We start from the raw sequence: 50,111 nt of genomic DNA, 5'->3' as shown, positions 1-50,111 counted from the left end.
TTGGCAACCAATGTTGCCTCGTAATTCTCCATAGAAAGGAGGTGATCCAGCCGCACCTTCCGATACGGCTACCTTGTTACGACTTCACCCCAATCATTTGTCCCACCTTCGGCGGCTGGCTCCAAAAGGTTACCTCACCGACTTCGGGTGTTACAAACTCTCGTGGTGTGACGGGCGGTGTGTACAAGGCCCGGGAACGTATTCACCGCGGCATGCTGATCCGCGATTACTAGCAATTCCGGCTTCATGCAGGCGAGTTGCAGCCTGCAATCCGAACTGAGAACGGCTTTATGGGATTCGCTTCACCTCGCGGTGTTGCTGCCCTTTGTACCGTCCATTGTAGCACGTGTGTAGCCCAGGTCATAAGGGGCATGATGATTTGACGTCGTCCCCACCTTCCTCCGGTTTGTCACCGGCAGTCACCTTAGAGTGCCCAACTGAATGCTGGCAACTAAGATCAAGGGTTGCGCTCGTTGCGGGACTTAACCCAACATCTCACGACACGAGCTGACGACAACCATGCACCACCTGTCACTCTGTCCCCCGAAGGGGAACGTCCTATCTCTAGGAGTGGCAGAGGATGTCAAGACCTGGTAAGGTTCTTCGCGTTGCTTCGAATTAAACCACATGCTCCACTGCTTGTGCGGGCCCCCGTCAATTCCTTTGAGTTTCAACCTTGCGGTCGTACTCCCCAGGCGGAGTGCTTAATGTGTTAACTTCAGCACTGAGGGTGGAACCCCCCAACACCTAGCACTCATCGTTTACGGCGTGGACTACCAGGGTATCTAATCCTGTTTGCTCCCCACGCTTTCGCGCCTCAGCGTCAGTTACAGACCAGAGAGCCGCCTTCGCCACTGGTGTTCCTCCACATATCTACGCATTTCACCGCTACACGTGGAATTCCACTCTCCTCTTCTGCACTCAAGTCCCCCAGTTTCCAATGGCCCTCCACGGTTGAGCCGTGGGCTTTCACATCAGACTTAAGAGACCGCCTGCGCGCGCTTTACGCCCAATAATTCCGGACAACGCTTGCCACCTACGTATTACCGCGGCTGCTGGCACGTAGTTAGCCGTGGCTTTCTGGTTAGGTACCGTCAAGGTACCGCCCTATTCGAACGGTACTTGTTCTTCCCTAACAACAGAGCTTTACGACCCGAAGGCCTTCGTCACTCACGCGGCGTTGCTCCGTCAGACTTTCGTCCATTGCGGAAGATTCCCTACTGCTGCCTCCCGTAGGAGTCTGGGCCGTGTCTCAGTCCCAGTGTGGCCGATCACCCTCTCAGGTCGGCTACGCATCGTGGCCTTGGTAAGCCGTTACCTTACCAACTAGCTAATGCGCCGCGGGCCCATCCTACAGTGTTAGCCAGAGGCCAACTTTCAACGTTGCATCATGCGATGCTACGTGTTACCCGGTATTAGCTCCGGTTTCCCGGAGTTATCCCAGTCTGTAGGGCAGGTTGCCCACGTGTTACTCACCCGTCCGCCGCTGAGAAATGGGAGCAAGCTCCCATTTCTCCGCTCGACTTGCATGTATTAGGCACGCCGCCAGCGTTCGTCCTGAGCCAGGATCAAACTCTCCGATAGAAAAGTTCAATCTAGCTTTAAAACAATGTTTGTTTCCGTAGAAACAATTTCTTGCATGGCGTTTCGTTCAGTTTTCAAAGATCGATTGTCATTCTATTAAACTTCCATTTTGTCTATCTCGTTTGTTTCAGCGAGTGACAACTTCTACTTTAACAGTAGTGTCGGAATGTGTCAACACTTTTTTATAAGTAATAAAAAAGGTTGATGTCGTTTTTCGAAGTGACAAGATATATCTTATCATCCCCTGCAAGCTTCGTCAATAACTTATTCCAAAAAAATATCTCCCTCATATAGGGAGGTGCTTCTGCCTGTGAGTGGGTGGTCTTCCTTTCTATCAAGAAACAGTTTCATTACAGCCTTCTTCTATATTATCAACGCTATCGTAATCTAAAAGTCTATAAACTACTAGACTTGAAAATATAAGTGATGGTGAAGAGAACACTTATCGTTAAATGCTGATCCACAAGATGGACAGCTTGAGTTAGATGTAAGGTATTGATTAATTGTAAGCTCAGTCTTACAACTTCCGCATAGCACTGCGAATTCGTTCCATTTGTTCATTGGCCACAACTGTATATCATGAGATACGGTTTCTTCATGGCATTTAAAACATGGGAAATACGAATCGCAGCAATAAAACTTAATCGCCACGATGTCTTTCTCAGTTTGATAATGTACGCATCTTGTTTCATTGTCTACGAGCTTTCCCTTTATCTCCGTTTCTTTCAAGTAACCCACTACTCCTTTTCTATAATCGCTATTCCAAAAGAATATTTCGTTCCTTCCCGGGGCGGCTCGAAAATGACACCACGCTGGTAATAATAGTCTACTTTCTTATATGGAGAGAGTAGTTCCCTGAACTCCTCCTCTGTCAGCTGATGGATATGGAAGGGTTCGTTCGTCGGCTTCCCTCTTCCTCTTCCAAAAGGTGTAGAGACGATTAATGTTCCACCGGTCTTCAACATCTTCATTAGATTTCGTAAAAACTGCCGGTCATCTTCTACGTGTTCTAATGTTTCAAAGCTTACGATCGAATCAAACTGGCCAAGCTTAGAAGGTAGTTTGGGATCTAGCGCATCTGCACACTCATACGTCACGAGCGGATGATGATAACGACCTCTGGCATATGTTATTGCTTCGATGCTTCGATCAGCCCCAACTAACTCAGTAATGATAGACTTGTTTTTCTTTGCCAGATACTGACTTCCATAACCACTTCCGGATGCAATATCCAACGTCCTTCCTTTCACAAATTCGCTCGCAAAATAATACCTGGCTAGATGTTCGAGCAGCATTCCGTTAGTTGGCTTCATCGTATCAGGAATGATTCGTTCCCCAGTATTCTCTAACAAAATAACACCCCCTTCTTAGTTTGATTTTGAGTGAAACTCTTTGTTTATTTTTTCCACAACGGGGTACGGTATAAAGTGAATTATGCCCCCCGTACGCGCGTCGTAAAATATAGCTACATGCTTTACACTTCTAAAGATAACCCTCAACTAGTGCTTAGAATCGAAAGTTAGCTCGTTTTCACTAGACTATATCATCCTTTAATTGAAAGCAATCGCTCATCTTCATTTATCATTTTGTAATTATGAAAGGGTATTTTCATAAATTGTGGAACTTACCATTTAAGGAAAACAAAATCATTAAGATAAATGGGGGATTTGAAATGGAAAAAGAAAGCGGTCTAGATACAAACAACCTCAAGCTTATCTTTCGCCATCTATCAGATCTTATTTTTCTTATCCGAGTTGTTGATTTACAACACTTTGAGATCGAAGCCATTAATGAGGGGTACCTAGCAAACTACAAAACGACAAAAGAAGATATTTCAGGAAAACGAATCGAAGAATTTTTAGGTATGGATCAGGGCATTAAAGCGATTCGGCGTTTTCAAGAAGTCATCATTCGAAAAGAAACGCTGCACTTCGAAGAAGCCTATATCTTTCCTGAGCAAGGATACCGTATGTTCGATATCACGCTCGTTCCGATCATTGAAGGGAATACGGTCGCGAACCTTATTGGAACAGCAAAAGATATTACAGAAAGGCGATTAAATGAAGAGCAGCTTGCTCAATCCGAGAAACTATCCGTTGTTGGTCAGCTAGCCGCTGGAATTGCACACGAGCTGAAGAACCCCCTCACATCATTGAAGGGTTTTTTAAAATTAATCGAATTCCAGAACAAAAATCAAGATGTTGAGCGTTATATTAAAGTAATGGACACAGAGTTTAATCGGATCGAACAAATCATCGAGGAATTCTTAATGTTAGCGAAGCCTAACAAGGTCAATTTCAGCTACTATCATATTGACCACATTATTGAAGAAGTGATCGAACTATTAAATGCACAGGCAAACATGGAATCGATCATCTTAACGACAGAGTATCCTGACAGTCTTCCACCTGTTTATTGTGAGAATAACCAGCTAAAGCAAGTGTTTATCAATATTATAAAAAATGCGATCGAAGCGAGTAACGATGGTGAAAGGGTGGTCATTAGCGTCGCCACTTTTGATGATCATATCGAAGTATGTGTTAAAGATTTTGGCGGAGGGATTCCAGAAGAGGATATCAAGAAAATAGGTTCACCATTTTACACAACAAAGAAACAAGGAACTGGCCTAGGTCTTGCTATTTGTAAACGAATCATAGACAAACATAATGGAAAATTTTCAATAGACAGTGCAACCGGCCAAGGGACGAAAATAACTGTCTGCCTACCCATTCACCATACTTAAAACACCACCTTGTCGTCATCGACATAGGTGGTGTTTTTCTAATGCATTCGTTTCTAGTGTGAACGTGAAGAACTTTCAATAGAAGAAAGGTCTTCCTGAGCAGCAAACCAACCTCGAATTTCGTTTACTACTTCCTCTGGCTTTTGCCAGTGAAGAACATGCCCCGCATCTTTAATTGCAGTTATTCTACATTCACTTTTAATCGCCCTTCTCATGGAATCTACTGCATCCACTCTAACCGCTTCTCCTTCTTCTGGTAACGTTCCTCTTAACAAGTAAACCGGAACAGAAATAGTATCGAATACTTTACTAGAAGGTTCATTATAGAGCGCTTTCATAATAGCTCTTGCTGTTTGCTCAGATGTTCTCATCCGAACACCATCGGTATCAGACGTCATGTCTGCATGAACCATTTTTTGTAGCGCTTCTGACCATCTTCCAACTTCCGCTTTCTTATTATCTTCGTATTCTTCAATCGATCGAAAATGAGAACCATTGATCCAATCAGACATGCGTTGTAAATGCTCATCAAGATCTGCAGATGGTTCATCTGACGGAGAAAGATATCCTCCATCCAGCATGACAAGTCCTTTCACATCCTCTTGATACAACCTTGCATAATGAATAGCGATCGCAGCCCCCCATGAATGTCCAAGCAAATAAAACGGTCTATTGGACACTTTTTCAATGACCGCCTTCAGCCACTCTGTAAAAGGTGTGGATAGGTAGGCGTCATCTTCCATGAAAGCATCTGTTTTACCATGACCAGGTAAGTCAAATGATATCAAATGAAATTGATCCTTCAACTCTTCTGCCAACTCGATAAACCCTAAAGCATTGTTCGTTAATCCATGCAGACAAATGATCGGAGGATTTTCTGGATTCCCCCACTTATAACCATGAATCGATTGGCCTTCTACGTTTATCTCGAATTCTTTCATCTATACCTTCCTTTCATACTTCCCTTGCTAACCATAATTCGACTGGAAGGGAATCATCCCCTCTACGTAGAAAACAAATTAAGAAGAATGCACTACTCGATATTTACACTTTTGGGGGACAATTATGAGGATACGAAAAGCATTTGTTGAAGATTCGACTGATATTGCAAGGGTTCACGTAAACAGTTGGCGTACAACTTATCAGGGAATAGTACCTAGCTTATTTCTTGATTCACTCGATATGAAAGTGCGAGAAGCGCGCTGGAAGAAAGGGTTAGAAGACGGAAAGAGTATATTTGTAGCAGTCAATGACAAGGACGAAATCGTCGGCTTTGCAAATGGCGGTAAGAATAGGAGCGAAGATCTCCCTTATGATGGTGAACTATACGCGATCTATTTATTAGAAAGTGCACACCGTAAAGGAGCTGGTAAAAAACTCCTATGTCATGTAGCGAAGGAACTAAAAGACGAAGGACATCAATCTATGCTTGTTTGGGTACTTAATGGAAACCCTGCTGACCAGTTTTACCTTCATTTTGGCCCAAGCTATGTGATGGAGAAAGACATTACGATTGGAGGAGAAGAGCTTCTTGAAACCGCCTATGGCTGGAGTGATATAGATGATATTTTGTCCGTGTGTTCGTAACTGTAAAAAGGTCGCAAAGCATGCGACCTTTTTTAACAGAGCTAAAACAAATCTAGTTTTTCAATACGACTGACCGCTTCTCTCAACCTGTCTTCTGAGGTCAACAAACCAGCTCTAACATACCCTTCACCATATGTTCCAAACCCATTTCCTGGTGCTACAACTACTTTAGCTTCTTCTAATAGGTAGTCAGCAAATGTCTCTGAAGTAAACGATTCAGGAACTTTTAACCAGGTGAAGAAAGAACCAGCTGGCGCCTTTACATTCCAACCTATGTCCTTTAGCCCTTCGATCAACACACTTCTTCGGCTTTCATACATGTGATTCAAATCTTCCACACATTTCTGTGAGCCTAATAGGGCTTCTGCAGCTGCCTCTTGAATTCCACTGAACAAACTAACATAGAGGTGATCTTGTAATAAATTGATGCTCTGGATAACGGATGGATTTCCGATCGCAAAGCCTACTCGCCAGCCTGCCATATTGTACGTTTTGGACATCGTGTAGATTTCAATCCCGACGTCTTTTGCACCGTCTACTTCAAGAAAACTTATCGGTTTCTTCCCATCGAAGCCAATCGCTCCATAAGCAAAATCATGAACGACACAAATATCATGCTCATTTGCACGCTTAATCGTATCCTCAAAAAAAGACTCTGTTGCTTGTGCAGCAGTCGGGTTATTAGGATAGTTTAGAAACATCAGTTTTGCTTTACGAAAATCTTCTTCTGAAATCGCTTCATAATCTGGTAAAAAATCATTTTCCTCTAATAGAGGCATGGGATGCATCTCTGCCTCGGCCATCGCGACTCCTGACCAGTAATCCGGATAACCTGGATCAGGCATCAATGCTTTGTCTCCTTTATTCAATAAGCATTGACTCACTTCTACCAAGCCTGCTTTTCCACCAAACAAAACAGCTACTTCCTGTTCAGGATCAATCGTCACATCAAATTCCCTTTTATAAAATTCAGCAACAGCTTGCTTTAAAAAAGGTTGTCCTCTGAAAGGTGGGTATTTATGATATTCAGGTTTTTCAGCAGACGACTGCAGTGTTTGAATAATGTGCTGTGGCGTTGGTTGGTCAGGATTACCTTGTCCTAAATTAATGATATCGTGTCCTTCTTCTTTATACCGGTTCACTTTAGCGGCTAGTTTTGCAAAGAATTGTTCTGGTAATCTCTTTAATGCGTCCGATTGCTCAAACTGTTTCAAACAACTCACATCCCATTTATAATTTTCTATAAATTCTAGTAATTTATGTTATCTTGAATATTCGCTTCTGTAAAGTCATGACGTAGGATTCCCTATAGGGATGGTTCATAAGACATAAAAAAACAGAGGCAAACCTCGCCTCTTTACCAATTAGTAGGATAGTACCCTAAAGGCTTACTTGTTCCCCCAAAAAATGCATGCTCGTGTTTAGTATGGGAAAAAGTTTCCCCATCAAATTCATGATAATGTCCTCCACCAGGTAACGGGATAGGAGGTCCAGTTTTTATACTGAAACGATGCTGATGATGATTTTGCATCGTCACCCCTTCTAATCTATGAACGTGCTCATCACGATCATTTCCACTCGCAGGGAAACTAAAGCCAACGACATGATGATCGTGATCCTCTTTCTCAGTCGTTTTCGTCTTAAAATGATGGGTATGTGCAAAAGGAAGCTGCATTCCTTTGTTCATCTTTCGACCACCTTTTTATCATTATTCGTTCTGACTGAAAGGAAACAAGCCTCTTGAATAGAAAAAGAAGATAAGTACAGCTATCATATGAAAAGGAAGAGGTGACTTATGCGTTCAACCTTAATGGTTTATGGTCATCGGGGCTCAGCCGGTACTCACCCAGAGAATACACTCGTCTCGTTTAAAGCTGCAGAGAAAGCAGGCGTTCACGGGATTGAGCTTGATGTGCAATTAACGAAGGATGGCGTTCCAGTCGTGATTCACGACGAGAAGGTAGATCGAACAACAAATGGTGTGGGATGGGTGAAAGATTACCAATACGAGGAATTATGTAAGTTTGATGCTGGCGGGACTTACTCAAAGCGATTTCAAGGTGAACCCATTCCAAGTCTAGATGACGTGTTAGCTTGGATTAAGCCGACCTCTTTACGGTTAAACATTGAATTAAAGACCAATTATCTGCCATATCCAGGAATAGAAAACAAAATCATCGCTCTTTTACACCATCATCAGCTAACCGATCGAACCGTTCTTTCATCGTTCAATCACTATAGCATTCAACGTATTAATCAACAGGAGGATAGCATTGAAACAGCGATCCTCCTTTCAGATAAACTTGTTCACCCATGGGAATATATGAAAAGGACGGGAGCAAAAAGCATTCATATCGAATACCATGCTTTGGATGAATACCTAATGGAACATACAACAAAGCTACAGATTCCAGTAAGAGTTTATACGATCAATTCGATCGATCAAATGAGTAAAGTTGAATCCATGGGATGTGAAGCCATGTTCACTGATTATCCATCCGTTGCTATTCATCGTAACGATTAGGGCTAATTCACTAAAAATGTGCGATAGCCTACTTCCGATTCACCCAGTCATGACATAGGTTATTACTGAACCAAAGAAAACAATGAAGGAGTCGTTTTATATGGGTGGATATGGATACAACCAGGGATTTGCTCTAATCGTCGTGCTGTTTATTTTGCTAATCATCATCGGAGCTTCTTGGCTATACTAAAAAAACAAGCCGGCTAAACGCCGGCTTGTTTTTTTTAGTTATTTTACGTTTGGATTCGCCGTGACATTTCCAGGTGTGCGTGATTCACTTCCTGGAACGGTTGTTTGTTCATCAGTATCCGTTACTTCTTGACCTGCTTCCTTTACTTTCGAACCTATTTCTTGTAATCCCTCGCCAGCTTCTTTCGCAGATGAAATCACTTCACTAGAATCCTCTTTCACTTGGTTTACTTGATCCACAACCTCATCGTTCACTTTCTCATAAAGCGTTTGAGCGTCATTAACAGCTTCCTTCAACACTTCTGATGCTGACTGGATACGATCCATCCAATCATTCTTAAATTCAGATGGGTTTTCCTTTACGTTCGTGTACAACCCTTTAGAAGAATCGACCGCATTACTCGTTGCTCTCTTCACCTTTTGGCGTGTAGTGGAATCTAGCATCGCAACCGCTCCTCCAACGATCGCTCCTACTACGATACCTTTCATTAGTTTACTATTCTTTTCTTCATTTACAGTGGTCGTTTGCATGGGTTCTTCCTCCTGTATAAATAGATTGTTATCTACTAACTCTAATTTCTCTCTTTCCCTTTCCTTCAAAAGCTAAACTAAATTGTGGAAGCAAAAATCACTTCGCTTTCCTAAAATCCTCTGTTATAATAGACTGCGTTGTATGAGAGCAGTTCGAAACCTTCCTGCTATAACAAAACTAAGGAGGAATTTTTTTATGAATAGTATGGATAAAGCCTGGCTACCTTCTTCTGGTCCTATGCCAAGACCAGAAAGTGTAGAACAAGCTCGTGAAGTAATAAAGAACGAATCGTTCGATGCCCCAAATGTACAAGAGATCACATTCAACGCACTCGAATTTACAGCTGTTTGCCCGAAAACTGGACAACCTGACTTTGGTAGAGTTGAAATCTCTTACGTACCAGATAAAAAGTGTATCGAATCTAAGTCGTTAAAATTTTATCTTTGGTCGTATCGAGATGAAGGAAGCTTCTGTGAAACATTAGCTGCTCGTATCGCTGATGATGTGGTTTACGCGATCGATCCTCTTAAGGTTACGATTACAGTGTATCAATCAGCTCGCGGTGGCATCGAATTGAAAACTACTGCAGTAAGAGAGAAGGCTGACGCTTAATATGAAGCCTCAGCAAATCGACCGCAGTCTTGTCCTGTTCAATGTGCTATTTGCAACCTCAATCGTAATTGCGAATGTACTAGCAGGAAAAGTCGTCATGATAGGAAGTTTTGTTATTCCTGCTGCAGTCGTAATGTATGCATTCTCTTTCCTTTTCACTGACATTATTCACGAACGATTTGGGCAGGAAGAAGCTAAGCGGACCATCCGCTATGGATTCGCTGCCCAAATCTTTGCCAGCATCATGATTTTCATCGGCATGTTGCTCCCTGTCGCACCGTTTGCTTCAGATACACAAGCTGCCTATGAAATTTTACTCGGACAAAATTATCGGTTCGTACTCGCTAGTCTTGCTGCATATCTTGTATCTCAGCACGTTGATGTATATATTTTCTCTGAAATCAAGAAACGGACTGCGAACCGACACAAGTGGATCCGAAACAACGCAAGTACAGCTGCTTCTCAGCTGATCGATACAACGATCTTTATAACGATTGCTTTTGTAGGTACCGTGCCAAATATTTGGATCATGATACTATCACAATTCGCTATAAAGATGGCTCTTGCACTTCTTGATACTCCGATCTTTTATGCGTTAACTAAGATCGATTCAAGAAGAGAAGAAAGGTTTCATTCAGAAAAGCCTCTAGATGTTTAATCATCTAGAGGCTTTTTTTATAGTGCTTTTTGGTTTGCTAAGATCATCGTTGTGGTTTGGAGTTCACCATCACGATAATAAGTGACTTCCATTTCATCTCCAACTTCTTTGTTAGAATACAGATACTTTCTTAGTTCTGCAGAACTTGTAATGTCTTGATCATCAAGTTTCACGATGACGTCTCGCTCCTGTAAACCAGCTTCAGATGCAGGAGATGATGGAGATATGCCCATCAGTACAACTCCGCCCTTCACATCTTCAGGAAGGTTAAGTGTACCCGTCCAATGTTGCTTCGGAACTTCAGCTAATGACGCCGGCGTCACTCCCATTACAGGTCTCTTTACTTCCCCTGTCTTTTCAAGCTGTTCAATAATCGGTTCAGCGACATTGATAGGAATCGCAAAACCTATTCCTTCTACTTGTGTTTGAGCGATTTTCGATGAGTTGATACCGATAAGCTGTCCTTGAATATTGATCAATGCGCCCCCGCTATTACCAGGGTTGATAGAGGCATCAGTCTGTATGACGTCTGCTGAATAATCCGGCTGACCGTTGTTATCGAGATCGACCGGAATCGATCGGTTGGTATTACTGATGATTCCCTGAGTTACGGACCCTTCCAGAAAACCGAGCGGATTACCTAAAGCGATCGCAGGTTCTCCCGTCTTCAAGTTTTCAGACGAACCAAACTCTGCTACGGTATCTACTTTGCTGCCATCGATTTCAAGCACGGCAAGATCTAAGAGAGGATCTGCTCCCAATAGTTTTGCATCGAGCTTTTCTTCATTATTCAACGTCACTTCAAGCGAGGATGCACCTTCGATTACATGGTTATTTGTTACAACGAATGCACTACCGCCTTCTTTTTTATAAATGACCCCTGACCCTGAACCAGCCGCTTGACCTTCCTGACCATCCCCGCTATCAAGAGAAAAGCCATCCTCATACTTTGTAATACTAACGACAGAACCTTGTGTTTTTTCTACCGCTTTCGTAATATCCGTTGAAACATCATATGAAACGTTGGAAGTAGCGGACTGTTCTTCAGTGTTTTGCACAGAAGGTTGGCTCATTGTTGGGACGTCAGAATTAGTAAACAGTGGCGCTGCCACAAGCATCACAGAAGCCCCGATTACGGCACCGAATGTGCTAGGCAAAAACCAGCTCATGCCTCCCTTAGCCTTCCTTACCTTTCTTGTTTGATTATGATCATCATAGTATCCCATTACTATGTCACCCTTTCTCCCCTTTGAACTGTTTATATACACATTGTAACGACTAGTCATACTTCTGTAGGGAATATGAGAGCTTTTTCATATTCTTTGATATTTGTCGTATTTTTGTATATATTTCCCGGGAGATTATGGGTAAAAACGTCGAAACTAGTAAACCCCTTACTGTTTATTCAGCAGGGATCGGGACCAGGTGAATAGTAGCAATCCGACTCCAATAACAAGCTGTAAAAGGATGACGAAACCATCCCAAAAATACATCGTTTGAATTGGGTGAGACAGGTGTTCTAGACTTGTCCTCAACATATAATAAAGTTGCGGAATCATATAGAAAATAAACAACAAAATCGATAGCCCTACCCCAATAATATAAATAACTCCATATAACCATAGAGTAATTTTTTCGCGGCTTGTAGTTACATCAATATTTTTCCCGAGTACCCATTCTCTGCTTCTTTCCATTAAGTTATAGTATCCAGTGGAATTTTCTATAACATAATAAAAATCCGTTTTCATATATACACAGCATTGGTAAACAAACTTAATAAATATATCTAAGAGTACGAGAGAGGAAATAGCTTGTAACATCGAGTTTTGAAAGAACATTTGAGTTAGGATCGCACATAAAAACAAGACGTTATCAAAACAAATACCCGAAAGGTAGAGTTGATTTCTCTCTTTTTTCTTTAATCTCCATGCATGTGTCATGTCTGTCTCGATCACTATTAAGAAAAGTCTATGACCAATTGAGAGATTTGTAGAAAGATTATGTGAGCGAACAGCTAATACGTGTCCCATTTCATGAAAGAAAATTAAGACAAGCGATAATAACAAGTATGTTAACATCGAAACAGCTAAACTATCTGAAATAAATAAATCACTATAATGAGGAATAAATTCTGGATGCATAACCAATAGTGTTATATTCACGAGGAAAAGAAGTAAATAAATCGTGTAGGAAATAGTGTTAAAAAAGAACCTTGCAATTTTAGGAGAAATTCTGTCAACAACTGATGGCTTAGGAACCGGTATTCTTTTACTATTATTGTCACCTAAAATAAAGCCTAACTCAACTAACTGTTCAGTAAAACCACGAACATCGATATCGTCTTGAGGAAACTTATTTAATAGAATCCTCTCGATCTCATCTAAATCTTTCCCTTCATCAAGTAGTTTAATCGCTTCTACCGCGGACTCATTCATTTCGTAGTATTCAGCAGACCTTACATTTTCGACAATATATTCATTCTGGTTTTTATGTATTTGATAATCGGTTAACTTTATTGAAGATTCACTGTTCATAAAGAACTCCTTTCAAAAAAAGAGGGTGCAAAACACGCACCCTACACACCTCTTAAATAAATACACCACCAACAAGGTGTTTTTACTTTTTTGAGTTTACGAATTTTCATTAATTTCACCTCCTTTATTAGTTGGTTCAACTAAATTAGAATGTTCCTTATGATACGCAGACCACTCCGGAAATACTTTTTTAAAAGTCTTCACCATCTCAGGATCGAATTGAGTACCTTCTCCCTCAATTATTTGTGAATAAGCTTCGGTCAAAGACATCGCTGGTCGATATGATCTTGAAGAAGTCATGGCATCAAATGCATCGGCTACTGCGGTGATACGCGCTAGAAATGGAATCTCTTCTCCCTTTAAACCTTCCGGGTATCCCCTTCCATCCCATCTTTCGTGATGGTATTTTACAACGTCGAGGCAACACTCTAAACCTTTAATACCAGATAAAGCTTCTGCTCCTACAGTGGGATGAGTTTTAATCACATTAAACTCTTCGTTGTTTAATCTCGATGGCTTCATTAAAATACTATCTGGTATATTTACCTTCCCAACATCATGCAGTAAGCATGCGTAGTTAAAATTCGCAAGTTGCTCGGAAGAAAATCCATTTATTCTTTTTGCAAGCATACATGAGTAAGCAGCCACTCGTTGACTATGACCTCGAGTATATGGATCTTTTAACTCTAAAGTAGCCACAACACCCTTTACAATCCCTTCCAATTGTTCATCAAATGTAGATTGTATTGTATTTACATAAGCTTTAAATCGCTGCAATAAAATGAAAGCAATTAATGAAACTACTACTAGTAAAACAACTGGCAATAATAATGTTTGGTCTTGAAGGATAAGACCTAATAGGGAATATTTTAATAAACTCCCCGTAGCAACAAGCCAGAAGAACCTGGAATTTATAAAAATAGGGCTAAATAGTACGATCAGTAATTCGGCAATACTCCCCGAGCGATAAGGTATATCATTGCCGTAATAGATTACTAAATCATTAACAAAATTAAGTAGTGTATAAACGATAAAGATCATATATTTCACACGGAATGTGTAGTTTTTCCTCAGACAAAAAAAGATAAATGGAATCATTAATAATTCTATTACGAAATACCATATACCTAATCCACCATTTAATATTTGTGAAGCTTCACCGTTTAAGAAGTTTTTCAAAATAATGCTATAAAAAACATCGTACGAAAAAGAGACCAGATAAAATAACCATACAAATAGGATAACTGCTCTCTTCTCTTCTACCATTAGGGTTGGATTAATAAATTTCCTCATGCTTATTACCTCATTTTCGGGTCTGTTGACGGTAAAAATATTTTAAATGTCGTTCCTTTCTCTGGTGAGCTTTCCACTTCTATTCTTCCGCCATGTTCTTCAATAATTCGATAGCTTACCATCAAACCTAATCCGGTGCCATCTTCTTTTGTCGAGAAGAACGCTTCTTGGAGTCTACCAATATACTCTTCAGGAATTCCAGTTCCTTCATCTCGGCATATAATGCAAATTTCTTCGTCACTATAATTATCGGCTATAATTTCTAAGTTTCCACCATTCGGCATAGCATCTATTGCATTTCGAAAGATATTAATTAAAACTTGCTTAATTCTATTCTCATCACATAGTACATACGGATTTTTAGAATTAAATTCAACATGATAAGTAATACCGTTAGCAGTTGCCTGATTCTTTGTTAACCTTACAACATAATTGATAATAACCTCGATACTCTTACTCTTTAATGATAAGCTACTCGGTTTTCCAAGAACCAAAAGGTCATTAACAATTAAGTTAATTCTCTCGATCTCATCCATCATAATCGAAGAATGTTTGGAGTCAACATCTGATTGCAATGTTTGTAGCTGTAAAAAGCCTTTGATCGATGTAAGCGGATTTCTTATCTCATGAGCAATACTCGTTGCCACCTGTCCCATGAACGCAAGCTTTTCATTGTGTGCTAATTGTAAATATGCTTTTTCAATAGATTTAACATACGATAGCGATTTGTTAAGGAAGATAAATGTCAAAATAGAGATTAATACAAGTATTGTGACAGGATGAATTACCTTAGGAATTGATAAAGACAAACCAACGATTAAATATTTTGAGATCAAACCCAATGTGACCCACCAGAAATATTTCTTATCTAAGAATATAGGGGTGAAGAGAACGAAAAATATTTCCATAACACTTCCACTGGTATATTCCATCTCATAGATAGAGTAAATAATAAGCTCTGTAACCAAAGCAACAAATAGATAAACAAGTAAAAATATGTACCGAATAAGTCCACTTTTATTTACCTTTATTAAATAATAACCAATCAATAGCAGGACCAGTTCAGTAGAAAAATAAATCCATTCATCAATAATGATTTCAGGAGTTCCAGGGTTTATCTCAGAAGAAATCCTTTTTTCAACTATTAAAGTAAATATCCCTGATACTAGAGTGATGATAAAAAATAGATATAAAAATAATCTGGTTGATTTTTTTTCCTGTTCCAATATTGTGGAACTTAATGATGCTGCTTTCATAACTACTCCTAACACTGCATTCAAGGCAGTACCAATGTATCTCAAACACTCTTGATTATAGCATATTATTCGACAATAATTACCAAATTCCTATTTAATTTTCATATTCTATTTGTAAATTTACAGTGCTGAAATGTACTGTGTTGTGGGATCGACAACAAATAAAAAAACCCCACTAACGGGTGGGGTATGACGTTCAAATATATTTATTCTTCTTAATGAATTTCTCTTCGGTTATTTTATCTTTCGCAATATTTTGTTGAACCTTTAGTCTTGATAAGCCTAAGCGTCTCATCACTGAATCGATATTCTCAGATTCAGGATGTTCTTCTTTAGATTTATCAGAAAAGACCCAGCTTACAAGAGCATTCGCCATTTCAACAGCATAGCCTTTATTGCGATAATCTGGTATCAAGTGGTATCCAACTTCTAGATTTCCTGATGCGTCGCCAGTATTCTTGAATCCCATCGTTCCTATTACTTTTTCATCAGACGTATGAATAAGGATTCCTTCCCACTTGCAGTTTACCTTGGATAGATCAGAATCATCCAGGTGAAATGGTAGAAAGTCTTCAAACTGAACGTTTTCAAATTCTCTAGGAACTTCAACGTGTAATAATTTCTCTAGTTCTTTCTTATTCGCCATCGCTTTAATAAGATCAAAGGAAAATGGAATAATGGTCAGACGATCGGTCTGAAGGTAAGGCATTTTATTTCAAAAGTCCTCCTTGTGAGTTATTTTCAATGAAAGTGAAAATGACTTTTATCACTATACCTTACAGATTTACTTACTGTAAACCATACCCTTACAAATCCTTAATAAACGAAATTTTCTCTATTTATGTTGTCCTTTCTCTTATAGGTTATGCAGGACAAACAAAAAAGCTGCCACAAAAGTGCGGCAGCCTAGTTAGATTTCTTGAAGTCTTTCAACGTATCATCTTCCTCGATGTTAGCCAGGTCATTGTTTAAGATTTCTTTGTACTTTTCGGCCACTTCGATCGAGATGATTTCATCTTGCTCTAGTTCTGTAATTCGTGCATGCTGTGCGTATAAAGAATGTTTCTTCAGAGTGATAAGCTGACTCTTTTTAAGATGAGGATGTTCTTCTAAAAGGCGATCAAGGTTATCGTGAATCTCATCGATTTCTTTTTCATAGGTAGAAAGCATTTCTCCATAGACAGGCTCAGGAATGAAGAGCTGTGATTTTATCTTTTGAATTTCAGCAATCCCCGCTTCATGTCTATGTAGGTTTGCAACGATATCTTCGTATTCTTTTGAGCCGCTGTGCTTGGCGCGCAATCCAAAATAATTGATCAACGGCTTGATCGTAATTCCTTGAACGACTAGAGAGAACAGCACGATGCTAAAGGTAAGGATCAAGATGGTTTCTCTTCCATCGAAGTCACCTGGCAAACTTAAGACTAGAGCGATGGATAATGATCCTTTTAACCCACCCCAGTTAAGAACGTGTCGCCAAGATGCCGGTAATCCTTTTACAAACATCGTACTTCCATAAACTGCGATGCTTCTACCGACTAATACGATTAACAGCGCGAGGCCAATGGTTCCCCATTTATCTGCAAATTCAATTCGCGTAATTTCAAGTCCGACCATTAAAAAGACGATTGAATTCGCAAGCAATGCTGCAACATCCCAGAAGTTATTAATATTTAACCTTGTCGTTGGACTCATTCCAACTTTTGAACCAAAGTTTCCAAAAGTGAGTGCTGCAATAACCACGGCAATAACACCTGAGACGTGGATACTCTCTGCTGCAATATAAGCACCATAGAATAGAATCACACTAAAAATAATCTCGAGGGGATAGTCGTCAAAGTACTTTGTGAGGATTGAAACTGCATATCCAAACCCTCCACCGATCAATAGACCACCAGCTACAACTTTCACAAACTCTAACACACCACTAGTCAGTCCACCCCAGCCCATATCCATATAAGCTAGAAGAGAAAATGCAGAGATTTTGAACAACACAACCGCAAGTCCATCGTTAAATAAGCTTTCGCCTTCAATCGTTGTAGAGAGTTTATGATTTACACCCATACTTTTAAAAATGGAAAGCACGCTTACCGGATCTGTAGCGCTCATTAATGCCGCAAATACAAATGCAACAGGAATGGGTAGACCCAGAAGATAGTGCGTTGAAAACCCGATAACGAGGAAGGAAAGAAATGTCCCTCCGAAGGCAAGGGCAAGAATAGGCTTCTTGTTTTCATTCAAATGAGAAAATGGAAGCTTTAATGCAGCCTCACCGAGCAATGCAGGTAAAAAGATCGTTAGAATAACAAAATTAAAAATATCCCCTTCCGTAATGAACATCTTTAACGGTTCAAGTACAGGAATATTCAATAAGCCAATTAACGTTCCGATTATAACCAGGGCGATAGGATAAGGCTGTTTTAATTTTTTTGCAACTGCTGTTATTCCAGCTGCCATTATCACGAGAATCAGGCCAAGTTCAAAAATATGATGCAAGTCTAAATGTTCCATATCTTCCCTCCGATTCTTTATTCTGTTTATATTATAACCAAATCATATGTAGAATGGAAAATCACGGAAGATTTCACCAATGGTAGTGTTCCCACCTAACGATGATTTCACACAAAAGAAGAGCCCCACTTCGGGACTCTTCCTTCCATCACTCTTTTTAGTTCACACCAACTTGAGACCAAGCACTTGCTACTGAGTTATACGTTGAGCCAGTTCCATAAAGATCAGATGTTGCTTGAAGTAATGCAGAGCGAGCATCACTAAAGTCAGTAGATGGAGTCATGTATAAGCTTAGCGCACGATAGTAAATTTTTTCTGCTTTTGTTTTTCCAATGCTCTGGATCGTTAGATAAGCCGCTTTGTTTGGAATACCACTGTTCGTATGCACACCGCCATTATCAGAAGAAGTGTAATAGTAGTCATCCATATGAGACGGCTGACCATAAGCTTCTGGATTTGACATACTTCTTAGTGCATCTCCTGGTGTTCCAGGTGTATACACATCTTCTCCCATTAGATAATCTTCCGGTTCAACAAAGTAACCGAAAACATCGGACATGGATTCGTTAAGTGCACCAGATTGATCTTGATAGATTAAACCTGCCGTTCTTTCAGTGACTGCGTGAGTAATTTCGTGCGCTACGATATCGAGTCCGCCTGAAAGTGGATCAAACGTTTGGCCATCGCCATCACCATATACCATCTGAGAACCGTTCCAGAATGCGTTATTGTAGTTCGAGCCGTAATGAACCGTGGAACGGATCGTGGCACCATTGTTGTCATAGCTGTTTCGGTTATGAGTATTCTCAAAATAATCATAAACTACACCAGCGTTATAATGCGCACTAACATCAGCACCTTGAGAGTAAGCTGTGAAAGCATTGTTACTATCTACAGAATAGCTACCCGGGAGTGATGTGCCATAATTCGCAGTTCTCGTCTCAATCACACCGCTCATAGGCTTTGTTACATCGTATAGATAGTACGTCCCGTTAGCATAGTACGTATTTAAAGATTTATATTTTCCAAGGACATCATAACCATATCCACTTGTAGCGCCTTCAGTTACAGCGTTATAAGCATCTACAACTGAGCCATCTCGAGCATCTACGAAGATTTGCCAGTTCGCTGGGTAAGGATCGATAAACTGAAGTTGCACTTTATAAGTAAGGTAGTACTTATCGTCCTTCTCAACAACAACTTTCTCGCTCTTTTCTATTTGATCTGATACTTTGGACTTTCTAACAAAACTAGGGTTTTCACTTACAACATTACTAGGTTTCACATCGATGTGATCCCAAGCCTTTGCAATCGCTTGCTTATCAGAAAGCTTTGCCTTACTACTGCCTTTAAAATTCTTTTCAGCATTAGGATGTAAATCGCCGTTAATCGCTACAATATTATCGTTTTTATCCGTATGTACGATAAATTTCGCTCCGTCAATTTCTTCTCCCTTTACAGTTTGAACGTATTCATAATGCGTCATGCCCAAGTCATCTGTAGATTCGTTAACCAACTTTAAATTCTTTTGATTAACATTGAATAACCCTTCGTTAGATTTTAAAAACGCTTTGACTGCTTTTTCATTCCCTACTTTGTCTTTTGATAGTTTACCAGATAAAAATGAAGGTACGTTCCTTTCCTTTTCCCACGTTTGTTTCACATTCTCCATTTTTTGAAGTGCATTTTTTTGATCTAGACTAAGATCCTTATCAGAAGCTGCTGAAGCGGTTGGAAGCGCTGATCCAAAAGCAAGCCCCGTGGCGAGTGCTACTACCATTCCTTTTTTCATACTGCTTTCCTCCAATTCAAAATGTTTAGAATTTTTATTACATTAGTAGAATATCACAGATATTTTTACGTTTGTATTGGGAAATGTATAGAAAAACACAGGAATATTACCGATGTTTCCATCCACATTTCCCAATAACATTCATCAACTCTTGGTGATATAATAAATCTACAACTCTCCCACGCTGGAAAAATTTAACTTTTAAGCACAAAAAAGACGAGCTTATTGCTCGTCCATAAACGATCAGGAACATTTCCTCTACATACTAGGTAACTCTATTCCACTTGTTTGTAATAAATAGGTTTCTACATCCTTACCTGGAAGCGGTCTACTGTAGTAATACCCTTGAACATCGAAGCACTCTAACCGTTTCAGCACGTCAATCTGTTCTTTTGTTTCTACGCCCTCGGCAATAATCTCTAAGTTTAAATGTCTCGCTAAAGAGATGATCGTTGTGACGATACCTAAACTACTAGAATTATCAATCAATCCTTTGATAAATGATTGGTCGATTTTCACCCTGTTGATAGGTAATCGCGTTATGTAATGCAAAGAGCTATACCCTGTACCGAAGTCATCCATACTTACGCCAACGCCTATCTTCCTTAGCTTCTGTAGCTTTTGAATCGTGGTGTGCTCATTAAACATCGCCATACTTTCTGTGATTTCAATTTCAAGCGATTCTGGTGAAATGCCTGCGTCTTCTAGGTTTTTCATAATCGTACAGACGACGTCCTCCTGATGGAAATGACGCTGAGATATGTTCACTGACATGGTATATCTTTCGCAGTATTGCGTTTGCCATACTTTTAACTGTTCACAGGCTTTTTTTATAACGATTTTTTCAATAGGAACGATCAAACCCGTTTCTTCCGCTGCCTGGATGAATTCATTCGGAGCAATCAACCCGATCTTAGGATGAAGCCACCTAACAAGTGCTTCGAAGCCAATGACGCTGCCTGTCACCGTATTCACTTTCGGTTGATAGTAGACGATTAACTCATCTTGTTCAATAGCCTTTCGAAGATCGTTCTCTAACATGATTTTATGAAGCGTTTGATTACTCATCTCTTCTTGATAAAACGCATAGTTGTTCATATCCTGTTCCTTAACATGATACATCGCCATATCAGCGTATTTGAGCAACTCTGCCCCTTTCTTTCCGTGAGTCGGATAAAGAGCGATCCCGATGCTAGCCGTCAACAAGCATTCTTGATTCTCTATCATTAGAGGAGATTGAAATGCATGTAAGATAGAAGCTGCGACTCGTTCGACATCTTCCTTCTTACTGTAACGAGGAAGAATGATGGTAAATTCATCTCCACCTAATCTTGCCACAAACAAACTTTCATCTAATACTTCTTCCAACCTTTTTCCGATGGACTGGATAACCAGATCCCCGAAATCGTGACCGAACAAATCGTTGATCCGCTTAAATCTATCGAAATCGATCAACATTATTGCGAATGGTGAGGGTACCTTCTGATTTAGGAGAGACGTGAGCTTTTCGTTGAAATAACGCCTATTCGGTAACCCCGTTAATTCATCATGATATGCAAGGAAATGTATGGTTTTTTCAGCACGCTTTTTCTCTGTAATGTCCTTTGCGATGCCGTACACACCTACTATTTCTCCTCCAACATTAATTGGTACGGTCGAGATATGTAACTCTTTAATCTTATTTCGTTTTGACATTATTTTGATATCGAATTGATGGACTTCACCTTGCAGTGAACGGCCGAACATCCCCTTAGCAAGATGAACCTCATCCCTGACTACGACCTCATGAAAGAACTTTGTTTTTAACTCTGGAATAGAATACCCTGTGTACTCAGCAGCTACATAGTTTACACTCGCAAATTTCCCATTCTTATCGATTGAAAACACAGCATCTGGATTGTGATGAAAAAGCGTTTTAAACTGCTGTTCGTTTTGTACTAGCCGATCGGTTTGTTCTATTTGTCTAGCGATTCCGTATCGATCTGGAACATATACTAGAATTCCTAAACAGATGTAATTAAAAGCGAGCGCTATCAGATACGGTCCAAATGAATTCTCTTCTTTAAGGTATAAACTTTGATCGACCATTCCAAAAAACAACAGGTATGGTAAACAAGAAAATACGATACTTGCAGCGAAACTCCCTGCAAATAACCAAATACGATAATACCGCTGATTACCATTTAAGTTCAACAATAATAAGAAACGTACGATACATAGCGAAAAAGCAAATGAAATGATAATAAATAAGATGATATGGATCGACTGAATGGACAGCGACTCCGAAAAGAAGACAAGGTTGCCAAGGATCAATGTGGTTAGGATCGCACTAGTAATCATCATAGAGCCAATCAAATGATACTTAGGATTCATCTTTTTGTTGATGAACAGTTTGATAACAAGATATGAAAACAATGAGCTCAACAAGATCGATAGAATGGCATGATACAAATAGACTTGTACAGAACCCGGGATTGATATGGATAAGTTGAATAGAAGGTTGATCATATACTGTGATAACCCGAGTATGACGGACGCAACCACAACGGTTTTTCTAGTTTTTCGTATAGGCTTCTTATTATAGTTCAGAAATAGAAAAACACCGCCATAAATGATCAAGAATGAAATCATAAAACCTGCAATGTATAATGCGTATTCGATCGTATATAGTTCGATTATTGAAAACATGAGGACCCCCGACAGTCTGCTGGCAACTAGGCAGCATTTTCTTTTCTGGTAATTAACAAACACGTAATGAAAATCTTTCTGAAAACATACATATTAAAACAACCCTGAACAAGCAGGTGATCGCACCATGCTAAAGAAAATAGCAGCTGTTTTTGTTGGAAGTATAATGGTCGGAGTAGGAGTCAATGGGTTTCTTGTCCCTAACCATCTCATCGATGGGGGTATGATTGGAATTGGGTTAATCTTTAAATATATATGGGGGTTCGAAACGGGACTCACGATTATATGTTTAAGTATTCCACTTTATGTATATGCCTTCCTTTATTTTCGCCCTTACTTTTATAATAGCCTACACGGACTATTACTCTCCTCTTTCTTTATCGACGTCCTTTCTCCCATGCGCCATTCCTTTCAATACCCTTCTTTAATAAGTGCTATGATAGGAGGGTTTTTTGTAGGTTCAGGAATTGGGATCATGCTTAGATTTGACACAAGCACAGGCGGGACGGACCTTTTAGCACAGTTTATATCCAAAATTTCATCTCTAAATGTAGGAGTCATTATTTTCCTTATCGATGGTCTCGTTATTATTATCGGCTCAAAAACGATCGGTTTGAACTCTACGATGTATTCTGCTATCGCTATTTTATTTGTTGGAATCGCTACAAGCTTACTCACAATAAAAAAAGAAGCTACATAAAAGCGCTGACTCCATTAGGAGCCAGCGCTTTTTTACTTAATTACTAACTTTTAAAACACTCCAGTAGTGCTCACTAAGAACGTCTGCTATGGCTTCAACTGTGCGACTGAGTTCTTCGAGGTTGTTATCTACTCCTCCCATTTCAATCAGCATCGCGTTAGGAGAAATGTCCTGGTTATACACACCATCTACACGCTGACCTTTCTTTCCGATTACGCCTCTGCTTAAGCCAGGGTACTTTTCCTTCAGAGCATTATGAAGCTCTTTTGCAAGCTTCAGGTTCTTTTCATAGTTTGGGTTCTCTTCACCGATGACAAAAACCGTTCTAGCATATTTCTCATTATTGATGGTGACCGTCGTATCATCCTTCCGAAGAGCATCTCTATGGATATCGATAAACATATCAAAATCTGAATTACTACTCATAGCCGATTGAACGATGGTTCTCGACACATCGTACGCTTTACCGTGCTGCCAGCCTTTTTCATTCAATAATGCACCTATATTCGACTCATCGACTACTGTACCGATTCCCCTGTTTTCAAGTGCTTCTCCTAGCATTTTTCCTACGAGAGTAATGTTTGTCTTCCCGTCGTTTGCAAGGTCTCCATTCTTATTGCCTTCGAGGCCTAGCAATGGTAAATATGACTCGTAGCTATGGGAATGATAAATGAATGCGACATCTTTACCGTTCGTCGTTTGAACGGGAGGTGTTACAGGTTTCTTCGGATCTTGGATCGTAAGCTTGTCAGATGGAACATCCCTTTCTATAAGCAGATCATTCAGGGGAGGTACTGACTCTACAGGTAAGTTAGCAAAGCTCGTCCCTTCTCCAGCCACATGAATCTTCGCATCATACAGAGCAAAACCCGGAAGCTCACTACCAAGAAGACTTCGGATGTCGCCTGGTTTGATGCTCGTGATAAACTGAAACGCAACAAGAGATAGAGCTGGCGGTTCACTTCCTGCCGGTAATACTTGCGTTAAATAATGATTTTCCGTTCCCATGGCATAAATGATCGCCTCGTTTGAAAAGCTCGTTACCCAATCGTGCATCATCGATGAAGAAAATCGATATTTTGTTTCGGACGAAGAGATAAATCCCGCAACGATAAATAAGCTGATTAAGCTAATGATCATAAGGAATGAAAGTGTTCTAAGCATACTGTTACTAGGATTCTGAAAAAGTTTAGCATTTTGTTTCATACGCTCTCTCCCCCACCGTCTTCTTACTCTATGTCTATGAAATCACCAATTACATTAGAAGATTTTTTTACTAGCAATAGTAGAAACGTATATGTTTCAAAATAGATGCAAAATATATTTGATAATTGAATGTGCGAAAAGTATGATTAAGATAGGATAGGGGAGGTGAACAGAATGGGAAAATCATCGGCGTACATTGCTTCGACAATTTTGTTCCTAGTGATCGTTGTAGGCTTTACATACTGGCTAACAACAACGGAAGAACATGCCGGCTCTGAAGGCGGTCATGGCGAGAAAACGGAAGAATCTGCTGGGGAAGATTCAGCAGGAGGAGAAGCAGAGAAAATCTACTCTCAGAACTGTGCTTCCTGTCACGGTGGAGACCTTGGTGGAGGAGCAGGTCCTGCACTTAATGCTGTAGGTGGCAAGTATTCTAAGGACGAAATCCTCGACATCATCAAGAATGGTAAAGGTGGCGGAATGCCAGCTGGTTTGATTCAAGGTGAAGAAGCTGAGATGGTTGCCGCATGGCTAGCCGAAAAAAAATAGTATTGTAATAAAAAGCTTTCTGTTCACTCAACAGAGAGCTTTTTATTATTTCTAAACGATGTTGTAATCAAGCTATTTTGAAAGCCCTATTATAGAATAGCTTGAATTCAAGATGTTTTTGTTGAGTTATCAGCTCTCGCCGTGTATAATAAAGCTGTAAAATATTATACGAACTATCTTCGGGGCAGGGTGCAATTCCCGACCGGCGGTGAAGGAGCAATTTCCTTAAGCCCGCGAGCCTGTTTTTTGGGCAGGATCTGGTGAAAATCCAGAGCCGACAGTACAGTCTGGATGGGAGAAGATGGTGGAGTAGCAAGCTTTCTATTGAAAAAATAGACGATAAGCTTGCTTATTTCCCCATGCCGACTACCATGAGCCCCATACTCATGGTTTTTTTCGTGCATAGGGCCACATCTCCTTTTCGATGGTTCAAAAATCAAAGGAGCAATGTCATATGAAAACTGTATCAAAGACACAGCGCATGATTGTTGTCGCAATGTTCAGTAGTATCTCCTATCTATTGATGCTACTAGATTTTCCGCTACCTGGATTTCCTGTTTTCCTTCAGATTGATTTCAGCGATATTCCAGCACTCTTTGTGGCGATCCTTTATGGACCTGCCGCAGGTATACTAGTTGAAGCGATAAAGAATCTTATTCATTACGGTATACAAGGAAGTTTCACTGGTGTCCCTGTAGGTCAACTTGCTAACTTTATCGCAGGTGTTTTCTTTATCGTACCGACTTCCATTGTATTCAGGAAGTTTAATCAGACTCAGAAAGGACTTACGATTGGGCTTATTCTAGGTACTCTATTGATGTCAGCAATGATGGGATTGTTGAACTATCTCTTGATCCTACCGGCCTATACGTGGTTCATGGGGTTTGAGGCGATGTCTGACTCAGCTCGTCAAGCACTTGTTCTAAAAGGAATTACGCCGTTTAACCTTATAAAAGGTTTCATTGTAGCTAGCATATTCATCGCATTCTTTATTAAGTTAAAACCCTGGTTTGCAAAACAAACGAGGCTTGCCTAATAAATTCGAGCGCGTATCCACACCGGATACGCGTTTTTATTTTGACCTATTTTCCAATTGAAGGAAAACTACTTTCGTTTGTTGAATACGTAAAAAAAGTAGAAAAGGAGGCTCATACTATGGTAACCATCGATTGGCTTGAAAAGTCGACCATTTTAGATTTACAACAAGCGATGTTTGAAGGGACTATAACATCCTACGAGCTTGTTTGTTTTTACTTAGAACAAATCTCAACGTACAATTCCGAAATTAACGCAGTGTTGGAAATGAACCCTGATGCCTTATTCATTGCAGAAGGACTTGATCGGGAACGACATATACAGGGACCAAGAAGCCTCTTACACGGAATCCCTATCCTACTGAAAGATAACATCAATACAGGTGACAACATGCATACAAGTGCAGGTTCTTCCCTCCTTTCCAATTCATTCGGGAGAGATGATGCGTTTCTTGTTAAGAAACTAAGACGTGCGGGAGCGGTTATCATTGGGAAGACCAACATGACCGAGTGGGCAAACTTCATGAGTGACTCGATGCCGAATGGATATAGCTCGAGAGGCGGTCAAGTTTTAAATCCATATGGACCAGGATCCTTGGACGTTGGAGGTTCGAGCTCTGGCTCAGCGGCTGCAGTTGCATGCCATTTCGCAACTGCTTCTATCGGTACTGAAACAAATGGATCGATCCTTAACCCTGCAAGCTCAAACTCAACTGTTGGGATTAAACCAACTGTTGGATTGGTGAGTAGACAAGGAATTATTCCCATCTCATCATCTCAAGATACTGCAGGACCCATTACGAGAAACGTTACCGATGCTGCAATTCTATTAGGTATTTTAGCAGGACAAGATGAGAAAGATCCTTCTACTCTTAGTGCACCCTCTCAAAGTGACTATACGCCTTATCTTTTCAAACCTACCTTTGAAACCATCAAACTTGGCGTAATAAAGAATGGATACTATGACGAAATGCATCCTGAAGAACAAGAGCAGTTTGATTTTGCTATTACAGCATTACAAGAAGCAGGGTGTTCCGTCTCCGAATTTAAAGAGATCGTACCTGATCAAGAAAAACTTGAAAATGACTACAACGTGCTTCTATTTGAATTTAAAGCAGGAATCGATGCATACCTTGCTAACGAAACAAGATCTGAAACCAAGCTCAACTTAAATACAATCGTAGACTACAATAATAAGAATGAACAGGCAATGAAATATGGTCAGTCACTCTTACTCGAGGCAAACGAAACGAGTGGCACATTAACAGAACCGGATTATTTAAAAAGTAGACTTAACGACATTAAACAAGCAAAAGAAATGGGCCTAGATGCATTGTTTAATAACGAAGGTTTGGATGCGATCGTATTCGGCGGCAGCTATGGATCTACCCTCCCTGCAAAAGCAGGTTATCCATCCATCACTGTTCCAGGCGGGTTTACTTCAAACGGCAAACCGTTTGGGATTACCTTCACAGGACCATCTTTTAGTGAACCTCAACTTATTAAACTCGCTTACACATTTGAACAGCTTACAAAGCACCGTGAAGCACCAAAAACAATTACCAAACCTGTGAGCAACTAAAAAAAGAGTCGGGCAGCAGCCCGACTCTTCTTTCGTTTACTATTCGATCGTTACCCACTTAAGTGTAGAATCTGCACCAAATTTGTGGATATGGTAGTTCTTAACATGTTCTTTCATCAAGATTGCGCCACCACGCTGGTAAGTAGGAACAATTGCCGTATCTTCTTCGATAAGGATACGCTCAGCTTCCTGCATCATTTCCCAACGCTTCTGCTGATCCGTTTCAACTTTAGCATCTGAAACGAGCTTGTCATACTGTTCGCTAGAGTAATCCATACGGTTGTATGCTCCGTCAGTTTCAAACATGTAAACGTAAGTCATTGGATCTGGATAGTCTGGTCCCCAACCACCAGTTGAGATATCGAAGTCACCTGCATCTTCAAGATCAAGGAACTGCTTCCAAGGCTGTTTGTTGATTGTAATTGTAAGTCCATCTAACTTAGACTCAAACTGCTCTTTTGCGTATTCAGCAATTTTAGAAGCAAGCTCTGAATCAGTTGTTAGGAATTCAAGATCAACTGAATCTTGTCCAATCGCTTCTAGACCTTTCTTCCAGTATTCAGCAGCGTCATCTGCTGTTTTGTCAGCAAGGTAGCCCTCTGGAGCTGGTGCTCTGAAATCTTCACCATCTTTGAATAAGAAATCTTTTGGAACAAGGTAACGAGCAGCAATTGAACCGTTGTTTAGCAATACGTTTACTAGACCATCACGGTCATATGCAAGGAATAGTGCCTTACGAATGTCATTGTTCGCTAGCGCTTCATTCTTTTGGTTCATACGAAGGAAGAAGATCGCTGTATCAAGAATTGTAGAGAAATCTTCTCTTCCCTGGAACTGATCAACAAAGTCTGCACTTAGACTAGCACGATCGATTTTTCCAGTTTCGTAAAGGTTAACGCGTGTAGCTTCATCTTTAACGATTTTATAGTTTGCTTCTTCAAGCTTTACAGTGTCAGCATCCCAATAGCCATCGTTCTTAGCAAGCTTCCAACCTTCACCATGGTTCCACTCAGCAAGAGTAAATGGTCCGTTGTAAAGCATAGTATCTGCTTCTAGAGCATAGTTTTCACCTTGCTCTTCAGCAAATTTAGAAGGCTGTGGATAGAATGAAGCAAATGTTAGAAGGTCGAAGAAGTAAGGAACCTTCTGAGTAACAGTAACTTCAAGAGTCTTCTCATCTACTGCTTTAACTCCAAGTTCTTCAACTTTACCGTAAAGCGGGTCACCTTCAGTTACGATTTCATTTCCATTTTTGACACCAGCTGTTCCTAGCATTGAAGCGTATCCGCCCAATGTATCAGGGTGAATGATCTTCTGCCAAGAGTAAACGAAATCTTCAGCTGTTACCGGTGTACCATCAGACCAATTCGCATCGTCACGAATCGTAAATGTATAAACCGTTTCCCCATCCTTTTCTTCAACCTTAGGCTCTTCAGCAGCCATACCAAGGACAGGTTTATTATCCTTATCTAAACGATATAGACCTTCAAATACCTGGTTCATTACGTTGAATGCTACAGTGTCAGTTGCCTGTGTAGTATCCATCGTTGGGATATCCTGTGTATCCGTAAGATTCAATACCTGTTCTTTGCTTGTTTCTTCAGTGCTTTCTGAATCTCCTGATGCTTTTCCTTCACTGTTTGTATTTCCAGAAGTACTGGAATTACCAGAACAAGCTGCAAGGAAAAGGCTTAACAACATGATGACTGAAAGCAGTAGAGAAAACTTCTTTTTCATTGTTTTACCCCCTATTTGTTTTGCCATCCAGGTAATTGGCTTGATTCCTTTCTTTTCAATATGGAAAAAGGAACGATAATGAGTGCAATAACAGGGAGGTCACCTCACTCATTGCTATGTACGCCTAAACCCACTTCAAAGAATGAAATCCGACTAGTTACCTGAATGTTTAAACTTATTGTAAATTTCAAAAAACTTTCTGTAACCATCCAATTTAGTCAAATTGACACCAACCAATTTGTAAATTTATGTTATAAATTCATGCAAATGGCTTATTCTCCTTATATATCAAGGACTTTTGAGCTAAAAAGTTTTTTAAAAATTTATACAATTTTCTTTAAATTTCTCTATAATAGTGTATGAGGTGATAAAAAATGGCGAGACTCATCCTAGATTTTGATAGTAAGAAGCCACTTTACAAACAAATTGTAGAATACTATCAGAATGCCATCCTGAATGGCTACTTGATACCAGGTACTCTTCTTCCTACTGAACGCGAACTTGCGATACAACTGGAGGTAAACCGGAGCACGATCACGACTGCTTACGCAGAATTAAGAGCGAATGGTTTAATCACTTCTAAGCAAGGTAGCGGTACGCGCGTAAGCGAAGAAGCTGAAGATCTTCTCCCCAATCACTCGATCACTTGGAACAAATTACGTAATCATCACTTAAACGAAGACAGCGTGGTTTTTAGACAAGTGTACCAATATATGAATGAACCCTCATTTATTAATTTGATGTCAGGCACTGCCGCCTCTGATCTTTGTTTAGCAAAAGAAACAAAGGAATTAATTCCTTTTACAATGAGAGAGAGCAATGGACGATCCGTGACTTCAAGTATTACAAGCTCTTTATGTCAATTCATCAAAAATGAAGCTAACCCGGAAAACATGGTTCTTACTTCGAGCATCGAGCAGTCCATACTCATCGCACTCAAATGTCTACTCACACCAGGCGACACTATTGCTGTCGAAGCGCCCGCTAAATTTTCACACATTAATATGTTATTGACTTCAGGTATAAAAGTGATATGGTTCTCAAATGACAACCCTTTGACAGAGCAGCTGTTACGAAAAGAAAAACTTAAACTCGTCATAACGAGCCCACTATACAATCAGAGTAACAAAGCATCGACGAGCAAAAAGCGAACGGATCTATTGCAGTTATGTGAAAGAGCGACTATTCCGATGGTGGAAATTATTGAAGCACCACTACTCATCCATTCTAAAATCAGTTCTATCCCTACTTATTATGAACTAGCTAGTGATCGTAAATTTGTCATACAGATTGGCCATTTCACTGGGATTGCACCTGGGATTAGCATCGGATGGATCATAGGACCATCTAATGTGAAGCTACGTCTTCAAGAGGTTCAAATGCAGCTCGGTCTTATCCCCCCTCCTGTTCTATTGGAACTTGTCGATAATATTTTGAGTTCAGAAGTGATGATGTCCCATCTCGATGATGTTTTAAAAGAATTGAATGATCGAAGACACCACCTCCTATCGGTAATCGAGCCGTTCTCAGAAAATATTACGATTGTGGAAAAAGGTGATCCTACTTCCTTGTGGATCGATATAAAAACCCAGGTGCCTGACAAAGAAATTGTTAAAGTATTTCTAGAAGAGCGTTTGCTGATTCTTCCGCATGCTGGAGCCAACGATACCGTACGAATCAAAGTACCCCTCTTCTATGTAGACCGAGAACCATTACTTGAAGGTGCCAGAAGATTGGTTGCTAGTATGAACAAAATTCTTAGGCGAGAGTTGGTACAAGCTTAAGCATTCTTTCACAATAAAAAAGTGTGTTGCTTTTACGCAACACACTTTTTGCTATTTCTTTTTCTTCTTCCTCTTGGAATCTTGCGGCTCGCCTAACTCAATTCCAGTTCCCTGTCCTTCAGGCTGAGAAGAAGGAAGGCCTGTTGTAGATGGATTTGCTTTTCGCTTTGCCATACGACTCACCTCCACTCATAGCATGTCCGGAGGAGTGGTCTCTTATGAAAGAAGACTATGGAATTCTATGCCCTGTTCGTTCATAAAAACCTCGATTTGGAGTTTATGATGATGATCATGTTCAACAAGTCCTTTTATATAGCTCGTTAAACATAATGGATAATTATCGATATAAAAGGTATGTTCCCATTCTTCGAGCGTAAATTCATTTAACTTTGCTACAACGTTACGACGTTCTAGAATACATTCCTCAATCAAATCGTCCATTGACTTACCTGACTTCGCATACTTTGAGGCTTTTAAATTGACCGATTCAACACTAACTGATGATTTTTTTAACCTCGCTTCTTTCTGAATATATGGGAGTCGCTCTTCTAACAGGTACGTGTCCCATACACGAAGGTGGGCTACAATTTCTGCAACCGACCATTTATTCGGCTTAATCGGCGTGAAAAATGTATCATCACTTAACGTCTTGACCGTTTGAATTAACCAGTCTGGTAAAGAAGCATATTGAGCTAAAACAGAACGTTCAACATCCATCATTTTGCTCCTCTCAGCATAAGATTACCTGCGGTGTTGCCTTGTACGATCTCCAGCTACTTTCTTCCATTTCTTTCGTTCTTCGATTTGAGCCCTCTTATCCGTTTGCCTTTCCAAATAAGCGAGTTCCCGCTCAAATTTCTTGTAATTGTCGAACCGCCTTTGCTCGAGACTTCCTTCTTCAATTGCAGAAAGTACTGCGCACTTTGGTTCCCCGGTATGTGTGCAATCTCTAAAGAAACAGTTTTCGGAAAGTGCTTCTATATCTTGAAAGCTGTTCGTCATGCTGCTCGCATCCCAAAGCTGGAGTTCTCTCATTCCGGGGGTGTCGATCAGTATTCCGCCTGTTTCAAGAACGATTAACTCCCTGCTGGTCGTCGTATGTCTCCCCTTTCCATCATCGTCTCTGATTCCCTGAACTAGCTGAATGTCACTACCATATAACTTATTGATTAATGTTGATTTTCCTGCTCCAGAAGATCCAAGTAATGCTACGGTTTTCCCGTCACTCACATATGGTTCTAGTGCTTCAAGCCCTTCACCGGTCGATGAACTAACAATGTGAACAGGCACTCCGATTGCAATTCCCTCAACAGAATCTGCTTTTGTGTCAGCATCATCACATAAATCAGATTTACTTAAAACAATGACTGGGTTAGCCCCACTTTCCCACGCCATGACAAGGTAGCGCTCGATTCTTGCTAAGTTAAAATCTTGATTTAGCGCATTTACAAGAAACACAGTATCGATATTAGCCGCTACGATTTGTTCGTCTGTTGTGTTCCCTGCAGCTTTTCTTGAGAATTTTGTCTTTCTTGGTATTAAATCGTGAATAATTGCTCTCTTTTCTTCAAGTAAAAGCGTCGCCATCACCCAATCTCCAACCGCAGGTAAATCATCTCGCTGAGCTGCTTCATAACGGTATTTTCCTGAAAGGTCTGCCCGAAACACAGTATCCCCGTTTGAAACCTCATATGAGCCTCGATGCTCCTCGATCACTCTTACTGGTTCTCTTCCTTCAACACGTTTCTCATTAAGCATAGCTTCAAAATAATCGTTCCATCCTAAATTCGTTAACTTCATTAAAATCCTCCTGATTAATAAAAGTATTAAAAAAAAGCCGTTGTTAATCACGGCTTTTCACACATCCCTACACGTGTGGGATAAAAAAACCATGGACATGTACGCACACAGTCCATGGCCTTATTAATCAAAAGGATCTTCTGAATTATTCTGGCGATCGATTGGACTGTGCACAATATGAAATTACAATGCTCATTTTGTGATTTAACATAATACACAGCCCCTTTCCGTTAGTAATACACTCATTATATGTTACTTATAATTAATTGTAAATGTTTTCTGAAAGATTAGACCATTTCTACAACGACTGCGATTCCCTGACCACCACCAATACAAAGTGAAGCTACACCATACTTACCATTTCTTCGTTTCAGTTCTTTCGTCATTGTATATAGCACTCTCGTCCCGCTTGCTCCAACAGGATGACCAAGGGCAATTGCCCCTCCGTTCACATTAACGATCGACCTGTCGAGCTCTAACTCCTTTTCCACAGCTAAATACTGTGCAGCAAAGGCTTCATTCACTTCGACTAAGTCCATATCTTGCATGGTTAAGTTAGCATTTTTTAATGCCGTTTGAATAGCAGGGACTGGTCCAATCCCCATTATGGAAGGGTCTACTCCAGCGATGCCCCATGAAACGATGCGTGCTAGCGGGGATAAAGAATGAGAAGATACATATTCCTCTCCTGCTAATACGACCGCTGCTGCCCCATCATTAATTCCGCTCGCATTTCCACCAGTAACGGTCCCATCCTTTTTAAATGCTGGTTTTAACGTGCTTAGCTTTTCTGTTGTTGTACCTTCACGAATATGCTCATCCTCAGTAACGGTTGTACCCTTTTTCCCTTGAATTTCAACTGGTGCTATTTCTTCAGAGAATTTACCTTGTGCTCTTGCAAGTGAAGCTCTTTCTTGACTTTGTGCTGCGAATGCATCCTGGTCTTCTCGCGTTATCCCATACTTTTCAGCTAAGTTTTCACCAGTCACACCCATTCCAAAACCTGTGTATTCATCGGTTAACGTAGCCCATAACATGTCGTCCACTTTTGGTGCACCTAGTTTTGTGCCAAAACGGCTACCTCTTAAGACGTGAGGCGATAGACTCATGTTATCGGCACCACCGGCGAGAGCTGTTTTCCCTTCTCCCATCATGATCGACTGTGCCGCGGATATGACTGCTTGCAGTCCTGACCCGCATAATCTATTCACGGTTAAAGCAGGACTAGAGATTGGAACACCAGACTTTAATGCAATATGACGAGCAAGGTAAGATGCATTGGAAGTTGAATGAATAACGTTTCCAATGACAGATAAGTCGATCTCTTCAGGACTGACCTTACTCTTTTTCATTGCTTCTTTACTAGCTGTTACGCCTAAATCTGTTGGCGACACGTCTTTTAGTGAACCACCAAATGTCCCGAATGGCGTTCGAGCTCCTTCTAAAATAAACACATCTTTCACACTATCTCCTCCATTCCTCATCTTTATTTTACAAAGGAAGGAAAACGTTTACAAATATTATTGAGCCGTATACCCTCCATCGATCACAGCAGCTTGGCCTGTGATTCCTTTCGCTTGGTCACTTGCCAAAAACATCGTATAATCCGCAATCTCTTGAACCGATAACAAGCGTTTTTGCGGAACTAGAGGATAAATGACATCTTCTAATACTCGCTCAAGTGGAACATTCCGGCTCTCTGCAAGGTCCTCTAGTTGACCACGAACTAATGGGGTATCGACATATCCTGGACACACAGCGTTAACGGTGATGCCGTGCTCAGCACCTTCTAGAGCAGCAACTTTCGTCAGGCCAATAACGCCATGCTTCGCACTGTTGTATGCTGACTTTCCTGAAAATCCAACTAACCCGTTGATCGACGACATATTGATGATGCGCCCTGTACCCTGTTTCTTCATGATAGGAAAAACGAGTTTAGTCGCAATAAAAGGTGCAACGAGCATCACTTTTGTAAGGAGTTCAAACTTTTCAGTTGGAAAGTCCTCCAAATTGGATACGTGCTGAAGCCCAGCATTATTGATCAGTACATCCACTCGATCAAATTGTTCTATCGTTTGGTCGAGCATCGCCTGAACTTCATCTTCTTTCGTTACATCGCATCGAATTCCAAGGGTTACAGCACCTTCTCCACGAATAGTTTCTGCAGCTTCCTTTACCTTCTCCTCATTCAGATCACTTAGAACAACGTTTGCTCCGTGATCAGAAAACACTTTTGCTAATTCTTTACCGATGCCACTTGCTGCTCCAGTGATCACGACTACCTTGTCTTTTACAAACAACTGACTTCCTCCTTTGAACCCTTATATTCCTAATCCAAGACTAAATAAAATGATGGCAATCGCTAAGCCGATCAACGGAACGATTACAGTCAATGCTCCAACTGCACCGTATGCATCCTGATGTGATTCTCCACATATCGCTCTGATCGTTGTAACCACATAACCATTGTGTGGAAGAGAATCGAGTGCACCAGAAGAAATCGCGATCGTACGGTGAAGTGCTTCAGGATTGACACCAGCGTCAATATAATGCGGCGCAAGGATCGGTAATGCAATGACTTGTCCACCAGAAGCTGATCCTGTTAATCCCGCGATAACACTTACCGCAATAGCTCCTCCAATCAAAGGACTACCTGGGATACCAGTCATAAAACCAACAGCCGTTTCAAAAGCTGGAACTGCCTTTGCTACTCCTCCAAAGCCAACAACTGCAGCCGTATTACCGATTGCGATCAATGCACCGAGGGTACCATCTGAAACAGCTCGGCCGAAGTTCGCAAAATATTTTCTGTTTAACAAATATGTAGCGACGATTCCACCTAGCAGCGCGATGATCAAAGCTGACTGTTTCAAACTATCGTGGAAGATAAACGAGATGATCAATACGATTACAAGAGGAACTAACCCCATCAGTGGATGTGGTAGCGGACGGTCTTCAACCTCAGGATCTTCATCTCTTGCAACGAACTTTTCGCCGTTAGCAACAGCTTTCGAGATCATGCGCTTTAACCACCAGTACCCAAACCCTGCCATAAACAATGCTACGATTAAACTGACTTCCCAGCCTGCATATGGACTTGTATCTAAATATTCGATTGGAATCCAGTTTTGAATCTCAGGTGAACCAGCAGATGTCATCGTGAATGTTACCGATCCAAAAGCAAGAGCTGCAGGAATGAATCGACGAGGCAAATCTGCTTGTTTAAATAAACTTACTGCCATCGGATAAACGGAAAACGCTACAACGAACAAGCTTACGCCTCCGTACGTTAAGATCGCACACGCTAGCACGATCGCGAGTACTGCCTGTTTGATCCCAAGCTTTGCTACGACCCATTTTGATACACTGTCAGCTGCTCCACTGTCTTCCATCACCTTCCCAAAGATCGCTCCTAGTAGGAACATCGGGAACCAAGATGATACGAATCCTGCGAATCCTCCCATATAATTGCCAACGAAATTCGCAGCACCCTCCTCAACGAGTTGAGGAAACAATGGGAGAGCACTCATGATTGCTACAAACAATGCACATAGAGGCGCTACTACTAACAGGTTCATTCCTTTCATCGTAAGGTAGATGAGTAGCAAAAGCCCCCCAATCAATCCAATCATACTTAACATTCTTGTTCCTCCTTCTTAAAATGCGTCATACGCAATATCTGACGCCACTACAAGATCTGTTCCGGTTGAATTCTTAATATCATCTAACGTATAACCTTTTGCTATTTCCTTTAACACGAGCCCCTCTTCAGTTACATCGATTACAGCTCGTTCAGTGATAATTCGATCGACGACACCTTTGCCTGTTAAAGGCAGTGAACATGATTCAACGATTTTCGGTGCGCCATCTCTGTTCACGTGTTCCATAATGACCGCGATTTTCTTTGCACCATGTACAAGATCCATCGCGCCGCCCATACCTTTAATCATTTTGCCTGGAATCATCCAGTTCGCTAAATCACCAGTCTTGGAAACTTCCATTCCTCCTAGAATCGCTAAATCGATGTGACCGCCGCGAATCATTCCGAACGATTCAGCACTGTCAAAAAACGAAGCACCTGTTATCGCTGTAACCGTTTCTTTACCAGCATTGATCAAGTCAGGATCGACTTCTCCTTCTTTAGGATAAGCGCCGATACCGAGCAGCCCATTCTCTGATTGAAGAACAACCTCTTTATTATCTGAAATGTGATTGGCAACTAGCGTAGGCATGCCGATACCGAGATTGACGTAGAAACCGCTTTCAATTTCTTGTTCAGCTCTTCTAGCGATACGTTCTCTTACATTCGTCTTTGTTGTACTCATTTCATCACCCCTTGCTCTTCACGTACAGTGCGACGCTCTATACGTTTTTCTTGCTCTGCCTCTAACAATGCTTGAACATAAATACCTGGCGTATGGATTTGATCCGGATCAAGTTCGCCTGTCGGTACGATTTGTTCTACTTCTGCAAACGTAACCTTTCCTGCAGCTGCGATCATAGGGTTAAAGTTCCTTGCTGTTTTGTTGAACACAAGGTTCCCCATCTCATCCGCTATACTCGCTCGTACAAGGCTGTAATCCGCATGCAGAGCATGTTCAAGGACATATTCCTTATCATCGAATATCCTTGTTTCTTTCCCTCTTGCTACTTCAGTTCCTACTCCAGCTGGTGTATAAAACGCTGGGATCCCTGCACCTCCAGCTCGAATCCGTTCAGCTAGCGTCCCCTGTGGAATCAGCTCTACCTCAAGCTCCCCAGAGAGAACTTGACGTTCGAACTCCTTGTTTTCTCCTACATAGGAACCGATCATTTTCTTAATCTGCTTTTTCTTTAACAAGAGACCAAGTCCCCACTCATCTACACCACAATTATTTGAGATTACCGTAAGATCTTTAACACCAGATTCCACTAAACCAAGAATCATCTGTTCTGGTATCCCTACGAGACCAAACCCTCCTACCATAATCTTGGAACCGTCTTTAATATCCTTTATTGCTTCATAGCCACTGCCATACTGTTTCTTCATGACTCCAACTCCTTTCCCATTCACATAAACCGTTGCAAGTATCGTGCCAACTTTCATTTTTCGAAAAATACTGACAGCTCTTACTTTAAAGCATTCGATCCAATCATACGTTTCCGCTTTTTCGGAATTTCAGAGCATACGCATTGAGAAAAATGCATCAACCCTCATCTATAACTGTCAAAATAGAAAAATTCCGCAAAAACGGAATTATTTCCGGTTTTGCGGAATCACTTAAAGGTCGTATTTTTTTATCTTGTCATATAAGCTCGTTTTCCCTATTCCTAGAATTTTTGCTGCTTCGATTTTATTATCGGAACATTTCACAAGCGTCTTTCGAATCGCTTCCCTCTCTGCTTCTTCTAGTACATCCTTTAATTTTCGACCAGCTGACACGATCGTTTTTTCTTCTGTTAAATAATCTGGTAGAGCATCCACATCGAGCGTTTCATTTCTTGTTAAGTGAACAGCTGCTTCAAGAGCATTCTCGAGTTCCCGAGCGTTACCGGGCCAGTTATGTTGAAGAAGAAACCTCATCGCTTCTTCCTCTATCCCAAGTACTCGCTTCCCAGTTTTTATCGAGATCTTCTTTACGAACAATTCTGCAAGAGGCGTTACATCCTTAAGTCGATCTCGTAAAGGAGGAATAAATAGCTGGATAACATTGATTCGATAAAACAGATCTTCTCGAAATCTGCGTTCTTCTACCATCGCTTCGAGCGGCCTATTCGTCGCTGCGATTATTCTTACATCTACTTTCTTTGAGCGGAGACTACCGACCCGCTCCACTTCACGATCTTGAAGAACCCTCAATAATTTCACCTGCATATTTACGGGCATATCACCGATCTCATCTAGAAAGATCGTTCCGTTATTCGCAAGTTCAAACTTGCCTGGCTTCCCGCCTTTTTTCGCTCCAGTAAAAGCCCCTTCCTCATATCCAAAAAGCTCTGATTCAAGAAGCTGATCTGGAATCGCTCCGCAGTTCACTTTAACAAAAGGGCGATTGCTTCGTTCGCTTAGCTGGTGGATACTGTGAGCGAAGAGTTCTTTACCAGTTCCACTTTCCCCGCGTATGAGCACAGACACGTTTCCACTCGCAATTTGCTTAACTTTGTCCTTTAAGCTTTGTATGGAGTCAGAAACGCCTGCGATATCTGAAAGAGAATAGCTTGCACCATTTTCTTTCGCTGTACCACTTCGATAATATTCAAGCTCTGAAAGCAGTCCCTTCACATGCGTGTTCATCTGTTTCCATTGCTCTGTATCACGAAAGATCACTGTTCCCACAGCTCCGATGAGTTCATCATGATGATAGATCGGGACTCTATTGGCAATCATGTAGTTTCCACGGATGTATTGGAGATCAGCAAGTTCGAGCTCGCCTGTTCTTGCTACGATATGCATACGGGTATTCTCGATAACATCAGTAACATGCTTTCCAATGACTTCTTCACTCTTCACTTCTAAAAATTCGCAGTACGTTTTATTCATATAATCGATTAAGCCATCCGTATTTACCACAACGATCCATTCGTAAGCGTTATCAATAATCTTCTCTAAGATGTTGCACTTGATCGTAAGCTCACCAGGGTTCAATTTAGCCACTCCTCTTTCCTATCATTCTCTTATTGTACCATCACTCTTCCTCTTAAAATCAATAAGACTCTTGTGACTAGCACAAGAGTCTTACCTTTACTTACGTCTATTTTTAGCATCGAGCAATCTGGACATCCGATCACTGTTTGACGATTCTTGTTTTTTAATAGGCAGCTCTTGCCTTTTCTTCTCATTCTTTCTAACGACTTCCTCTGGTGGATCAACTTTAGAAAAAGTTTTCTTCGTAGAGCTAGTTTTTGACGCTGTTTTTAACCGTTCAAATTTGCTCGGGCTTACTTGTGTTTGAGGGCGTTCCTTTTTCAATTGCTTGTTCTTCAAGTTGACTTTTATGAGACCAAAACGACGAATGGCAACATCTGCAATGAATAATAGAAGTGCGAGTAACAGCAGATAATTCCAAATAGGCTGTCGATCGTAGCCAACAGGTGTATTTCGTTCAAACACATTATCATTATCAGAAAGCACGCGTCCATTTCCTGCCTCAGCAATCGCTTCAAGCTTCTTTTGGTCGAGATTCACTGGACGGTACTCCTCCTTGTATGGGAGGGCGAATCCTGTTTGATAAGCGTCGGTTACTTCGCCATTTTCTTGCTGTTGAATCTGAGCAAAGTAAACACCTGTTTCTCCTTTAAAGGTTAATTCATATTCTCCAGGTGCAGTAATGTTAAATTGTGATGGTACTTCATTACCTCCTGAATCTACTATTTTTCCACTTACTTCTCCTCTAACATCATCATAAGATGTAATTGAAACAGTTGCCTGATCCCCTTGTTTAGCAGTCTTCAATTCAAAAGCACTACCTTCATACTGTGGAAGGGTGGATGTCACCATATTGTTCCAGAAAGCGGACCACTGCTTCCAAGATGGCCAATTACCAGACCATTCACCGCTAAGATCACTCGTCCAGGCAATCGTCTTACCAAGACCGTATTGCCACCTTGCAAGGACTGGATCTTCCTTCTCACTCTGAAGAAGAACAGATGCCCTCCCTTTTGGTGTCGTAGCAATGTAGGCATTCATTCTTGGTACCCCACCTTCAAGGAAAGACTGCAATTCATTTCCCGTCAAAACCGGGAAGAAAGGGTTGTCTTCAATATACGTCCTTGTCGTTAACGCTGTTTCTCTTGCTAATATACTAGGAATCGTCGATGGATCTTCAACGTCATAAAAACGTCCTTCTCCGTAGCCAGCGATTTCTTCGAGAAGCGCTTTATCCGCATCAGTTCCGATCGCAACAGTCGAAAGTGAAATATCGCTATTTTCCGAGGCGTTTATCATCGTTTCATAATCAGGCCGGTTGCTTGCCTGTCCATCAGTAAGTAAGATGATGTGCTTTCGTTTTAATTCGAGAGGAGACAATGTTTCATAAGCAAGTGAGAGTGACGTAAAGATTTCGGTCCCTCCACCGGAGGTAAGGCTCGATACTTTTTCGATCACACTCTTCTTATCCTCGATCGGCTTCGTTTCAATGATTTCCCACGGACGATCGTCGAAAGCGATAAACCCAAACGTATCCCTCTCTCTTAGCAATTCCACAGAACGAGCAGCTGCTTCTTTTGCAAGATCGAGCTTGTACCCTGACATACTTCCTGAACGATCCAGTACCATGACCATGCCGAGCGATGGAATTTCTTTTTTACCCTTCACATCCATATCAACAGGAAGAATTTTTTCAATCGGCGTTTGAAAATACCCACCTAACCCGAAACTATTCTTCCCACCTGTCATGATGAATCCTGTCCCAAAGTCTCTTACAGCCGACTCGATCATCGTCATCTGTGCTTCACTTACCTGCGTTCCGGACACATTCGCAAAGATGATAGATTGGTATTCCGCTAGACCGGTGAGAGTAGTCGGAAGAAATTCAGGCGTAATTTGCTTTACAGATAGATCAGTAGAAGCTAACGCTGCTACCGCATTATCTCCTTCGCCTTCTTCGCCTTCGACCACTAAGATTTTAGGCGTGCCTTTCACGACTGAAATTCCGTATGCTTCATTATTTTCAGGAATCGTGTCATCTGGTGCAGTCACTTCAGCTTTGTACTCCTTGAAACCCGCTTCTGAAATCTCATCGTTAAACGTAAACCGATTGATGCCAGCTTCGAGCTCAACTTCCTTATCTATGATTTGTTCGTTTCCTCCATAAATTCTTACGTTGCCTAGCATCTTTTCGTTACTTTCAACATTAAGCTCAAGAGTTGCCGTCTCTCCTGTATACACCTTATCTGGAACACGAAATGACGTAATCGCAGCATCTTTTCGTGATTCAGGCTCAAACGCTTTTACGTCTACAGTGATGCCTTGCCTCGCTAATTCTTCTGCACGTGCTACTGCATCATGCACCGTTTCGTTTCCATCCGTTAACAGAACGACCCTCGATCGATGGTTCGTGTTTAGTAGACTTCCACCAACACTAAGACCACTTGCGAGATCAGTAGCACTGCCATCGGTTTCAGCAAGAAATTCAATCTTCTGCTTCTCATAACGGCTTAAATTCCGTTCAACATTCACATCTGATCCAATGGTTACGACACCAAACTCATCATCAGATCGACTGTTTTCAAGTGAACTCTGAATATAGCCCATCATCTCTTCACTTTGGTTCTTTTGACTATCAGACCTGTCCGCGACAAAAATGGTTGAAACCTCTGTAACAGGCGTTACGATTTGCATGCCAGCGAGCGCAAAGATCAAGCAAACAAATTGTAGTGATCTAACGGAAAGTAAAACCCATTCTTCAGTAGTAGATCGCATTTGTTTCCAATAAAGAAATAACGATAGTCCGACGAGAAAGAAGGTGAACAGCCATAGAGGTTGATCAAAATGCATGCCCACGTCGATACACCTCCCATTCGATCAATAAAATGAGAAGTCCTAAACCAGCGAGCACATACCACCATTCAATCTTACCCGACTCTGTAACTGCTGTCGTTTCTTCTCCTAATGCGAAAGACTCGCTACTGATTGGTGACCGTTCATTCGAAGGCAGAGTTACAATGAAGCGCTTCTCTTGAAAGCCATCTGTTCGTTCTTCAACGATGGTATACAAGTCAGGTTGATAAGGAGCGGCTTGGCTCCACTCGTCCGTACTTAAATCTCCCAAGTGACTTCCTTTACTATCTTCTAATACAGCACCTTTCGTTGTTGATGAATACGGTAAATCGATTGTTTGACCAGGGGAATAAGAACCAAGGAAATGTTGATCTTCACTCACATATTGAATCGCGTTTTGTATAAAGATTGGAAAACTCGGATGCAATGGCCAATCAGAATCTTCGATATCGAATGAAGCAAACATCATCGGTCTTCCCTCAAGCTTTCCGCTGAGTAACACAGGAGTATCACCGCTAGTTACGATTGGTTCGAGTGGAATTGAAGTCGGATATGCAGCGTTCAGGTAAACATCTTCCATACTCACATATTCCAATACAGCCTGGTCTTTACTCATGAGCGTCTTTTCAAGTTCAATTTTCTCTTTCACTTCATAGCCATTGAAATCCTGAATCATAGGAGAAAAGAGTAAGATCCCTCCTGTTTCCGGCCAATCTTCACGTGCTACACCGTTCAACACGTAAATAGCATCCTCACGCTCAGGATATGAAAAAGAATCGCCTTCAATAGATAACGTGACCGGATCATACCCGAGCAGCGTGATGGCTCGTTTTATAAAAGGAGAGACATCACCAGCTAGATAGACTTGAGGCGTAGCCTCTACCTCTGAAAAGGTATAGAGGGTATTGTCGACCTTGTAATCATCTTCGTTCTTAATCTGTGCTTTAAAATAGGTACCCTCCGGTAATCCATCGAACTGAAACGTGAATGACTCTCCTGAATTCACCTTTTCATTTTTTGCTTCGATCAATGCTTCATCTTCAGAATAAACCGATACGCTGACAGTTGACGCTTCAGGCATTTCATTCTTCACTGTAGCCGTTGCTTGATTGTTCTTCACCCCAAAGGTTCGTAATGATAGATTTTTCACTTCTCCACCAATGTTATTTACCACAACCTGGTGTTGAACTTCGCTAACCTCATTCTTTTTCACGTCATCTGAGAATACGTATACACTCCCCTGTTGATTCGCTATGTACGATAAAGCAAGGCTAATCGCTTCTTGTATATTTTCTTCTTCATAAGTCACCGAGAGCTCTTCGACGATCTTTTTCATTTTTCGTTTGTCCGTTTCTTTTGCAAATATCATTGTAGGTACTGCCCCTGAAGTGACCATCGTTAAGCTCTGATCATCTCCAAGGGTGTCTATTAAATCGAGTACTTCTTTCTTTGCTTGATCAAACTTCGTCTCCCCATCACCTGCAGACATTGTAGCTGACGTATCGAGTACGACTGCCCCGGTTTCACCTGATAGGCGATCTGTCGTAACGAAAGGCCTCGCGAGTGCAAAAACGATGAGTATGATAAACAAGAGCTGCAAATAAAACAATAGGTTTTGCTGAAGCTTTTTCCACCATTTAGAGGCCTGCCACTCTTCAATCACTTGATTCCACAGAAAAGTAGATGGCACTCGTGTTTTATCAAATTGCTTTCGAAATAAGTAAAATACAATGATTACAGCTAATAAGCTTAATAGCCATAAAAAAGAGGGTACCAATAACCCCATGTCATCACCTCACAAAATCCAGCCTTTCCTACGGAAATCACGAAACACTACGTTGTCGATCGTCTCAGAAGTTGAACATGTCACAAAACTGATCCCACGCTCTGAACAAAACTGAGCGAGATCATGCTGATGAGACTCGAATCTTTTTTGATAGGAGCGAAGGACATTCTTACTCATCGAGACGTTTGTTTCTGTAGAACTTTCACTATCGATCAGTTTCAAGTCCCCTTTATAACTAGGGTTTACTTCTTCCTCTGACAGCACTTGCACCAATCGCACCTGTTGTTTTTGTGCTTGAAGTCGCTTCAGAGTAAATTGAATCTCATCTAATGGCTCCATGAGATCGCTGATCACGATGGAAATCCCAGTCTTTTTCGGAAGTTTACGAACAACGTCTTTCATAAAAGACTGCGTTGCTCTTTCCTCAATGTGATTAAGAGACGTAACATAGTTTAGAAGTTTCGTGCTATACGCTCGTCCCTTACGAAATGGAAAAGAGGGTATCTTGTCACCGACCGGATGAAGACATACTCGGTCATCTCCGCATAAACCCATATATCCGAATGCTACCGCGAGAGCTTGAGCATACTCCCTTTTTCCTTTGTCCAACATAACGGAAGAGGTAGAATCTAAATAAATGGAAATCAACAGCTCTTGTTCATCCATAAACCTCTTAATATAGTGACGCTTTGTTCGGGCATAAGCATTCCAATCGATTTGTCGCAGGTCGTCCCCTGGTGAATAAAGGCGATAATCGGAAAATTCGAGAGACGTTCCTAGCTTCGTAGATTTTCTTTCCCCTCGATGAGTACCTTTTGCGACAATTGCAGTTTGAATTCTATGTTTAGGTAATCGTTGAAGGAACTGTGGAGATAATAGCGTCATCTTTCTTCTAATCCCTTAATTACTTCCATAAGAAGATCATCCGTCACAACGCCTGATGCTTCACCCTCAAAATTCAGGAAGACTCGATGCCTAAGGACCGGTATAGCGACTTGTTTTATATCACCGATCGACACATTAGCCCTCCCCGCTAAAAGCGCCCTTGTTTTTGCAACCTTGATGATTCCTTGAAGGCCACGTGGTCCTGAACCGTATCGTACATATTGTTGAACAGCCTCAGGTGCTCCTTCTTGATCTGGATGTGTATTCAAAACGAGTGAGACTGCAAAATCCATGATGCTATCAGTCACGAGAACGTCGTTCGTTAGGTTTTGAACATCTACTATAAACTGACCGTCTACAACCTTTTCGAGTTTTACATCATTCCCACCCGTTGTTCGCACCGCAATCTCTTTCAATTCATTTCGCGAAGGATACTCTACGTCGATCTTAATTAAGAACCGATCCATCTGTGCTTCTGGTAGTGGGTACGTTCCTTCAAGTTCGATTGGGTTTTGTGTAGCTAAGACAAAAAATGGACGCGGAAGTTTTTTCATTTCTCCCATTACGGTTACTGTTTTTTCCTGCATCGCTTCTAGTAATGAGCTCTGAGTCTTCGGTGTGGCACGGTTAATTTCATCAGCTAACACGATATTTGAGAAGATGGGCCCTTTATGAAACGAGAAAGATTGTCCTCCCTTTTCATCAGGTTGAATCATCATCGTACCCGTAATATCCCCGGGCATTAAGTCAGGCGTATACTGAATCCTAGAAAAATCCAAATCCATAATATCTGAAAGCGTTCTTACGAGCATCGTCTTTCCTAATCCTGGCAAGCCTTCAAGCAACGCATGCCCTCCAGAAAAGATCGTCCAAAGAACCTGCTCGATCGTCTTTTCTTGCCCTACAATAAACTTGCCAAGCTCTGTTCGAATCTCTTCTACTTTCTCTCTAGTGTATGATAATTTATTTTCCTGTTCTTTCAATTCGACCACTGTTATTCTCCTTCCGGGTTCATCTCACTGTAATATTGTTTCACGAGAGATTCTAAATGTGTTGGGAGCTGCATCCGATCTACGCTTTGCCGGTATCCTTCTTCATAATCACCGTACACTTCTTGGTAAGACCTGACTGAACCAGGAAGGACCGGCGCTTCTTTGGCTTCTTCCATCTCACTGCTACCTTCTCCAAGTTCACCGCTATCTTGTTCGATCGTTCCTTCTCCACCAATTCGATCAGGAACGGTCAATAGCCCTCGATCACCTTGACCTGTTCCACCTGATGAACCGCCTGTTCCAGAGCTCGAACCGCTTCCAGTTCCATTTCCGTTTCCAGTTCCATTTCCAGTTCCTCTTCCTTTGCCTCCACTGCCCGACGTGCCTGCTCCATCGGCCGATTCAGAATTCCCACTGGCAGACCCCGTGCTTTTGCCGCTAGAATTTCCTTGGCTACTAGATTGTGAGCTAGAGTTGGCAAAAGAAAGCGATTGTACGCCTCCCATACCCGAAGCTTGCATCGATGAATTTAGAGACTTCGCCCCGCTTTGCAAGCTGTTTTGTAATGCCTGAATATCCCCCAACTGGTTGGCACTCGCAACAGCTTCACTCAATGATTTTTCAAGGCTTTCTAATAACTCACGTATCTCTTCATCAGACAACTCGCCGGAATTGGATGAACCGTTCATCTGTTCTTCTAACGTCTTCAGCGTGTTTTTTTGCTCCTGTGAAAGCTCTTCTTGTTTTAACGCATCCATCGCTTCCTTTAATTGATCTTGATCAAGGTTTTTTAGAGCCTCTGACATGCCTTTTAGCCCCTCACTCTTTTCGGAAAGGGTCATGAGCTGCTTTTTCGCTCTTTCAGCTTCTTTTTTCAATTCGTTTAACTCTTTTTCTTTTGTTAACAGAGTTTGCAACAGTTCCTCAGCTGAATTCGCTTCTTCAAGTTGTTTTGATAACTCTTTTTGCTCTTCCTGTAGTCGAGAATCTTTTTCCTTTGCTAGATCCTCCAACTCTTTTTTTGTTTTCTCTACCAATTCATTCTCTTTCTCGATGAGGAACCCTTGCTCCATCGTGTTGTTAGGAAAAAGAACCAAGGCAGCAATCAAAAGACCTGTACCTACCAAAGAGCTGATTCGCTTTTTGCTTGTTAAAAGTTTCATATTATGAACTTCTGTCATCGTACGACGCATTCTCTGAACAGTGTCGTTACGCTGAATACGGATCATCTCATTCGAATCATCTTGCAAAAACGTCAGAGCGGTCTCAACGCGATCTTCACCAACGAACCGGTCAAAAAACTTTGCAGCATCCGTTAAACGAGGCTTCTTCACCAACGCTATAATCAATGTAGCTAAGAAAACGAGTCCAGCACTTATTGCTGAAATATAAAGTAGATACGGAATTGCGATGATCCGACCAGCTACAAGGATAAGAATGGCTATTCCAAAAGCTACTAATAATCCGTTGATCGCTCTCATCGTTACATACTGAACCTGTAGCTTTCGCTTAAGGACTGTTAGATAGGAGAGAAACGACTCTTTTTCTGTCATGCTTTTCTCCTCTTGTTTACCCTCATATTCGGCCGCAACTTCGAAATGCTGATCCATAATGACAAGGTGATCAAGAAGACACACGTGAATAAGTAACTGATCCAAAGAGGAATCGAAATGCCACTTTGTTTCATCAATTCTTTTTGCATACTAGGTTCAAAGACTGTCATGAGCACAGCAGCAGGGTTCCCCATCAACATAAGGTATGGAATAGGATTTTGTGTTTGGGTCGGACCACCCATCGAAATGAACTGAATCGATAGAACCGCAACAAAAGCCGTAAATGCCGTTAAAAATAATGCGACGCCGTATGTCGTGATCATCGAAACGATCGTTTTTCGAATCAAAGTAGAAAACATCACGCCCAAACTACCGATCGTCAGAATTGTAATCATGTAAAGTCCAAAGGTAGCAAGAATGGTCCTAGGGGCTACCCCTCCAAATAGAAACGTGATGCTGTAGAGCGGGAGAGATGCCACGATGATCAAAAGTAGAAAAGATAAAGAAGACAACAGCTTTCCTACAATGATGCTTCCTGAAGATTGTTTTGTCGTAAGAAGCATATTTAGCGTTTGTCGCTCACGTTCCCCACTGATCACACCGGCTGTTAATCCAGGTGTCATAAACAAAATTAATCCTAGCTGCACCATCGACAGCACCATGAACATAACGCGACTTTCTTCCGGACGGAAATACCCCATCCTCGCGTTCATCGTCGTTAAAAAGATGAACCCGATTCCAATGCTGCCTAGAACGATTAAATAAATGAGTATCCCTAGATAGCTCTTAAAAGACCTGAGCCTCAATTTAAATTCTTTATTCAGGACTGGATTTAAAAGTAACGCCTTCACCTTATTCCACTCCTTTCGTAATTTCCATAAAGATATCCTCAAGATCCGTTTTTTCCTCAGTAAAGCTAAGGATCGGTAGGCTTTGTTGTAATGCCTCTTTCAGTAATCGGATTTGATCTTCGTCCGTTCCATTAAATCCAAACTGAAGTTCCATATCAGCTGTTTTTCGAACATCAACTGCAAGCGGCTGATCTTCGAAGAACTGTATAGCACGTTCAAACTCATTCTGAACAGTTACGATTAACACTTTGTTTGCTTTTAACTGCTGTTGAATCGCAGCGACTGAACCTGTTGCGACGAGCTGTCCATTTTCAATGACGCCAAGCGCATCACACATTTCAGAAAGCTCTGGGAGGATATGTGAAGAAATCAAAATCGTTTTTCCCATGGCTTTTAGTTCTTTTAAAATATCGCGCATTTCTACTCGTGCACGTGGGTCAAGACCTGAAGCAGGCTCGTCTAGAATTAATATTTCAGGATCATGGATAAGGCAACGAGCAAGACAGAGACGCTGCTTCATCCCTCTAGAAAGCGAATCAACGTACGTGTCTTTCTTCGAAGATAAGTTCACCAGTTCCAGTAGCTGAGGGATCAAAACTTCCCGCTCTTTCGGAGCGATACCGTAACTCGCACCATAAAAGTCGAGATACTCACCTGCTTTTAAAGAATCATATACACCGAAGAAGTCAGGCATATACCCGATGTATTCTCTAATCTTCGACGGGTTTTGCGTCACGTCGATCCCATCGATATATGCTGTCCCACTCGTCGGCGCAAGAAGTGTAGCTAGGATTGAAAATGTGGTAGACTTCCCTGCACCGTTCGGACCAACCACTCCGAATACGGTTCCTTTTTCTATAGTTAAATTCATTTGGTCGAGCGCTGTGAACGTTCCATAGCGCTTCGTAAGATTAACGATCTCAATCACTAGTAAACTCCCCCTTCACCGTTATACGAGGAACAAAGAATTGACCCTTCATACCGCTCGGTCTCTCTACTTGAAGAACGATTGCATTATCTATAACATAATCCTTCACATTGTTCGTTATCTTCTCGCTTTGTTGCTCTAGAACCTTGCCGTCTTCTTTATTCATCAAACGTATTTCAGAATTCCCGTTGAGTTGGTCAAATTTCACCCTCAACTCTTCAAACGTTACATCTTTATTGTTAATCGATTCAGGAAGCTGATAACGAAATTCAAATTTCCCCTGTCCTATATCGATCCAATTCTCACCGTTCACTAATGGTTCAGTGTAAAATTCAGCGTCTCCTTCAAGCGTTTCGATCTCAGGAACAGTGTCACCTAGATCGATGGAAAACTCTCCAGCGTCTGAAGTTTCAACTTCGACCGGCTTTACGATCATGTTTAAACTATTTCTCTTCGGTGATTTATCATTGATCTTCCCATTAAGGATCGAGTCATCTATATATCCGACTATCACTGGGGATGTATTTCTAGAATTGAGCAAGCCATTCGATAAATAGAATTCTAGAATCGAAAACTCTTTCCAGTTTTTGTTGCTCCCTTGTCCTCCATAAGCATTGTGCGCATTTGGAAACACATTTTGTGCAGCATAGGAAGATGGAGCAGTCATTAAGGTGTTATCGACGTCATCGACCGTAATCGCCGTTCTAGAGCTTGCTTTAACGTTTCCGAGCTCATACGTTTTT

44 protein-coding genes, 1 rRNA gene and 1 riboswitch (1 of these 46 running past the window's edge) are annotated in these 50,111 nt (G+C 41.2%); of the genes, 11 read left to right on the top strand and 34 right to left on the bottom strand.

What is annotated here, in order from left to right:
* Positions 1-34: 34 nt before the first annotated feature.
* The 3 genes from PFZ69_RS18605 to PFZ69_RS18595 all read right to left on the bottom strand — a co-directional run bounded on the left by PFZ69_RS18605 (position 35) and on the right by PFZ69_RS18595 (position 2,936).
* A 16S ribosomal RNA gene (locus tag PFZ69_RS18605) occupies positions 35-1,584 on the bottom strand.
* Positions 1,585-1,989: 405 nt separating this feature from the next.
* Positions 1,990-2,322, bottom strand: coding sequence for a CHY zinc finger protein (locus PFZ69_RS18600; protein WP_333489751.1), 333 nt, complete (start codon positions 2,320-2,322; stop codon positions 1,990-1,992).
* Positions 2,322-2,936, bottom strand: coding sequence for a class I SAM-dependent methyltransferase (locus PFZ69_RS18595; RefSeq protein ID WP_270182600.1), 615 nt, complete (start codon positions 2,934-2,936; stop codon positions 2,322-2,324). The genes PFZ69_RS18600 and PFZ69_RS18595 overlap by 1 nt, the downstream gene beginning before the upstream one ends.
* 320 nt (positions 2,937-3,256) lie before the next feature.
* Between PFZ69_RS18595 and PFZ69_RS18590 the strand changes: the two genes are divergently transcribed.
* Complete coding sequence (locus tag PFZ69_RS18590; protein WP_270182599.1) at positions 3,257-4,327, top strand: ATP-binding protein; 1,071 nt, start codon at positions 3,257-3,259, stop codon at positions 4,325-4,327.
* A gap of 53 nt (positions 4,328-4,380) precedes the next feature.
* Here the strand turns inward: PFZ69_RS18590 and PFZ69_RS18585 are convergent, their stop codons facing one another.
* Complete coding sequence (locus tag PFZ69_RS18585) at positions 4,381-5,268, bottom strand: alpha/beta fold hydrolase (protein ID WP_270182598.1); 888 nt, start codon at positions 5,266-5,268, stop codon at positions 4,381-4,383.
* Between the two features lie 124 nt (positions 5,269-5,392).
* Here PFZ69_RS18585 and PFZ69_RS18580 point away from each other — a divergent pair, with 124 nt between their 5' ends.
* Positions 5,393-5,914, top strand: a complete 522-nt coding sequence (locus PFZ69_RS18580) for a GNAT family N-acetyltransferase (RefSeq protein WP_270182597.1) — start codon at positions 5,393-5,395, stop codon at positions 5,912-5,914.
* A 41-nt stretch (positions 5,915-5,955) separates the two neighbouring features.
* On the opposite strand, the gene PFZ69_RS18575 is transcribed toward PFZ69_RS18580, so the two are convergent.
* Together PFZ69_RS18575 and PFZ69_RS18570 are read right to left on the bottom strand one after the other, a co-directional pair.
* Positions 5,956-7,128 (bottom strand): pyridoxal phosphate-dependent aminotransferase, encoded by a 1,173-nt coding sequence (locus PFZ69_RS18575; RefSeq protein WP_270182596.1) that lies wholly within the window; start codon positions 7,126-7,128, stop codon positions 5,956-5,958.
* Between the two features lie 143 nt (positions 7,129-7,271).
* Positions 7,272-7,601 (bottom strand): YmaF family protein, encoded by a 330-nt coding sequence (locus tag PFZ69_RS18570; RefSeq protein ID WP_270182595.1) that lies wholly within the window; start codon positions 7,599-7,601, stop codon positions 7,272-7,274.
* A gap of 108 nt (positions 7,602-7,709) precedes the next feature.
* Between PFZ69_RS18570 and PFZ69_RS18565 the strand changes: the two genes are divergently transcribed.
* Complete coding sequence (locus PFZ69_RS18565) at positions 7,710-8,438, top strand: glycerophosphodiester phosphodiesterase (RefSeq protein WP_270182594.1); 729 nt, start codon at positions 7,710-7,712, stop codon at positions 8,436-8,438.
* 100 nt (positions 8,439-8,538) lie between these two features.
* Complete coding sequence (locus PFZ69_RS18560; RefSeq protein WP_224884444.1) at positions 8,539-8,628, top strand: YjcZ family sporulation protein; 90 nt, start codon at positions 8,539-8,541, stop codon at positions 8,626-8,628.
* Positions 8,629-8,666: 38 nt separating this feature from the next.
* Here PFZ69_RS18560 and PFZ69_RS18555 read toward each other — a convergent pair whose 3' ends face one another.
* Positions 8,667-9,158, bottom strand: coding sequence for a YtxH domain-containing protein (locus tag PFZ69_RS18555; RefSeq protein WP_270182593.1), 492 nt, complete (start codon positions 9,156-9,158; stop codon positions 8,667-8,669).
* A gap of 196 nt (positions 9,159-9,354) precedes the next feature.
* On the opposite strand from PFZ69_RS18555, the gene queF reads away from it, so the two are divergent.
* Together queF and PFZ69_RS18545 are read left to right on the top strand one after the other, a co-directional pair.
* A complete protein-coding gene (gene queF / locus PFZ69_RS18550; RefSeq protein WP_270182592.1) occupies positions 9,355-9,771 on the top strand; it encodes a preQ(1) synthase in 417 nt (138 codons plus the stop codon).
* Position 9,772: 1 nt separating this feature from the next.
* Complete coding sequence (locus tag PFZ69_RS18545; protein ID WP_270182591.1) at positions 9,773-10,429, top strand: queuosine precursor transporter; 657 nt, start codon at positions 9,773-9,775, stop codon at positions 10,427-10,429.
* A 17-nt stretch (positions 10,430-10,446) separates the two neighbouring features.
* Here the strand turns inward: PFZ69_RS18545 and PFZ69_RS18540 are convergent, their stop codons facing one another.
* From PFZ69_RS18540 to PFZ69_RS18505, 8 genes are all read right to left on the bottom strand, one after another.
* The gene (locus PFZ69_RS18540; RefSeq protein WP_270182590.1) at positions 10,447-11,655 is read right to left on the bottom strand and encodes a S1C family serine protease; all 1,209 of its coding nucleotides are present in this window, start codon (positions 11,653-11,655) and stop codon (positions 10,447-10,449) included.
* A gap of 168 nt (positions 11,656-11,823) precedes the next feature.
* Complete coding sequence (locus tag PFZ69_RS18535; protein WP_270182589.1) at positions 11,824-12,963, bottom strand: PqqD family protein; 1,140 nt, start codon at positions 12,961-12,963, stop codon at positions 11,824-11,826.
* A 96-nt stretch (positions 12,964-13,059) separates the two neighbouring features.
* A complete protein-coding gene (locus tag PFZ69_RS18530) occupies positions 13,060-14,256 on the bottom strand; it encodes an HD-GYP domain-containing protein (protein WP_270182588.1) in 1,197 nt (398 codons plus the stop codon).
* 5 nt (positions 14,257-14,261) lie between these two features.
* A complete protein-coding gene (locus PFZ69_RS18525; RefSeq protein ID WP_270182587.1) occupies positions 14,262-15,512 on the bottom strand; it encodes an ATP-binding protein in 1,251 nt (416 codons plus the stop codon).
* 196 nt (positions 15,513-15,708) lie between these two features.
* Positions 15,709-16,221 (bottom strand): GNAT family N-acetyltransferase, encoded by a 513-nt coding sequence (locus tag PFZ69_RS18520; protein ID WP_270182586.1) that lies wholly within the window; start codon positions 16,219-16,221, stop codon positions 15,709-15,711.
* A 197-nt stretch (positions 16,222-16,418) separates the two neighbouring features.
* A complete protein-coding gene (locus tag PFZ69_RS18515; RefSeq protein ID WP_270182585.1) occupies positions 16,419-18,023 on the bottom strand; it encodes a cation:proton antiporter in 1,605 nt (534 codons plus the stop codon).
* Positions 18,024-18,180: 157 nt separating this feature from the next.
* Positions 18,181-19,815, bottom strand: a complete 1,635-nt coding sequence (locus PFZ69_RS18510) for a M4 family metallopeptidase (RefSeq protein ID WP_270182584.1) — start codon at positions 19,813-19,815, stop codon at positions 18,181-18,183.
* Positions 19,816-20,073: 258 nt separating this feature from the next.
* Positions 20,074-22,503 carry a putative bifunctional diguanylate cyclase/phosphodiesterase gene (locus tag PFZ69_RS18505; RefSeq protein WP_270182583.1) on the bottom strand — a complete coding sequence of 810 codons (2,430 nt, stop codon included), beginning with the start codon at positions 22,501-22,503 and terminating at the stop codon, positions 20,074-20,076.
* 127 nt (positions 22,504-22,630) lie between these two features.
* Between PFZ69_RS18505 and PFZ69_RS18500 the strand changes: the two genes are divergently transcribed.
* Positions 22,631-23,203, top strand: a complete 573-nt coding sequence (locus PFZ69_RS18500) for a YitT family protein (RefSeq protein ID WP_270182582.1) — start codon at positions 22,631-22,633, stop codon at positions 23,201-23,203.
* A 36-nt stretch (positions 23,204-23,239) separates the two neighbouring features.
* Here PFZ69_RS18500 and spoIIP read toward each other — a convergent pair whose 3' ends face one another.
* Entirely contained in the window at positions 23,240-24,409 is a 1,170-nt protein-coding gene (spoIIP, locus tag PFZ69_RS18495; protein WP_270182581.1) for a stage II sporulation protein P, read from the bottom strand.
* A 174-nt stretch (positions 24,410-24,583) separates the two neighbouring features.
* Between spoIIP and PFZ69_RS18490 the strand changes: the two genes are divergently transcribed.
* The 3 genes from PFZ69_RS18490 (at position 24,584) to PFZ69_RS18480 (ending at position 27,574) form a co-directional block, all read left to right on the top strand.
* Positions 24,584-24,958: a c-type cytochrome gene (locus PFZ69_RS18490; protein WP_270182580.1), complete on the top strand. Its 375-nt coding sequence runs from the start codon at positions 24,584-24,586 to the stop codon at positions 24,956-24,958.
* 171 nt (positions 24,959-25,129) lie between these two features.
* Positions 25,130-25,265, top strand: a riboswitch (FMN riboswitch).
* Between the two features lie 147 nt (positions 25,266-25,412).
* Complete coding sequence (locus PFZ69_RS18485; protein WP_270182579.1) at positions 25,413-25,994, top strand: ECF transporter S component; 582 nt, start codon at positions 25,413-25,415, stop codon at positions 25,992-25,994.
* A gap of 119 nt (positions 25,995-26,113) precedes the next feature.
* Complete coding sequence (locus PFZ69_RS18480; RefSeq protein ID WP_270182578.1) at positions 26,114-27,574, top strand: amidase family protein; 1,461 nt, start codon at positions 26,114-26,116, stop codon at positions 27,572-27,574.
* Positions 27,575-27,613: 39 nt separating this feature from the next.
* Here the strand turns inward: PFZ69_RS18480 and PFZ69_RS18475 are convergent, their stop codons facing one another.
* Entirely contained in the window at positions 27,614-29,311 is a 1,698-nt protein-coding gene (locus tag PFZ69_RS18475; protein ID WP_270182577.1) for a peptide ABC transporter substrate-binding protein, read from the bottom strand.
* A gap of 374 nt (positions 29,312-29,685) precedes the next feature.
* On the opposite strand from PFZ69_RS18475, the gene PFZ69_RS18470 reads away from it, so the two are divergent.
* On the top strand, positions 29,686-31,095 hold the full coding sequence (locus tag PFZ69_RS18470) for an aminotransferase class I/II-fold pyridoxal phosphate-dependent enzyme (RefSeq protein WP_270182576.1): 1,410 nt from the start codon (positions 29,686-29,688) through the stop codon (positions 31,093-31,095).
* A 51-nt stretch (positions 31,096-31,146) separates the two neighbouring features.
* Here PFZ69_RS18470 and PFZ69_RS18465 read toward each other — a convergent pair whose 3' ends face one another.
* From PFZ69_RS18465 to PFZ69_RS18385, 17 genes are all read right to left on the bottom strand, one after another.
* Complete coding sequence (locus PFZ69_RS18465; protein ID WP_270182575.1) at positions 31,147-31,269, bottom strand: YuzL family protein; 123 nt, start codon at positions 31,267-31,269, stop codon at positions 31,147-31,149.
* Positions 31,270-31,311: 42 nt separating this feature from the next.
* Complete coding sequence (locus PFZ69_RS18460) at positions 31,312-31,815, bottom strand: DinB family protein (protein WP_270182574.1); 504 nt, start codon at positions 31,813-31,815, stop codon at positions 31,312-31,314.
* A gap of 21 nt (positions 31,816-31,836) precedes the next feature.
* The gene (rsgA, locus tag PFZ69_RS18455; protein WP_270182573.1) at positions 31,837-32,895 is read right to left on the bottom strand and encodes a ribosome small subunit-dependent GTPase A; all 1,059 of its coding nucleotides are present in this window, start codon (positions 32,893-32,895) and stop codon (positions 31,837-31,839) included.
* A gap of 287 nt (positions 32,896-33,182) precedes the next feature.
* Positions 33,183-34,358, bottom strand: a complete 1,176-nt coding sequence (locus PFZ69_RS18450; RefSeq protein ID WP_270182572.1) for an acetyl-CoA C-acetyltransferase — start codon at positions 34,356-34,358, stop codon at positions 33,183-33,185.
* Positions 34,359-34,415: 57 nt separating this feature from the next.
* Positions 34,416-35,195, bottom strand: coding sequence for a 3-hydroxybutyrate dehydrogenase (locus PFZ69_RS18445; protein ID WP_270182571.1), 780 nt, complete (start codon positions 35,193-35,195; stop codon positions 34,416-34,418).
* 21 nt (positions 35,196-35,216) lie between these two features.
* Positions 35,217-36,536 carry a GntP family permease gene (locus PFZ69_RS18440; RefSeq protein ID WP_270182570.1) on the bottom strand — a complete coding sequence of 440 codons (1,320 nt, stop codon included), beginning with the start codon at positions 36,534-36,536 and terminating at the stop codon, positions 35,217-35,219.
* A gap of 15 nt (positions 36,537-36,551) precedes the next feature.
* A complete protein-coding gene (locus tag PFZ69_RS18435) occupies positions 36,552-37,220 on the bottom strand; it encodes a CoA transferase subunit B (protein WP_270182569.1) in 669 nt (222 codons plus the stop codon).
* Positions 37,217-37,924, bottom strand: coding sequence for a CoA transferase subunit A (locus PFZ69_RS18430; protein ID WP_270182568.1), 708 nt, complete (start codon positions 37,922-37,924; stop codon positions 37,217-37,219). Before PFZ69_RS18430 ends, PFZ69_RS18435 begins: the two co-directional genes overlap by 4 nt.
* Before the next feature lie 231 nt (positions 37,925-38,155).
* Positions 38,156-39,520 (bottom strand): sigma-54 interaction domain-containing protein, encoded by a 1,365-nt coding sequence (locus tag PFZ69_RS18425; RefSeq protein ID WP_442865220.1) that lies wholly within the window; start codon positions 39,518-39,520, stop codon positions 38,156-38,158.
* Between the two features lie 96 nt (positions 39,521-39,616).
* On the bottom strand, positions 39,617-42,370 hold the full coding sequence (locus PFZ69_RS18420; RefSeq protein ID WP_270182608.1) for a VWA domain-containing protein: 2,754 nt from the start codon (positions 42,368-42,370) through the stop codon (positions 39,617-39,619).
* The gene (locus PFZ69_RS18415) at positions 42,360-44,159 is read right to left on the bottom strand and encodes a vWA domain-containing protein (protein WP_270182566.1); all 1,800 of its coding nucleotides are present in this window, start codon (positions 44,157-44,159) and stop codon (positions 42,360-42,362) included. The genes PFZ69_RS18420 and PFZ69_RS18415 overlap by 11 nt, the downstream gene beginning before the upstream one ends.
* Before the next feature lie 9 nt (positions 44,160-44,168).
* Positions 44,169-45,044: a DUF58 domain-containing protein gene (locus tag PFZ69_RS18410; protein WP_270182565.1), complete on the bottom strand. Its 876-nt coding sequence runs from the start codon at positions 45,042-45,044 to the stop codon at positions 44,169-44,171.
* Positions 45,041-46,036, bottom strand: coding sequence for an AAA family ATPase (locus PFZ69_RS18405; protein ID WP_270182564.1), 996 nt, complete (start codon positions 46,034-46,036; stop codon positions 45,041-45,043). The genes PFZ69_RS18410 and PFZ69_RS18405 overlap by 4 nt, the downstream gene beginning before the upstream one ends.
* Positions 46,037-46,038: 2 nt before the next feature.
* The gene (locus PFZ69_RS18400; protein WP_270182563.1) at positions 46,039-47,589 is read right to left on the bottom strand and encodes a hypothetical protein; all 1,551 of its coding nucleotides are present in this window, start codon (positions 47,587-47,589) and stop codon (positions 46,039-46,041) included.
* A complete protein-coding gene (locus tag PFZ69_RS18395) occupies positions 47,586-48,440 on the bottom strand; it encodes an ABC transporter permease (protein ID WP_270182562.1) in 855 nt (284 codons plus the stop codon). Before PFZ69_RS18395 ends, PFZ69_RS18400 begins: the two co-directional genes overlap by 4 nt.
* 1 nt (position 48,441) lies before the next feature.
* Positions 48,442-49,368, bottom strand: coding sequence for an ABC transporter ATP-binding protein (locus PFZ69_RS18390; protein ID WP_270182561.1), 927 nt, complete (start codon positions 49,366-49,368; stop codon positions 48,442-48,444).
* On the bottom strand, positions 49,361-50,111 hold the final stretch of the coding sequence (locus PFZ69_RS18385; protein WP_270182560.1) for a DUF7408 domain-containing protein. Its footprint extends 1,643 nt past the window's final position; 751 of the gene's 2,394 nt are visible here — the last part of the coding sequence; its start codon lies beyond the right edge, outside the window; it ends in the stop codon at positions 49,361-49,363. The genes PFZ69_RS18390 and PFZ69_RS18385 overlap by 8 nt, the downstream gene beginning before the upstream one ends.

Origin of the sequence: Alkalihalobacillus sp. CinArs1 (genome assembly GCF_947387515.1) — a bacterium.
Classification (GTDB): Bacteria; Bacillota; Bacilli; order Bacillales; family Guptibacillaceae; genus Guptibacillus.
The sequence above is the reverse complement of the archived record's forward strand: the minus strand, read 5'-3'. Positions and strand labels throughout refer to the sequence as shown.

Excerpts from the sequence above, each read along its gene's own strand:
- PFZ69_RS18590 (WP_270182599.1), top strand. The coding sequence starts at position 3,257 with ATGGAAAAAGAAAGCGGTCTAGATACAAACAACCTCAAGCTTATCTTT.
- PFZ69_RS18585 (WP_270182598.1), bottom strand. The coding sequence starts at position 5,268 with ATGAAAGAATTCGAGATAAACGTAGAAGGCCAATCGATTCATGGTTAT.
- PFZ69_RS18580 (WP_270182597.1), top strand. The coding sequence starts at position 5,393 with ATGAGGATACGAAAAGCATTTGTTGAAGATTCGACTGATATTGCAAGG.
- PFZ69_RS18570 (WP_270182595.1), bottom strand. The coding sequence starts at position 7,601 with ATGAACAAAGGAATGCAGCTTCCTTTTGCACATACCCATCATTTTAAG.
- PFZ69_RS18565 (WP_270182594.1), top strand. The coding sequence starts at position 7,710 with ATGCGTTCAACCTTAATGGTTTATGGTCATCGGGGCTCAGCCGGTACT.
- PFZ69_RS18560 (WP_224884444.1), top strand. The coding sequence starts at position 8,539 with ATGGGTGGATATGGATACAACCAGGGATTTGCTCTAATCGTCGTGCTG.
- PFZ69_RS18555 (WP_270182593.1), bottom strand. The coding sequence starts at position 9,158 with ATGCAAACGACCACTGTAAATGAAGAAAAGAATAGTAAACTAATGAAA.
- queF (WP_270182592.1), top strand. The coding sequence starts at position 9,355 with ATGAATAGTATGGATAAAGCCTGGCTACCTTCTTCTGGTCCTATGCCA.
- PFZ69_RS18545 (WP_270182591.1), top strand. The coding sequence starts at position 9,773 with ATGAAGCCTCAGCAAATCGACCGCAGTCTTGTCCTGTTCAATGTGCTA.
- PFZ69_RS18540 (WP_270182590.1), bottom strand. The coding sequence starts at position 11,655 with ATGGGATACTATGATGATCATAATCAAACAAGAAAGGTAAGGAAGGCT.
- PFZ69_RS18535 (WP_270182589.1), bottom strand. The coding sequence starts at position 12,963 with ATGAACAGTGAATCTTCAATAAAGTTAACCGATTATCAAATACATAAA.
- PFZ69_RS18530 (WP_270182588.1), bottom strand. The coding sequence starts at position 14,256 with ATGAGGAAATTTATTAATCCAACCCTAATGGTAGAAGAGAAGAGAGCA.
- PFZ69_RS18525 (WP_270182587.1), bottom strand. The coding sequence starts at position 15,512 with ATGAAAGCAGCATCATTAAGTTCCACAATATTGGAACAGGAAAAAAAA.
- PFZ69_RS18520 (WP_270182586.1), bottom strand. The coding sequence starts at position 16,221 with ATGCCTTACCTTCAGACCGATCGTCTGACCATTATTCCATTTTCCTTT.
- PFZ69_RS18515 (WP_270182585.1), bottom strand. The coding sequence starts at position 18,023 with ATGGAACATTTAGACTTGCATCATATTTTTGAACTTGGCCTGATTCTC.
- PFZ69_RS18510 (WP_270182584.1), bottom strand. The coding sequence starts at position 19,815 with ATGAAAAAAGGAATGGTAGTAGCACTCGCCACGGGGCTTGCTTTTGGA.
- PFZ69_RS18505 (WP_270182583.1), bottom strand. The coding sequence starts at position 22,503 with ATGTTTTCAATAATCGAACTATATACGATCGAATACGCATTATACATT.
- PFZ69_RS18500 (WP_270182582.1), top strand. The coding sequence starts at position 22,631 with ATGCTAAAGAAAATAGCAGCTGTTTTTGTTGGAAGTATAATGGTCGGA.
- spoIIP (WP_270182581.1), bottom strand. The coding sequence starts at position 24,409 with ATGAAACAAAATGCTAAACTTTTTCAGAATCCTAGTAACAGTATGCTT.
- PFZ69_RS18490 (WP_270182580.1), top strand. The coding sequence starts at position 24,584 with ATGGGAAAATCATCGGCGTACATTGCTTCGACAATTTTGTTCCTAGTG.
- PFZ69_RS18485 (WP_270182579.1), top strand. The coding sequence starts at position 25,413 with ATGAAAACTGTATCAAAGACACAGCGCATGATTGTTGTCGCAATGTTC.
- PFZ69_RS18480 (WP_270182578.1), top strand. The coding sequence starts at position 26,114 with ATGGTAACCATCGATTGGCTTGAAAAGTCGACCATTTTAGATTTACAA.
- PFZ69_RS18475 (WP_270182577.1), bottom strand. The coding sequence starts at position 29,311 with ATGAAAAAGAAGTTTTCTCTACTGCTTTCAGTCATCATGTTGTTAAGC.
- PFZ69_RS18470 (WP_270182576.1), top strand. The coding sequence starts at position 29,686 with ATGGCGAGACTCATCCTAGATTTTGATAGTAAGAAGCCACTTTACAAA.
- PFZ69_RS18465 (WP_270182575.1), bottom strand. The coding sequence starts at position 31,269 with ATGGCAAAGCGAAAAGCAAATCCATCTACAACAGGCCTTCCTTCTTCT.
- PFZ69_RS18460 (WP_270182574.1), bottom strand. The coding sequence starts at position 31,815 with ATGATGGATGTTGAACGTTCTGTTTTAGCTCAATATGCTTCTTTACCA.
- rsgA (WP_270182573.1), bottom strand. The coding sequence starts at position 32,895 with ATGAAGTTAACGAATTTAGGATGGAACGATTATTTTGAAGCTATGCTT.
- PFZ69_RS18440 (WP_270182570.1), bottom strand. The coding sequence starts at position 36,536 with ATGTTAAGTATGATTGGATTGATTGGGGGGCTTTTGCTACTCATCTAC.
- PFZ69_RS18435 (WP_270182569.1), bottom strand. The coding sequence starts at position 37,220 with ATGAGTACAACAAAGACGAATGTAAGAGAACGTATCGCTAGAAGAGCT.
- PFZ69_RS18430 (WP_270182568.1), bottom strand. The coding sequence starts at position 37,924 with ATGAAGAAACAGTATGGCAGTGGCTATGAAGCAATAAAGGATATTAAA.
- PFZ69_RS18420 (WP_270182608.1), bottom strand. The coding sequence starts at position 42,370 with ATGCATTTTGATCAACCTCTATGGCTGTTCACCTTCTTTCTCGTCGGA.
- PFZ69_RS18415 (WP_270182566.1), bottom strand. The coding sequence starts at position 44,159 with ATGGGGTTATTGGTACCCTCTTTTTTATGGCTATTAAGCTTATTAGCT.
- PFZ69_RS18410 (WP_270182565.1), bottom strand. The coding sequence starts at position 45,044 with ATGACGCTATTATCTCCACAGTTCCTTCAACGATTACCTAAACATAGA.
- PFZ69_RS18400 (WP_270182563.1), bottom strand. The coding sequence starts at position 47,589 with ATGACAGAAAAAGAGTCGTTTCTCTCCTATCTAACAGTCCTTAAGCGA.